A 57671-nucleotide genomic window follows, 5' to 3' on the forward strand; every position below is an offset into this window, starting at 1 on the left:
AAAAACAAAAACTATGATGCATGGAATGTGCTGCGGACGCAGCACCCATCAGTTGGAAAGGTGCGATTTTGGCGATAAAAAATCCGCTGATGTCAGAAGAGCATCGGAGCGGAGCAATTCGTCAAATTGTGTGATGTTGAGCAAACATCGATGCTGTCGGTCAACAGCCTGAGGATTCTACCACCGCTGCTCGTTCGTGTCAAATGAGCCGATGTGGGCGAGTGCATCAGTTGTGTGTGTCGTGACTCGTTACAAGTCATTCGTTGACAGCCCGGGGATTCTACCGCAGATTGCCGCCCTTGTCAAATCCTACAATCCTGAGCCACAAAGCACCACAAAGAGGACGGCAACCGCAAAGCACGCGAAGGCCACGAAGAGACGTTGTTCATCCCTCATCCTTCATCCCTCATCCTTCATCCCTCATCCTTCATCCTTACTACAACGGCCATACTGCTTTGACCAAGGCAGGCAAAATAATGCCACTCGCGCCACGTAAACAGCACTCAAAGGTATCAGAGAGGTACGTTTGGTCAGTATTAACTTCGATGCCATAGGCACCATGTTCAATTGCTGTGACGGGCAAGGTGGCGGCTGGTGGCACTAAACCCGATGTGCCAATCGAAAACACGACATCGGCTTGAATACAAGCAGCTTTGGCATGATTAAAGGTTTTGGTTGGTAACACTTCGCCAAACCAAACAATATCAGGCCGCAGCAAGGCTTGACAACGCGGACAGCGCGGCACACCAATCTCATCATCAGCCACCCATGCCGATGGTTCAATCACGACATGTTCTTTCGAGCATTTGACCCGCCCAATGTTGCCATGCAACTCCAAAACATTCGGTGAGCCAGCCCGTTGATGCAGGCTATCAACATTTTGGGTAATTAGGGTCAAATTTGGCACATGCTCAGCCATCTTGGCCAAGGCATAATGGCCTGCATTCGGGCTAGCTTGATCAACCATTTCACGCCGATAGGCATACCAATCCCAAACCAGCTTAGGATTGCGCTCAAATGCTTCGGGCGTTGCCAGATCTTCGGGTTTCATGCGCGACCAAAAGCCAGTTTGGGCATCGCGAAAAGTTGGAATCCCGCTTTCTGCCGAGATTCCAGCCCCAGTCAAAATTACAATTCGCTCGGCTTGGCGTAAGTGTTGTAGAAGCTCTTCGGGAAACTTGGCCATAACCAACTCCTCTCTAATCAAGTCAATTACTCAAGCGCAGCAACCAATTGTGGTAATAGTTCAGCCAATTTGCCATGGAAGGCATGATCGGTAAAAAAGCCAAAGGTCGAGGGCTGGCGGTTAATTTCAATCACGATTGCACCATGACGTTTGGCATGCAATGGCAACGAGGCGGCGGGCTGCACAACTGAATCGGTGCCAATACACAGAAAAACATCACACATAGTCGCTTGATCAGCTTCGCGCAAGCGTTCGCGCGGCACACCCTCGCCATACAACACTACATCGGGGCGCAGATAGCCGCCAGTTCGCGGGCAGCGCGGCGGAATTTCGGTTTCATCCCACGAATCGACCATGCCGCCATCTTCATAGGAGCGCATTCGAGCTAAATTGCCATGCAGTTCGATCAGTTCACGGCTGCCTGCTCGCCAATGCAATCCATCGGTGGCTTGGGTAATCAGCTTGAACTTTGGCATAAGTTGCTCTAAATCAACCAATGCATAATGCGCTGCACTCGGCTGAGCCGCCTCGGCCAAACCACGCCGATAGGCAAACCATTCCCAAACCAGGCGTGGATTGCGCAAAAATGCCTCAACCGTCGCCAGTTCTTGCGGCTCGTAGCCCGCCCAACGTGAATCGAGTTGCTGGGCCTCGCGAAAACTTGGAATCCCACATTCTTGAGCCAAACCCCCACCTGTCAGCACCGTAATTGATTGGGCATTGCGTAAGCGTTGCAACAAAACGTCTGGCAAATCGAACACGCTCAAGGGGTTTCCTCCTGCTGCAAAAGATCACGCGAAATCCAGCCGGTCATCGCTTGACCATCTTTTTCAAAGACAATATTGATCCAAACAATTCCGCCTTGGGTCACAATCGCATCGGGGTCGGGCGCAACCACGCGGGTGTTGGCCGGAATTGCCATAATGATGTTGCTGCCATCGCTCTTGTATTCGGCAGTTGTGCGAACATTGCTTTCTTGCAAGGTTTTGAACACCAATTCGCCAGTGGTTGTCGGGAGATCTGGCTCATCTGGCTGAACGGTTGGCTGGGGCTTGGCAATATTCAAACTATCAATCCAGCCCGTAATCCGCCGACCTTGGTAATCGTCGATTTCAATTTTGGCCCAACCATTACTGGTTAAGTTGGTTGCAGGATCACGAATCACCACTTCGGTGTTACGCGGCAAGCTCACTACCAAGGCGCTATTGCGATCTTGGTTGGTATACACTGGCGTATTATCTTGCACGATGATATAGGTTTCGCTTTGTTGGCCAGGTAGCAAATTGCAGGCCCAGGCTGGAATCCGCTCACAAGCCCAGGTTTTGGCCGCTCCGCCAACTAGCCAATTGCGCCCAAAGGTAAAGCCCCAAACACAGCCAATCACCAACAAGGTAATTAATGTGAGGCCAAATGCCCGTCGCCAGATAAAATTCAAGCAACCACGGCGATAGGTTTCACGCCGAATTTCGCTGCGCAACTCGCTACGTAATTCTTCGCGGCTAATGCCTTGTTGCACTGGCGGCGCAGGCTGAGGCGCATAATATTGCGGCGGTGGTTGTTGCACTGCTTGTTGCTGGATCGGCGGCGGTGCTTGGCGCGGTGGCATCATCGGCTTAGGCGGCGCAACATTCCAATTGGGGGCTGCACTAGCCGAAGGCGATTGCTGTGGTGGCGGCGTGGGTGTTGGTTGGGTTCGACGTTGAGCCAAATTTTGGCGCATATCGCGCATGGTGTCGCGCAAAGCTGGCAATGGCCGCACCAATTGTTTGGTCGGAGCATCAGCTGCCGAATCAACCGCCGCCAAATCGCGGGCCAATGCCGCAACCGTGGCCGTGCGTTGATCGGGGTCAGCCGCTGTTGCGACTTGGAGCGCTGCCACCAACGAGGGCACAAAGCCATTAACTTGTTGATAGATCGAGGGCATGTCTTTGGCATTGGGGTCGGGCGTGATACCTGTTAGCAATTCGTAGCCCAATAAGCCAAGGCTATACACGATCGAACGCTCATCGGGTGCAGCACCTTTGAGCCGTTCTGGCGCACGATACAGTTGCATATCGCCGCGTAATTCTTCGTTATTTAGCCACCACGGCTCGATTAGCACCGCCCGATCGCTGCTCGTGAGCAAAATCGAGCGCGAGCCAATTGGCGGGGTGGGAGTTTGGGTGTTAATCGTAATCGCCACCGCCCCAACCACTTGGCGTAACACTTCCAAGGCTCGTTCTGCCGATAATGGCAGCCGATCGCGCAATAAATCGCCATCGACATCTTCGGTGATCATATACGGGCGATTGCCGACCTCGCCATTATCATAGACATCGAGCAAGCCTGGATGAGTACGTTTGGCTAGGCCTTGAGCCTCATCATTAAAACGCTTGCGTAATTGGGCATTCTCTAACAAGTCGGGGCGTAGCAGATGGACTAAAACTGAACGATTCAGCCGTTCGTCGGTTGCCCGAAACACCAATGCTAAGCGATTCTCGCCCAAACGGGCTTTCACCCGATAACGGTTATGCAGTAATGGTGTTGAAGGAGCAGAAGGTTGCGTCATAAATTACATTCACCTTGCAACGCCGAGCAAATCTCGACACTACGCCAAGGGCTACGGTTTGACCGCAATAACTAACTCATAAGCATCAGCTTGCCAAGGCCGAATTTCACAATCGCAGCAGCCAAAATCGAAGAATAATTGCTGCAATTGCTGGGCTGTCCAAGCCTTGCCTGGCAACCAACGGGCATGCCGTGGTGTCCAAGTGCTGATGATTAATGTGCCTTCTGGTTGTAAAACCCGCCACATCTCAGCAATGGCCCGCCGTGGACGGGGAAAATATTCCAACGCTTCTAAACATGTTACCACGCCAAAGCTTTGGTCAGGCCAGCGTTGCAAATTATCGCCGCTGCCTTCGTGCCATTGAATTCGTTCGGTAACTTTGGCTTGTTGGGCTTTGATTTGGGCCTGTGCCAACATCGCCGCCGTTAGATCAAGCCCATGAATCGCTCCATGAAACCAGGTTTCTTGGGCCAGCAACAGTGGAACACGGCCTGTGCCAGTACCAACATCAAGGGTCGCCGCATCCGGCATGGCCATCAAGGCAACCCGCAACGGTCCACCAAGGTGAATCTCGTCGTGGATTGTAACATTGCTACGCACACGATCATAAATCGATGCACCACGACTGTAAATCCAGCGCACCACACCTCGGCCAAAATAGCTGCCTTCGCCAATAATAATCAGCCAATACAGCAGCCCAAGGCCCACTACCATACTACTAAAAAGCCAAATCCAGATCATAGGCCGATTATAGCATAGCCCTCTTGTCGCTAGCAGGGTTCGCCGTCTATAATTCAGGCATTGGGCAAACAATCAGCGATGGTCGCAACGAGGCGACTAAGGAGCATGTATGCACGAACTTGCTAGCCACTTCGCAGCTTTTCGCCGTCAGATTGTTGGTATTGATCAGCATTTTATGACACCTTATGGCTCGCTGCCAATAGTTTATGCCGATTGGACAGCAAGTGGGCGTTTGTATGCGCCAATCGAGTTGCAAATGCTGAATGTGTTTGGGCCGTTTGTCGGCAATACCCACTCCGAATCGAATATCACTGGAACCTCGATGACCGAAGCCTATCATTTTGCCCAACGTTTGATCAAGCAGCATGTCAACGCCGCCAGCGATGATGTATTAATTTTAGCTGGCTCTGGCATGACCGCTGTAGTCAATAAGTTTCAGCGCATTTTGGGTTTGCGCATGCCCGAACAATGGGCCGAGCAGATTAAGTTCTCAAAACACGAGCGACCTGTGGTGTTCATCTCGCATATGGAGCATCACTCCAACCATACCTCATGGCTCGAAACCATCGCCGAGGTCGTGGTTGTGCCGCCCGATGATCAAGGGCTGATCGATCCAGCCAATTTGGATGCTTTGCTGCCTGCCTATGCTGAACGCAGCGTTAAAATCGGAGCCTTCACTGCTTGCTCTAATGTGACTGGTGTGCGCACACCCTACCATGAACTGGCGCGGGTGATGCACGCTCACGGCGGGGTTTGTTTTATTGATTTTGCGGCTTCAGCGCCTTACGTTGAAATTGATATGCACCCAGCTGACCCAGCTGCTGCCCTTGATGCGATTTATTTCTCGCCGCATAAATGTTTGGGCGGCCCTGCCACGCCTGGCGTATTGATTTTTAGCAGCAAACTCTACCACAATCGAGTTCCCGATCAGCCTGGTGGTGGCACGGTCAACTGGACGAACCCATGGATGGGTCATAGTTTTGTCGCCGATATCGAAGCCCGTGAAGATGGTGGTACTCCCGCCTTTTTACAAACGATCAAAGCGGCGCTGGCCTTCCAACTCAAGCAAACGATGGGCGTTGAGCAGATCGAAGCCCGCGAAGCGCAATTGACCAAACGTTTATTCCAAGGCCTGCGCTCAATCGATGGCATTCATCTTCTAGCCGATCACTTGGAACAAAGACAAGGGATCTTTTCGTTCTACATTGAGAATTTGCACTACAACTTGATTGTACAATTGCTGAATGATCGCTTTGGGGTGCAGGTGCGTGGCGGATGTTCCTGCGCTGGAACTTATGGCCATTATCTATTGCACGTCGATCCGCAGCGCTCCAAACGCATCACCGATTTAATCGATCAAGGCGATTTATCGGATAAACCAGGCTGGGTACGGCTTTCAATCCACCCAACGACGACCGACCAAGAGGCCGAATATCTGATCGATGCGCTGAATCAAGTGGTGCGCAATGGCTCAGCGTGGTCTAACGACTATCAATATTCGAATAAAACTAATGAATGGCGGCATCGCCGACCAGTTCAGCAGGATATAGGAGCGTGGTTTCAGTGTTGCGATTTGGTCGAGCATTAATTGAATTTGGGCGGGGCTTGGTTGGTTGGCTGGGGCTACTCAATCTGCTGAGTGCGCTCGCCAACCTGCCCAACCTTGGCTGGCTAGCGCAACGTCGGCGTGATGGCCTACTTGGAGCAGTGCTGGCAGTTTGGGGCTGGCGCGGTGGGCGTTGGCGCTGGCTCAGTGTTTGGCTGGCCGTGCCAATTCAACTAGCGCTAGCCTCGTTGCGCAGCTTGTGGCATAACCCGCTGCGTCAATTTATGGCTGGCTCAACAAGTTGTGAGCCAATTCAAATTATGCTTGATTCTGGTGAGCATGTACCAGGCTTGTGGTATGCCAAATCGCACACTAACACGGCAATTCTCTATTTGCACGGCGCTGGCAACGACAAAACCCGCTATGCAACACGAGCCATCGCGCAATTACAACAAGCGGGTTTTAGTGTGTTGGCAATCGATCTAGCGGGCCAAGGCGAAAATCCGCGCACCTTGGATGTGCCTGATAGCAACACTGATGTGGCAGCGGCGGTCGCGTGGTTGCGCCAACATGCTGAATATGTGGTCGTGGTGGCAGTTAGTTTGGGGGGCTGTATCGGGGCACGAGCAATTGCCGATGGTGTCGCAGTTGATGGTTTAGTCATTATCGGTTCGCCGGTTGCGCTTGATCTCAAGAGCAATCATTATATTCGCAGCGAACTACGGGCTTTGCTCCGCCCGCAATTTTGGCAATACCCCGACCGCATGACCTTGTATCAACTGTGGCAGCAATGGCAAGCGCCGCCAATGCGCATTGCCATAGGCTTTAACCAACTGTTTCCAACGCTTAATTTGGCCGATTCGCTCAGCCGCATTCGTGCCCCAATCTTGTTGGTCTATGGCCAACGCGACCGGATTGCACCGTATCAGGCAGTTTTGAGCAACTTGGCGACCATTCCCGACGTAACCTTGCAACTAATGCCTGAACACAGTCATCTGACGTTGCCGATGGAGACGTTTCCGCTAACCGCAGTCACAATCTGGATTCACGAGAGAATTGAGTCGAGTGAAGGAGCAATTCATGTTTGATCTAGAAGTCTGGCGAGCCGAGATTTTGCAACGCTTGCGCCGTTTTGTCCGTGCCCCCCAAACCGAAATGGGTATTTATGGCACTGAACGTCTAACCTACTATCTGAGCAGCTTGGTGCTTGAGCCGTTTTTTCAGGCCTTTACCAACCAGCCATTGCGAGCGGTTGTCACCTTGGCCAATGTTACCCAAACCGCTGGCACCAGCTTTCTGATTCATAACGCCAATACGCTGCGCTATAGCCAACAATTGCTGTGGAGTGAATTTGAACATTCGCCAGCCTTGCGCTTGGTGATCGAGCAAATTTTGCTCAAGCTTGATGTGATCGAGCATCTACTCCACACGCTTGATGATGCCGAAGCCCATTGGTTGCGCCAAAGCCTGAGCGATGAGATTGAGCCATATCGGCGCAACGGCGAATTAACTGAATTGCGCCATGCCCTGAATGAAATTCCATGGCAAACCCGCTATAGCACGGTGCGTTCGCTCCAAACCCGTCGCGGCCACTACACTGGCAGCGATTGGCAATTAATCGAGCAAGCCTTGAGTGATCGAGTCGCCATGGTTCGCGCGGCAGGAGCACGCCAACTTGGTCGTGCCCAAAACAATTTGGCGGCCCATCTACGTGAGCGGCTGTTTCATGTGGCCTTATATGATCGTGATTTGGGGGCGCGGTATGCAGCAGCTCGTTCGATTGGCACGTTGCGCAATCAATTAATCGATAGCATGAGCCGTGAACTACTCACCACAGCCTTGTTTCATGATGATAGTTTTGTGCGTTCGGCGGCTTGTTTGGTGCTTGGGCAACTGGGCAGTGCCATGGTCACCCCCAGCATTTTGGATAGCCTGATCAGTGTGTTGCAGGATGCCGACCCTTACGCCCGCGAAGCTGCCGCCAACGCCTTTGCCGCCATGGGTCAGGCAGCGGCCACTGCCGATGTGTTAGCAGCCTTGCGGACTGCGGTTTTAGATAGCGACCAATATGTCCATGAAGCGGCATTAGGCGCAATTACCGCCCTCAAAGATTAAATAAAAAACCAACAGCCCTCTATTTGTCGAGGGCTGTTGGTTTTATCAAACAAAATTAACGAACCCCGATCAACTCCACATCGAAAATCAATTCAGCATTCGGTGGAATCACACCAGGGTAACCGCGTTCGCCATAGGCCAAATTGCCTGGAATATACAAGCGCCGCTTACCACCAACATTCATCGTCGATAAGCCTTCATCCCAGCCTTTGATCACTTGGCCAACGCCTAAAATAAATTCAAATGGCTCGCCTCGATCAACCGAGCTATCGAATTTGGTTCCGTTGGTAAGTGTGCCTGTATAGTGAACAATCACCGTTTGGCCAGCTTTAGGTTGCGCCCCTGTTCCGACAACCTGTTCTTCGTAGCGCAAGCCCGATGGAGTTGTTTGCATCGAAAGAGCCTCCTCTGAGATTGATTGGGCCAATTATCAAGGAACATAGGAAAAATCGCAATTCAGGCTATAATAGAAACTAGCAAATTTGTACGCTTGGGTAGGAGTGCGCCGGATGTTGCCAGAGAAGCTGCGTGTTCGTAATTTTATGTGTTATCGCGATGATGTGCCGACCCTCGATTTCGAAGGAATTCGGGTTGCTTGTTTGTCGGGCGAAAATGGCGCTGGCAAATCAGCCTTGCTCGATGCAATCACCTGGGCGCTTTGGGGCAAGGCCCGCGTTTCCTCTGACGATGAATTGATCGCCTTGGGCGCACAAGAGATGGAAGTTGATTTGCAATTTAGTGTTGCAAAAACCTCCTATCGCGTCTTGCGTCGCCGTTCCTCAGCCAAACGCGGCCAAACCATCCTCGAAATTCAAGTTAACGATGGTGATAATTGGCGGGCAATTTCTGGCAATAGCATCCGCGAAACCCAAGAGATCATTCATTCTGTGCTGCGCATGGAATACGATACCTTCATTAATAGTGCTTTTTTGGTGCAAGGCAAGGCCGATGAATTTACCCGCAAAGCGCCTGCTGAACGCAAACGGGTACTGGCCGAGATTTTAGGTCTCGATGCCTACGAACAGCTCGAAGCCCGCGCCAAAGAGCAAGTTCGCTACTTCAGCGACCGTGCTCAAGGTCTTGAAGGCACAATCAGCAGCTACCGCGAATGGGTCAATAAACGTGATTTTTATCTGAGCCAAGAGGCCGAAGCGCAACAGCGGGTGCAGCAGCTTAGCCATGAAATCGAGCAAGCAACATTAATATTTGAGCAAGCCGACCAACAACGCCGCGCACTCGAACATCGTAAGGCCGAACGCGACCGCGAGCTAAGCCGCAGCCGTGACCTCGAACGCCAAATTGCCGAAAGCGATGGCGATTATCGCCAACTGGCTCAGGATATTGGTGTGGCGCAAGCGATGGTCGCACGTCAAAGCGAAATTGAAACCAATTTTCAAGCCTTGCAAGCTGCGCGTGAAGAGTTAGTGGTGCTTGATCGCTTGCGTGAGCAAATTGTCCAGCTCAACGATCAATACAAAGAGCAACGCGCTTTGGTCGAGCGCGAAGAACTTTCGTTGCAACATCAACTCCAGCAATATCAGCGCGATCAGCAAACTAACGCCGAATTGATCGCCAATAAAGCCAGTAAGCAAGCAGATTTGGCAGCCTTGGCCGAGCAATTAGCCGGTTTTGCCGATGATCAACGCCATTTAGATCAAGCCCGCAGCCAGCGCAACGAGCTAGAGCAACAAAGCACCAACTTAACTCAATTGCAGGTTGAGGTGCAACGCTTGCAAGGCTTGATCAATGTGCGCGGCGATTCGCTGATTGCCGCACGCGAGGAGCAAAATCGTCGGATTATCGAGGCCGACAATGTTTTGGCCAACGAATCGCGCTGGCGCAGCGAATTTGAAACCTCGGTTGCCCAACAAAAAGCCCTGATTCGCGATGAGCGCAAGCTCCAAGAAATGCGCAGCCGCGACCAACAAGATGCTAAGCAACTGGGCGAACTATCGGCTCAAGAGAGCAATTTAAAGCAACTTGGTAAGCAAATCAACGATAAAATCGACCAACTGCGGGCAACCCACGATACCCACTGCCCACTCTGCCAGAGCGATATCGGCCAGCATGGCATTCACCAAGTGATCGAACAATATATCGTTGAACGCGACGATCTGCGTGATCAATATCGTGAGGCCAGCCAAGCTCGCAAACAACTAAGCAACGAATATGATGCTCGCCAACGCGAAATTCAAGGGTTGGAGCGTAAAGTCGCTCAGCTGAGCACGCTAGCCGCAGCAGTTGGCCGCTTGGAAGGCCAAATCAGCGAGGCCCAAGAACATCGTACCAAACGCAGCGAAGCCGAAAGCACCTTGCGCGATTTGAATCAGCGGCTTGAACATGGCGATTTTGCTCATGAAGAACGCGCTGCCTTAGCCCAAGCCCAAACTGAAATCGCCGAATTATGCTTTGATCAAGCGGCACTTGATGCTCAGCGCCAAGCCAATGGCCGATTAATCGCCCAGCTTGAGCAACGGTTAGCCCAACGTGGCACAATCGAGGCCAAAGCTGCCGTACTCCAAGAACAACTTGAGCGCATTCAGGCAGCTGAAACCCATAATGCCACCTTGCATGAAACAATTTTAAGCTTGCAAGTCCAGCTCGATAGTCAGCAATTTGCCCAAACTGCGCGGCAACAGGCCGAGGCAATTTACCAGCAAATGGCTGAATTAGGCTATGCCTCGCAACGCCATCAAGAAATGCGCGACGCGGTTGCCAGCCTTGGTCATTGGGAAGGCGAGTATCATCAATTGCGTTCGGCGCAAACCAACTTGGCAACCAACCAACGCCAAGCCCAGCGTTTGGCTGAATTGATCGAGCGCCAACGCCAAGATTTAGCCCAAATTCAGGTAACGGTCAATCAACTCAATCAAGAATTGGCTCAATTGCCAGCCGCTATTCAAGCTGCCGAAACCGCTCAACGCACAATCAACGAGTTTCGTGGGCGTTTGGCTGTCGCTCAAAAAGATTTGGGTGCGGCGCAGCAAAACGTCCAGCATGTGGCTCAAGTCGCTGAGCAGTTGGCCGCAGCCGAAAAAGAATTGCTCTCGGTACAAGATCAACGCGATGTTCACAACGAACTAGTGCGGGCCTTTGGCAAAAAAGGCATTCAAGCAATGCTGATCGAAACAGCGATTCCTGAGCTTGAGCGCGAAGCTAACGAATTGCTCAGCCGCATGACCGACAACCAAATGCACCTGCGCTTTGAAACCCAGCGCGAAACCAAAAAAGGCGATACCAGCGAAACTCTCGATATTCAAATTGCCGATGAACAAGGCACACGTCGCTACGATTTGTATAGCGGTGGCGAGGCCTTCCGCATCAACTTTGCAATTCGGATTGCCATGAGCAAAATGCTGGCTCGTCGTGCTGGAGCCAACTTGCAAACATTAATCATCGACGAAGGCTTTGGTTCACAAGATGGTCGCGGGCGCGAACGCTTGGTCGAGGCTATTACCCAAGTTCAACCAGATTTCAGTCGCATCTTGGTAATCACCCACATCCAAGAATTGAAGGATCAATTTCCGGTGCAGATCGAAATTACCAAACACGACAACGGCTCACGTTGGGCAGTGAATTAAAAAAGCATAGAACATAGCCGAAATTGTGGTTACTCTGCGCCTCTGCGTTTAAACAGAAATGTATTTCATGCTAAAAATCATGCTACTCCAACTGCCAGTGCCTAGCAATCCGGCGGCGAATGTGCCGCTGGCAGCGGGCTACCTCAAAGCATGGGCTTACAACCAAGGCTTACTTGAGCGTATGCAAATTGAAATTGTGCCACGCGATATTGCCGACCGTGGTGGCGATCGCCTGATTTGTAACTGGATCGTCGCTCAACAACCGCATGTACTTGGGATTTCGCTGTATACCTGGAATAGCGAACGTTCGTTGCAGCTTGCCAGCCAACTCAAACAAGCATTACCAAATTTGATCGTAGTGGTTGGCGGCCCTGAAGTGCAGCGCAATAACACCTGGGTTTTGCACCATCCAGCGGTCGATATTGCGGTAGAAGGCGAGGGCGAACAAACCTTTAGCGAATTATTGCTAGCCCTCGAACACCAGCACCAGCAAATTAGCTTGCCGATGCAGAACCAAACCCAATTGCCCTACCCGCTGGTAGCTGGCACATTGCAATATCACGCGGGCCAATTGCATGCTGGCTTGCCACGCCCCGCCATGGGTAGCCTTGATCCAATTCCATCGCCCTATTTGCTCGGCTTTTTGGAGCTGCGGGCTGGCGAAATTGCCTTTATCGAATGTTCGCGCTGGTGTCCTTATGGCTGTACCTTCTGTTTGTATGGCCGCAACATGGGCACAAAATTGGGTGGCCGGATGTTTGGCAGCCAACGCGTATTGGATGAAGTGGCCTGGGCACGCCAGCAGGGAGCACGGGCAATTCATTTTGTTGAGGCTAATCTCAATTTGCTGCCCAATTTTCGCGAATTGATGCGCGGCCTACAAAGCATCAATCAGCCTGAGCCAACCCCAATTTATGCCGAATTACGTGGCGAACACCTTAAGCCGGAAAGTGTTGAGGCCTTGGTGCAAGCAGGCTTGACCGTGGCCGAAGTTGGCTTGCAAAGCGCCAATCGCACGGCCTTGCAAGCGGTTGGGCGGCGTACCGACCTCGAAAAATGGGCCGAAGGCACACGCCGTCTGTATCAGCATAACGTTGATGTGCTGCTTGATGTCATTTTGGGCTTGCCCGAAGATGATGCTGCCAGCACCCACGCTACGATCGAATGGATTCAGCTGCAACAGCTTGGCGATTACGATATTTTTACTTTGCAAGTGTTGCCCGGCACAGGCGTGCGCAACGATGCCGAACGCTTTGGCATGCACTTTCAAGATCGCCCACCCTACTACATTTTGGCCAATCATTGGCTCAGCTACCAACAACTTCGCGCCCTACGCTGGGATTTGCGTGAACAAGCAGGGCTTGATCCCTTGGCAATCGAAGGCATGCCGCAACCAGCTTGCGATGTTTGGCTCCAAGCCTGCGAGCAAGCAATTCGCGTGATCGATCAGCCAATTCGTAGCATCATTTTGGATTGTCGGGCTGAATTTAGTTTAGACGAATGGCGGGAGCAAGGCCAACAGTATGCTGATCAGGTTGCCAGCCATGTGGTAATCGTAGCTCATCATAGCGATTTAGCGGTGATTGAGGCTTTTTGCTGGCCCATCGCCCAAGCCAACCTCACCATTCACTGGGATATTGTGCTCGATCAGCCACTTGCCCCCAACGCATTACGTCAACTTCAACAACGCTGGCCGCATACCATTGGCTATCTCGATCGCATTGCGGTCTATCGGCGCTGGCAAGCCGAGCCTGCATGGGTGCAAGTCACACCGCGCTGGTGGATTCGTTGCAATTGGCAACAAGCGCTTGATCCATTGAGCTACGAAGGCCTTGCCGAGGTCGTTTGGCAAGTCGATGCCGCTCAGGCTCATACAGCGATTCCTGTTCTGAATCGACGAGGTGGCACGGGGATTGTAATCGAAGCTAAGCAATTTGAGCCAACATGGCAGGAACTAAGTGAGCATTTAGCAATTTTGGCTCCCCTGCCACCGATTTAAATACTCCAAGGACATCAAATTAATCGAGTTTCGGTCTATTTGAAATTATTGAGATCAATTACCACCCTTCCGTCCTTCTGCCGCAGGGAAACGCAGTGGGCTTTACCACCTCGTCAATTCTCATCCTTCGCGGTTTCCGAATTGCCGAACCCTCCAAGCTATTGGCAAAACCATAGTCATGCCCCACGCTTGAGATCAGTATAGGCAAAAACCCACCCTACAGTCGGGACTAAGGTATTAGCAAAATCAATTCTATCAGCCATCGTAGCTGAGTACAATAGATGCATCATGGGCATTTGGGAGGGCCAGCTATGCATTATCTCTTCGATCATCCAACCTGTATTCGGCGTACATCGCCCCAACATTTAGCAAGTTATGCCTATGGCGTGCGGGCAAGCTGCTCGGTGCGCCATCCGGCTGGCGATGGGGTCGATGACCCACGCTTCTTATTATTTGGCCCCCAGCGTGGCAATTATCGCCATTGGTTCGATACCTATGAAATTAAGCCCGATAATGCTCCCGATTGGTATGCCCTAACCTTTCCCAAGCCTACCAAATTAAATGTGGTTTATTGGATGCATGGCCCCATGTTCGATGATCATGGCTGGTGGACTTCGCTCCAGGTCGAATATCGCGATGCTGAAGGCGCTTGGCATAAGGTTGACGATTTACAGATCACGCCGAATTACCATTTTAGCCCGCAACGCGGCGATCGTAAGCCATTTAGTGCCTACGCAGCCCATTTCAATCCAGTTCGAACCAGTGCGATTCGGCTGATCGGCCAGCCCAGCGGCAAGCCCCAAATTACCACAATGGCCTATCTTGCCGCCGATTGGAGCACCTGCGAAGGCATCGCCGCCCACTTGCGCCATATTCAGCAACCATTACCCGCTATTTTTGATCTGCTACCAGCCAATACCTTGTGGGATACCTTAGCCAGTCTGCGTGATTTAACCAAAATTGCCTTTGATCTACAAACTAGCGCGGGCCTAGGGCTTGACCATTTTCTTGAGCCACAGCATTATCAACGGTTTCACGACAGCCAGCGTCAATGCTTCGCCGATGATTCGCTGTATCAATTAATTGGTCAGCACGCTGGTTGGCGTAAGCTGGGCCAAACGATCGAGCAAGCTCGCGAACAAGCCTATGAAACCAAACAACCAGTCATCGCCCAACATCATGGCGGCTTGGTCTGGCTGGTCGTGCCAGTCATTAGCAATGATCACGTTTTAGGCACAATCGAAAATCGCAATTTTATCGCCCAAGAACCAATCGATTGGCAATGGCATCGCTGTTATGCCCAAGAATTGGGGCTGGATTGGGAGCGTTATCATACGGCATTGGAGCAAATCAGCACGTTCAGCCAACAACAAATCAATGCCACAATCAATCATGTGCAGCAGCTGGTGCGCCTAGCGCAACAATTACTCAAAGATAGCCAAGAAATTCATACGCTGAAAAGTAGCGCTTTGGCTGCTGAGGTGTTTAGTCGCTCCAAAAGTACCTTTATGAGCATGATGAGCCATGAATTACGCACCCCGCTGAATGCAATTATTGGCTATAGCGAGCTGCTCATCGATGATTTGAGCGCAACCAACCAACAACAATCAACTGATGATGCTCGCCAAATTCGCAGCGCAGGTCGCCATTTACTGCATGTGATCGAAACAATTTTGCAGGTATCCAACTTAGAATCAGGCGCATCAAATGTGCATTACGACGATGTTGATCTCGAAATGCTGACTAATTCGTTAGAGCTGAGTTTGCGCACTCAATTTCAAAAACGCAGCAATCAACTTGAAATTAAGATCGATCCCAATGCCTCGTGGGTCTATTCAGATAGCTCGAAAGTGCGCCAGATAATCTTCCAACTGCTGAATAATGCCAATAAATTTACCGATCATGGTCAAGTGCGACTGACGATTGCCCCTGATAGCCTTGATCCCGAAATGCTCGCATTCGAGGTTTGCGACACAGGCATTGGGATTGATCATGAGCATTTGCCGCTCTTATTTGCTGAATTCAGCCAACTTGATGCCTCAAGCACTCGCCGCTACGATGGCACAGGCATGGGCTTGGCGCTCTGTCGCCACTTGGCGCGGCTACTTGGCGGCGATATTCGGGTTTGGAGTGAGCCTGGCATTGGCTCGACCTTTACCCTTGCCATCCCGCGCCAAAGCGTGATGACTCCAGTTAACGACCTCTGATCATTTAGTAAAACAGTGCTATGCTATAAGGCGCAACGGGGCTACACGGAAGGATGTAGCCCTGTCATTATGCGTGGTTCCTAAGGAGGGCTTGTGGAACAGCCAAATCCTTTGCGAGCAGGCTTACGAATTGCTCGCACCCCTGAAGCATGTACTGTGGTGATTTTCGGCGCGACCGGAGATCTCACTGCCCGTAAATTATTGCCTGCACTCTACAACCTCGCCCGTGAAGGCATGGTTCCGGCAGGCTTTTCGTTGCTTGGCGTTGGTCGTCGCCCATGGAGCGATGATGATTTTCGCGCTGAAATGCGCAAAAGTGCCGAGCAATTCTCGCGGGTTCAGCCAATTAACGAAGAAGTTTGGCAAACCTTTGCCGAAGGTTTATTTTGGGTTGGTGGCGAGTTTGGCGATATCAATACCTACGAGCAAATCGCTAGTCGCCTTGAACAAATCGATCAGCAACGCGGTACTGCTGGCAATCGGCTCTTTTATTTGGCAATTCCCCCATCGTGGTTTGATGATGCGATTAGCAATTTGCAAAAGGTCAATCTGACCAATCAAAGCCATGGCTGGTCACGGATTATCGTTGAAAAGCCGTTTGGCCACGATTATAAATCGGCTCAAGAACTCAACGATCTGGTCAGTCGCGCTTTTGATGAAAGCCAAGTCTATCGAATTGACCATTACCTTGGCAAAGAAACCGTCCAAAACCTGTTGGTAGCGCGTTTTGCCAACGCGATTTTCGAGCCAATTTGGAACCGCAACTACATTGACCATGTGCAAATCACGGTAGCCGAAAGCCTTGGCATCGGCAGTCGTGCAGGGTTTTATGAGGAAGCGGGAGCCTTGCGCGATATGATCACCAATCATATGATGCAATTGCTGACCCTGACCGCCATGGAACCACCAGTCGAGTTCAACGAGCATGAAGTGCGCAGCGAAAAAGTCAAAGTCCTGCATGCAATTCGCCCGATGAATGCTACTGATGTTGATCAATTTGCGCTGCGTGCTCAATATGATCATGGTACAATCAATGGCGATGAAGTGCCCAGTTACTTGGCAGAGAAAGGGGTCAACCCAGCCTCACGCACACCCACATTCGTTGCGCTTAAATTCGAGATCGACAATTGGCGCTGGGCGGGCGTACCATTCTACTTGCGCACTGGCAAACGCTTGGCTAAACGGGTCACCGAAATTGCGATTCAATTCAAAAAACCGCCGCTGCTGCTCTTCCCCGAAATCCGCGATGAGATTGAATCGAACGTCTTAGCGCTGCGCATTCAGCCCAACGAAGGCATCACCCTCAAATTTAGCGCCAAGCAACCAGGCCAACGCATGATTATCCATCCGGTTAATATGGATTTCCGCTATGGCTCATCGTTTGGGGTAGCTGCGCCCGAAGCCTACGAACGCTTGTTGCTCGATGCAATGCTCGGCGACGCAACCCTATTTACCCGCCGCGATGAGGTCGAAGCCCAATGGGCCTTGATGACTCCCATCCTTGAGCGCTGGGAAAACGACGGCGTTGAGCACTTGCCACACTACGAGGCAGGCACGTGGGGGCCAGAGGAATCTGATCAATTTATGCAACGTGATGGCCGTGAGTGGCGCAAATTGTAGGAGGTGGCAACCATGATGGGCGAAATTTCCAATAGCCCACGTCCAGCCAATGTTGCTGAGATTGAAGATCAACTGCGCGATTTATGGCGTGAATTAGGCGATCAGCATCGCGATGCGAGCCATGTAATGACCCGCGTTTGCACCATGACCGTGATTGGTTACGGTGCAAACCAAACCCTCGCCAAACGAGTACGCACCGCCTTGCCGCAGGTATTTGGCGTGCATCCATGCCGCGCAATTTTGATCGAAACTGGCAGCGAGGCCGAAGAACTCAGCGCATGGGTCAGCACCGTTTGTCAACCAAGCAGCGAAGAGCACGAGCAAGTCTGTTGCGAACAAATTACCTTCTGTGTTGGTGAGCAAATGCGGCGACGTTTGCCCGGCACAGTGCTACCCTTGGTCGTTTCCGATTTGCCCTTGTTTGTCTGGTGGCCTGGCCCACTGCACCCTGCCAGCAATGTGCGCACCCAATTGTTTGCCCATGCCGATCGCTGGATTATGGATTCGGCAGATTTTCTCGACCCGCTACCAGATTTGGCGCGTTTGCACAAGATGGTCATCAGCGATCAAACCGATGCTGTCAGCGATTTGACTTGGGCACGCTTAACTCCGTGGCGCACCGCGTTTGCCCAAATTTTCGATGCAATGGCCATGCGTCCAATGCTCGAAAACATTAGCAGCATCAAAGTGACCACTGGGCGACATCAAGCAGCCGGCTTGCTGAGCATCGGCTGGATGGCAACCTGCCTTGATTGGCAGTTGATCAGCGCAAGCGGCAATAGCGAAACCTTGCTTTGCAATTTCAAACATCGCAATGGCACGGTTACGATCAGCATGCAAACCAGCGATCGGGCTGGCGAGGAAGTACCATTCATCGAAGTGCAGGCCGCCAAACATAAAGCCAGTATCACCGTGGGCCGCAGCAGCAACAAACAAGCATTGCTGGCCAATGTGCAGCTTGATGGCGAAACTCGTTGTCAGATGAGCGAACTACCAAGGCCCAGCGATAGCCTGTTGCTCTTGAATGAACTAAATATGTATAGTCATGATCGAGTTTATGAACGGGCTTTAGCGATAGTCGCCGCAATTGCTCAAGCAACCGATCCCCATGGAGCACATGTATGACGCTTCAGATTGCCCCAAGCCGCGAGGAACTGATGATCCTTGCGGCTGATCGGCTAGTAGCCGAGGCTCAAACCGCCATCGCTCAACGTGGCCGCTGGACAATCGCGCTTTCGGGTGGCTCAACGCCCAAAGCGTTGTTTGAGTTATTAGCCAGCCCACGATACATTAATCAGATTCTTTGGGGGCGTTGTTTTTTATTTTGGGGCGATGAGCGCTGCGTCGGGCCTGACGATCCCCAAAGCAACTATCGCATGACCAAAATCGCCTTGATCGATCATATTCCGATTCCCGTGGGCAATGTGTTGCGAATTCGTGGTGAGTTAGCGCCTGAAAGTGCCGCCAGTCTGTATGCCCATGAAATTAAACGTATTTTCGGGCTAGCTGAGGGCCAATTTCCTCAATTCGATACGATGCTGCTGGGCTTGGGCAATGATGGGCATACCGCCTCGCTCTTTCCTGCCAGCGATATTTTGGGTCGCAACGATGTGTTGGTGGCCGAAACCTGGGTCGCCAAACTCAAACAATATCGCATCTCGCTGACTGCGCCTGTGATCAACAATGCCCATAGCAAAATCTTTTTGGCGGCAGGCGACGATAAAGCTGGCGTTATTCGCGAACTGATCGAGCAGACTGGGGCTTATCAAAGCTACCCCGCCAATTTGATCAGCAATGCCGACTGGCTACTCGACCAAGCGGCGGCCAGCCAACTGCAACATTAACGGATCGTTAACAGATTTTCGTGGCACAATATTAGGCATGCACCATAGCATCGAAAGGAATGTTCATGACTGACCATCGACCAACCATTATGCTTGTGCATGCCCACCCTGATGATGAAGTGATTTCAACAGGCGGCATTGCGCTGAAGTATCACGAGCAAGGAGCACGGGTCGTTTTGGTGACCTGCACCCGTGGCGAAGAAGGCGAAATTGTTGATGCTGAATTGAATACGCCTGAGAATAAAGCGCGATTGGCCGAGATTCGCGATGTGGAGCTAGCTCGGGCGATTGCGCTGCTCAATATCACTGATTTTCATCAGTTGGCCTACCGCGATTCAGGCATGATCAACACGCCACCCAATGAGCATCCCGAATCGTTTAACAAGGCCGATTTACAAGCTGCCACTGGTCGCTTGGTGGCTTTGGTACGTCAATATCAACCAGATGTGTTGATCAGCTACGATGAAAATGGTAGTTATGGGCATCCCGACCACATTATGGCCCATAAAATTACGGTTGCGGCGTTTCATGCTGCTGGCGACCCCAACCAATTTCCCGAGGCTGGGACAGCTTGGGAACCGAAAAAACTGTATTACACCGCCTATCGTCGCTCGATTTGGCGCAAAGCGTGGGAATATATGCAAGCTCGTGGCGAAAAAACCCCGCTCGATGATCCCGAAGCAGATCTCTCGCGCTATGTTGATGATCCACGCACCACAACTGCGATTGAAATTGGTCAATATTTGCCAATTAAATTGCAATCGTTGCTGGAGCATCGCACCCAAATTGGGCCAACATGGGGCTTTTTGAGCTTGCCAGAGGAGTTACGCGGCGAATTACTGAGCCATGAACATTTTGCTCTAATCGAATCGCGGGTAAGTTTGCCTGAACGCGAAGAATTTGAAACCGATCTTTTGCTTGGGATTCGTTAAACAGAATGGGCTGACCAAAATTGCTGGTCAGCCCATGTTTATGTTTAGTAGCTTGCCCAGCGCTCTTTGGGCCAATAGGTAAACCATGCCTTGCCAATCACATATTCGAGCGGTAATGGCCCCCAACGCCGTGAATCACTGCTAAATGGTCGATTATCGCCCATCACAAATACATGACCCTCGGGTACAACCAACTCACAGTGCGTATCACAGAGCGTATCAACCTCGCCAATATAATCCTCGGTTAATTGCTGCTCGTTGACCCAAACTTTGCCCTCGCGAATTTTGATCGTATCGCCGCCAACCCCAATCACCCGTTTAATATAATCTTTATCGGGCAAATCGTGGGCGGCAGGTGGAGCCAAAAACACAATAATATCGCCGCGTTCAGGTGGATGCAGCAAATACAGAAATTTTTTGGGCAACTCGGCTTGGCCAGGCCACAAACGCAGCGGTGCATTCAAATCGAGATGGGCATAGATCGCTTTGTTAACCAAAACATATTGCTTGGTTTGCATGGTTGGTTCCATGCTGGTGCCTTCAATTTGAAAATTTTGAATCAAGCTGCGTAGAATCAAAAAACTCAAAATCAAGCTGGCCAGCATGTGCCACGAACGGCGCAAGCGAGGCCGTTGCGGTGCTGGAGTTAGAGTTGGTGGGGCAGGCAATGGCGCTTGTGATTGCTCCAACCAAGCAATTTCTTCGGCGCTTGGCGCAGCAACTGGCAGCGGTTGAGTCTGGTCAAGCGCCAAGCGGGTAGTTTTTACTTCGGATTGCTCGAAATCGTTCATTGGCCCGTTGGTGCTGCATAACTAGGCGTTTGCACAACACCCCAATCTTCTTTGGGCCAATACGAAAGCCAGGCCTTGCCAATCACGTTATCTAAGGGCAACGGCCCCCACTCGCGTGAGTCGCTGCTGTTGTTGCGATTATCGCCCATCACAAAAACATGGCCAGCTGGAATATCAACGCTACAGGTCGAGGCATAGCCTTTACAACTGGTTTGCGTGCCAGCATCAAGATATTCCGATTCATCGAGCAGTTGGTCATTGACATAGACTTGACCATCGAGCAAGGTAACTTTATCGCCCTCGATCCCAATCACCCGTTTAATGTAATCTTTGTTAGGTTCGTCGTGCGCCGATTCTGGAGCCAAGAATACGACAATATCGCCTTGTTGCGGCTTGCGAAAGGGATAAACCACATTTTGCTCAAGATCGCCCCGGCCTGGCAAGAGTCGCAGCGGCGCATTCAGGTCAAAGTGCATATATAAAGCTTTATTAACCAAAATATATTGCTGATCGTGCATGGTTGGGAACATACTCGAACCTTCGATGCGAAAATTCTGCAACAAGCCACGCACAATAAAAAAGACCAAAAGCACAAAAACGACCGTCTCGATAATCTCTTTGACGACCGACCAGCCGCGACGTTGGGGAACGGTTTCAGCAGCCGCTTCCTCTAAATCCAGCGGTTCTTCTGGTGGTGGAGCTGGCTCAAGCCTGGTTGGTTTTAATGGATTTGGATCATGTTGAGCAGCTTGTTCAAGCCGATCCCGTAGCGGTGTTGAACTCATTGAATTATCCTTACACCCTGAATTATGTCGCTGCGCGGCATTATAGCATACCAACTTTGGCCAAACCTGCCCTAGAAGTCTTGATTTTAATTGACCAAACTGGGGATTGATGATCTAGTATGCCGCGAAGCGCTAGTGCTGTCAATTTAAAGCAAAGCCCATACCGTCAATCAGCCCATGTTAACGATTCCAAGCCGTTTGCAGCTGATAGGCAACTGATCAACGGCTGATACCCGCCAATGGTTCCTGCGGCATTGTTTTCTCTCAGCATATCATAGCCTAAAGCTTTCCAAGCAGTTGTTAATCTAGTGCTAATCCTAGCCACTCCAAGCCGCAAACTCCATCGAGAGATTGACATGGCCAGCCGCAAAAATGTGCTATCATCAAGGTTGGCACCACTTACGAGAACTCTGCTATGTCCCAACTACTCGACATTGAAACAACCCTCATCCGCGATGGTCGCCTCGCATCGGCAGCATGTTTGGTGGTGGCGGTTTCAGGTGGACCGGATTCATTAGCATTGCTGCATCGGCTGACGGCCTTGGCCACACCGTATGGCTGGCGATTGCATGTGGCTCACCTTGATCATGGCTTACGTGGCGAGCAATCAGCTGCCGAGGCCGCTTTTGTGGCCGAAATCGCCGCTGATTGGGGCTTAACTGCCACAATTGAGCTGCGCGATGTTGACCAAGTTGCCAAACACTACCATGTGGGCTTACCTGCTGCGGCCCGAGCGACCCGCTATCGTTTCTTGGCTGAGGTGGCTTTGCAACAACAAGCCGATGCGGTCGTGCTCGGTCATCAATCCGATGATCAAGCAGAAACGGTGTTGTTGCATGTGTTGCGGGGCACAGGCCCGAGCGGCTTGAGCGCCATGCGACCGCGCACCGAGTGGGTTGGATGGCGAGTTACCGCCGGAATGCCACATCAAGCAGTTGGGCCAGCTTTGATTCGACCCATGCTCAATATTACCCGTGACGAAATTGAGGCCTATTGCGATGAACAGCAATTGGAGCCACGCCGTGATCCCACTAATAATTCGTTGGAATACACACGGGGCCGCATTCGCCATCAATTATTGCCATTACTCGGCGAATACAATGCTAAAGTTGTTTCGGCCTTGGCGCGAACAGCGCGTTTGGCTGCAATTGAAACCGACTACATGCAAAGCGAGCTTGATCGTCAATGGCAACATTTAATTGAGTTTGAACCTGGGGCAATCACCTTTCATCGTGAGCAATGGAACCAGATGCATCCAGCGTTGCAGCGCCATGCAATTCGCCGCGCGGTTTATTTATTGCGGCCTGAGCGCGACGAATTAACATCCTCGCAGCTTGACCATGCGTTAAGTGCCATGAACAGCCTGCAACTGTTTTGCCAGATGCCGCATAATTTGGTCTTGCATCGTAAGCCACATGGTTGGACAATGACCGTAGCTACAACTATGCAGCCAACCAACGACGAACCGCAATTGAGCATTGATGAGTGGCCGCTCAATCAACAAGGCATGACTCCGCTACCCGATGAACGTTGGCGGGTGATTATGGAGCTGATGCCCAGTCGCCCTGAATATAATCTTTCGCGCTGGCAAGGCTTACTCGATGCCGATGCGATTCAAGGCAAATTGATGTTACGTCAACGCCGCCCAGGTGATCGCATGCGGCCAGCAGGGGGCATTGGCTCACGTCGCATCCAAGATATTATGGTTGATATGCGTTTGCCGCGCGAACTGCGTGCCCAATGGCCGTTATTCGTTGATGATGTTGGGATTCTTTGGATTCCTGGCTTGCTGATGGCCGAACATGCCCACCCAACGCCAGAAACAACCAATTTTTTGCTCATAACTTTGGAGGATACTCACGCCGATGCATCCTGATCTTGAGCGAGTATTAATTGATACCGCAACACTCCAAAACCGAGTTCAAGCGCTTGGCACAGCAATTGCCCAAACCACGGTTAACGCACCTGAGTTAGTGTTAGTTGGCATCTTAAAAGGTTCGTTGATCTTTATGGCCGACCTGATGCGCTCGATTGAACGCGAGGTTAGCTACGATTGCATTGCGGTTTCGTCCTATGGAGCCAGCACCGAAAGCAGCGGCGTAGTTCGTTTAAATAAAGATCTCGACCTTGATATCGCTGGCAAGCATGTGATCATCGTCGAAGATATTATTGATAGTGGCCTGACATTAAAATATGTGCATGATCTGCTGTTGCGGCGCAACCCAGCCGCTTTAGAGATTTGTGCCCTACTGAATAAACCTGAACGGCGCAATGTCAATGTGCAGGTTGATTACCGTGGTTTCGACATTCCCAACGAATTTGTTGTGGGATATGGACTGGACTATGCCGAACGCTACCGCAATTTGCCCTATATTGGGGTCTTAAGCCCTCGTGTTTATACATAGGAGCTTGCCTTTAGACGCAGTAAACCAGAAGTTTTAGCTCTAGAGAGCGACTAGGAGAGCCGCTTTCACCTGCTTACAGAAACGCTAGATGGATGTTATAACACACCTATGCAACGAACGATTTGTCTACAACTTGAACCATCGTTCACACAGGCTGCCGCACTTGAGGAAACCAGCCGTCAATTCACGGCGGCCTTCAACCTGTTTGCGCAGTTGGGTTGGTCCAACAGCGTCTCGAATGCTACCAAGCTCCATTTTCTGGCCTACTATACCGTCCGCGCAGCGCTTCCTGATCTCAACAGCAATCTGACCAATACCGCACGAGCCAAAGCGGCTGAGGCGCTCCGCAGTTCCTTTACCCTACGAAAAAACCGCACGCGTACCGTCTCGATGCCCCGCTCGCATTCCTGCCCCCCGCGCTACAACGTGCATACATTTCGTATCAATTGGGAAAGCCAGACCGTGCGGCTGTCGCTAGTCGCTGGTCGGCAGACGATCCGCTTTCGCGTACCAGCCTATGCCACCAAGTACGTGGGTTATTCGGTTGATACGGCGGATCTGCTTGAGCGTGATGGGCGCTGGTTCTTGCATGTTGTGGTGACGGTTCCCGCGCCGACCATCGCGCCAAGCGAGACGGTTGTTGGGGTTGATCTGGGGTTGAGCCATCCCGCCGTGACCAGTACGCGGCACTTTTTGGGCAAGAAACGCTGGAAGGCCCGTGAAGGTCGACTGTTCAAGCTCAAGCGGGCCTTGCAAAAACGCAACACCAAGTCGGCTAAGCGGCACTTGAAAACGCTGCGGCGCAAGCAGGCCCGCTTTCGACGTGATTGCGATCACGTCGTGAGTAAGCAGATCGTGCAGTCGGTCGAAGCGGGTAGCACGATTGTCGTGGAAAATCTGACCAACATCCGCAAACGCATGAAGGGCAAGCGGCACACCGCAATCAAGCGGCGCTTACATTCGTGGTCGTTTGCACAATTGCTAGCGTTTATTGTGTACAAGGCGCAGGAGCGCGGCGGTACGGTGGTTGCGGTTGACCCGCGACATACCTCGCAGACGTGTAGCTGCTGTGGGCATCAAGCCCGCAACAACCGTCGCTCCAGAGCCGCATTCAGATGTCAGATGTGCAGTTATGAACTGCATGCCGACTTGAATGCAGCCTACAACATTGTGGCCAAGTACCATGCTCAGGGGGGTATATCTCGCCTGAGTGGGCTGCCCGTCAACCAGCCTATCGTGTCCGATCCTGAGCCACTGGCTGAGGGTTGAGGTATAAGCCCAATGCCTTTAGGCGTGGGTTGTTGACATTAACACTTTGCTAATGGGCATTTCCCTTGCTAGGTAGGTAGCGCTTTGGTATAATTTTTGAAGGTCGCTGTACTCCGCATGGAGTGCAGCAAAATTTTATGAGCGTGTACGCACGTTCAGGAGATACTGCGATGGGTGAAAATCGCTTCTTACGCAACAGTTTTGTGTATTTGATCATCGTAGTGGCGGCGTTGGCGCTCTTCTATCAATACATCAATGGTAGTCCTGGCAATACCAGCGAAAAGAGCTACAGTGAAATTCTCGACTTAGCTCTCCAAGGTAAAATTGCCGAGATCGTCCAAACCGAAGGTCAAGTCGAGTTTCGGGCGACCACCAACGACGCGCCACCCACCACCTATATTTCTCGCAAGAACAGCACCAGCGAAAGTATTGAAGAAATTCTTTCGCAAAAAGCCCAAGATGCTAGCAAATTAGCCGAGCTTAAAGATCCTGCGAATAAGACGGCGATTGCAGCACCGTTGGAAAACGCTGCCAAAGTTAAGTTCAACCCTAAATCGGCTCCAGCTTGGGGCGGTATTTTAGGCGCGGCCTTGACCTTCTTGCTGCCCACGCTTCTGCTGATTGGCTTTTTCGTCTTTTTCATGCGCCAAGCCCAAGGCTCTAACAACCAAGCGATGTCGTTTGGCAAGAGCAAAGCTCGCATGTTCACTGGCGACAAACCATCAGTAACCTTCTCTGATGTTGCTGGCCAAGAAGAAGCCAAACAAGACTTAACCGAAGTGGTCGAGTTTCTTAAATTTCCTGAGAAATTTGCCCAACTTGGCGCACGGATTCCACGTGGGGTTTTGATGGTTGGCCCTCCAGGTACTGGTAAAACCTTGCTCAGCCGTGCAGTTGCTGGCGAAGCAGGCGTGCCATTCTTCTCAATCAGCGGTTCGGAATTTGTGGAAATGTTCGTCGGGGTTGGCGCAAGCCGCGTGCGCGATTTGTTTGAACAAGCCAAACGCAACGCTCCTTGTATCGTCTTTATCGACGAAGTTGATGCCGTTGGTCGCCAACGCGGTGCTGGCCTTGGTGGCTCGCACGACGAACGCGAACAAACGCTTAACCAAATCTTGGTTGAAATGGACGGCTTCGATAGCAACACCAATGTGATTGTGATCGCCGCCACCAACCGCCCTGACGTGCTCGACCCAGCCTTGGTTCGCCCAGGCCGTTTCGACCGCCAAGTTGTACTCGATGCTCCTGATATGCGCGGACGGGTTGAAGTGCTCAAGGTCCATACCAAGGGCAAACCACTCTCCGAAGATGTTAATTTGGAAGCAATTGCCAAATTAACGCCTGGCTCATCGGGTGCAGATCTGGCCAACATCGTCAATGAAGCGGCGATCTTGGCTGCACGGCGCTCGAAAAAACGCATCGCCATGCAAGAAATGCAAGATGCCACCGAACGAATTATGCTTGGTGGCCCAGAACGCCGCTCACGCGTGATGACTCCTAAGCAAAAAGAGTTGACCGCCTTCCACGAAGCTGGTCACGCGATTGTTGCTAAAGCGATGCCTGGCGCAAACCCTGTGCATAAAGTGACGATTATTCCGCGAGGGATGGCTGGTGGCTACACCTTGATGATCCCCGATGAAGATCAAAGCTATATGAGCGTTTCGCAGTTTGAAGCCCAAATTGCTGTAGCCCTTGGTGGCCGCGCCGCCGAAGAATTGGTGCTGAGCGACTTTACCACTGGCGCTTCGGGCGATATTCAACAAGTGACGCGCATGGCACGAGCGATGGTTACCCGCTATGGGATGAGTTCAGAGCTGGGGCCAATTGCCTTTGGCGAAAAAGAAGAGTTGATCTTCTTGGGCCGCGAAATCAGCGAACAACGCAACTATTCGGAAGAAACCTCACGCAAGATCGATTCGGAAGTGCGACGTTTGGTCAGCGAAGGCCACGAACGCGCCCGTGCAATCTTGGAACGCAATCGCGAAGTGATGAACCGCATGGCTGAAGCCTTGATCGAGCATGAAAACCTCGATGGTGAGCCATTGCGCCAATTGCTCGACGAAGTGATTCAATATAACTCCAACAATGGGGTTTATAACGACGCTTTGCCCAAGCAACGCATCTAAATCAAAGCGTAGCGAATGATCGAAGAATTGGCGCAGGCAGTGATGCTTGCGCCAATTTTTTGCCAAGCTTCTCAAGCATAGGCTATAATGGTCAACAAAAACTCATGATTGAGCGGCACACTGGGGTGTGCACAATTGTTAACCGTAGGAGTTATCCGATGTCAGGGCATACAAAATGGCATGAAATCCGCCGCAAAAAAGGGGTTCTTGATCAACGCCGAGGCCAACGCTGGACGAAAATCGCTCGTGATATTACGATCGCCGCCCGCGAAGGTGGTGGCAGCCCCGACATGAACTTCCGGCTGCGCTTGGCGATTGAAAAAGCCAAAGCCGATAATATGCCAGCGGATAATATTCAACGAGCAATTGATCGCGGCACTGGCGTAAGCGGTGAAGCAGCGCTCGAAGAAGTGACCTACGAAGGCTATGGCCCAGGTGGCATTGCCGTGATCGTCGATGCTGCCACTGACAATCGCAACCGCACCGTTTCCGAAATTCGCACCGCCTTTAACAAAAATGGCGGCACACTCGGCGAAGGCGGCTCAGTCGGTTGGATGTTTGATATCAAAGGTTTGATTAGTATTGATCGGACTGAAAAAACCGACCCCGATGAAGTGACCTTGCTGGCGATCGATGCCGATGCTGATGATGTGATTGTCAACGACGATGCAATTATTGTTTACACCGAGTTTAGCAAATTAGCAGCGGTGCGCGATGCGCTCAACGAGCAAGGCCTAAAAATCAGCACCGCTGAAAAAACTATGCTGGCCAAAACAATCATGGAAGCCGACGAAGCGACCACTTTCCAGATTTTGCGGCTGATGGAGCGGCTCGAAGATCTCGATGATGTACAAAAAGTCTATAGCAACCTTGAAGTATCCGATGAACTAGCCGAAAAATATGCCGAACAAGGCTAATTAATAGGCTGCATGCAGCCCCAACCAGCACGGTTTTAACTGTGCTGGTTTTGTTTAAGTTTGTGTTATCCCCGCCAAATCCAAGCCAAATAGTAAAACAGAATAAGGCGATTCTGGTATAATCAGGGACGATTATCCAAACCCTTGCAGTACAGAAGTCCTATGGACAACCTACGCTATGCCTCAACTTCATGCCAAAGAAGCAGGGTATGAAGCTAGATCTACAGGTTAAACACCATGGTATACAGCGCAATTGCAGCAAGGGGCGCACACTCCCGCCCCATCCAGCACTATCCAGCACTATCCGCTAGCTCACGAGGAGACGCACGATGACCAATTTTGAGTTCTGGCAAAAAGTTAAGGAAATGGGTCAGATCACGTATGACTGGTGGTATCCTACGATTGCGCTTCCGGCTTTAATTTGGGCAGTTTCGGTTCTCTTTCTGGCAATCTTTGCCGCACGTAAAATTAAAAAAGTGCATAATCGCTTTTTAACCCTCTTTTTATCGACCATTCCAGTATTGTTGATCTTCCCATCGGCCTATATCACCCAAGCCCTTGGCAGTGCGCTCAATCGGGTTGGTTATACGTTGCCTGAGAACGTCAACGATTTTGCCAGCAACGATGCCATTGTCTTAGGTAATTACCTGAATGCCTTTGGCTTATGGGGCGTGTTGGGCGTTACCTTCACCTTACCATTAATTCTGAGCAGCCTCTCACGTAGCGAAGTACCAGTGATCAGCCCAGCCATTCGGAATGCCACTAAAACCATCACCAATATCGCTACCCGCGCTTTTGGCCGACGTGGCGGGGCTGGTGGTGGCGGACGGATCAACGCACCCTATGGCTCGATCACCATCAACAATGGCTCGCGTAAAGGCTCAATCGAAGCCTTACGCCCCGATTTTACAATTGGCGGCAAGGGTGATATTCAAGTTAGTGATGTGATTGTTTCACGAACCCATGCCAAATTTGTGTTGGAAGATAATCAAATTGCCGTGATTGACCTTGGTAGCACCAACGGCACCTTCTTGGTACGCGATGGTCAAGGCTTTATGCTCGATAGTCAGCCTGTACCGCTTGAACATGGCGATACGATCTATCTCGGCGACCCCAACCAAGACAATGCAGTAGAAATGGTATTTGAGTTTAATACAGGAGCATAACCTCATGAAAACGTGGATTTTGCGTTGTAGCCTTGCGTTGCTGCTGCTCTCGCCAGTTTTGACGTATGCTCAAGCGGCCTATGAAGTTAAACTCACCGATGCCCAATTACTGCAAGATCGGGTGGTCAACTTCAAGATGCGGGTGACTGATACGACGACTGGTCAAGATGTGCCGCCTCTGGAACCTGGCGATATTGCAATTTATCAAGATGGTCAATTGCTGACAGATTCTCAATTGGTGATGCATGTAATCACCACTGATGCGACCCACCCAACCAGCCATACAATTCCCTTTGATAGCCAAAATGTCTTACGCGCTTCGGGGGCAACAATTGGCTTAGTGACTGATTTAAGTGTCGCGCTCGGCGATCCATTTATCGGCGAAGTTCGCACTGCTGCCGAAAGCTGGATCAACCTTGGTAATGCGGTTTCGCCCAACGATCCCGAATCGATTGGCTTGTTTATTCCACGCTCATCAAATAGCCAATCAACCCGCCCAGCCAGTGCACCTGAGTTTGATCGCGACCACAATAAAATTATTGGGGTTCTGCGCACTGAGCCACCACGCGATGGCGCAACCAATTTGTATGGGGCAGTCTTAGAGGCCGTTACCGCCACCGCAGCCGAGGCCAAAAAACGCGGTACTGAAAGCTATGTGGTGGTATTTGGCGATGGTTCAGTTACCCCTGATAGCGCTGGTTTGTTCAGCCAAATCGTCGATCTTGCCAATAAAAACAACACGATTATTATTGCCGTTGGGATTGGCAAGACTGAAAATTTGGATAAAGCTACCAATCAACTGCCCAATTTAGCCAGCAGCACCAACGGGCGCTACGTTGCTGGAGGCCCAGAAGAGCGGCCAGGCAATATGGACCAAGCCTATAAAGCCTTGGTTAAGCCCGTTAATCGCACTGGTTACGATCTTGCATTTGCCCATACCGCACCCCGCGACGATAAACAACACACCTTCCAAGTTAAGGTGACGATTGCTGGCCAAACCTGGGAAAGTTCAACCTTGCCAATTCCAATTGGTGGGCTAGCCACCGAATCGGAGTTTACCTCGTTAAACCAACTCCAAAAATATTATCTACTGCGTGGTGTGCCCGCCGCAATTATTTTGGCAGCAGTCACAACCGCTTTAGCAACCGCCACCCGCCGTCGCCCAACTCGGATTGATCCAGGGGCTGGTAAGTAGGCTATCGGAGGAGCGACTATGCATCTTGTTGCAGGTCAACAATATGGGCGCTATGAAATTGTTGATGATCGTTTGGCTGAGGGGCTTTCCGGCCCAGTCTACCATGCGATCATCAACCACGATGATGGGCATCGTGAAGAAGTGGCGCTCAAATTTCTGACGAATAAACTTCCTCAAGTTCGTCAGTATTTTATGAATGAGGAACGTTTGCTAAAAAAAGCCGAGCACCCCCATGTGATCGGCTTTGTCCACAGTAATGTCCGTGACGAGCCCTATACGCTGGCCACGACGTTTGTTTATGCCTACAGCAATAAAGAGTTATCGAAGCAAAAAAGCGAAACTATCGCGCTGCAAATCGCTGAGCAAATTGGCAGCGCTTTGGATTATCTGCATATTGCCCACCCCGATAGCCCGGTTATTCACCGTGACGTAAAGCCCGATAACATCCTGGTTGATAAAGCCTCGCACGATGCAATTCTGATTGACCTCAGCGTGGCTTCACACGAACGCTTTGCCTTGGTCGATGAACGCGGCTTTGGCACACCACCGTATATGGCTCCTGAGCAATATACTGGGCATGAAGTGCCAGCAACCGACCAATATGCCTTGGCCTTGGTCGTCTACTACTTCCTAACTGGCGATACGATTCCAACGATCAAACCGCCCAAAATCAAGGGCATGGAATCGAACGATCCCCAAGTGTATCAAGCAGCTTTGGCGATTTGGAATACTGAATTTCGCCAGCAATTGGCGGCGCAAAACGAGCGGATTCGCAAAAACTTGGCCAAACATCCCACCGCCATCGAGGTTTTCTTAAAAGCGACTGCCTTTGAGCCAACCGATCGGTATAGCTCATGTGCTGCGTTCAGTATGGCCATGCACGAAGCTTTGCGCAACGATGGAGCCGCATTTGCCGCTCCAAGCATGCCAATTAGCAATTCACGTCGCTCAACCATGATTAGTATTGGGGCAATTAGTGCTCTGGTTTTAATTGCAGTGCTCTTTTTATTGTTGGGTGGTGGCGATACGCCTGATCCAAATGGTAAAGCAACGCCAGAACAAGCAGCGATGCAACCAACCTCAACCTTACCGGAAACTCCCACTACTGGTGGTATTCCAACGGTTACGATCGAAGCGGTTATTCCAACCTCAACCTTACCACCAATAGTTTCACCAACTGCTGGAGGGCGCGAGGTAACCCTAAGTCAAGGCTACATTTTACGGGCACGACCTGGCGATGGTAGCGCGAATGCCCTTGGAAGTGGCCAAGCGCTTGAGGGCCAAAAATTTCTTGTGCTTGATGAAAACCCCAGCACAATCAGTGGTGATCAACGTAAATGGTTCAATGTACAACGTATCAACGGTGGAGAAACAGGATGGCTACCAGAAACAGTCTTACGCTAGGCCACCAAGGAGCATTGCAATGAGTCAAGCAGCCAATCTGCCTAACCTCGTGGTCTATGGTCAAAGCGATGTTGGGCGACAACGGAATAATAACGAAGATAATTTGGCATGGCGACATGCCGATGAACGCAGTTTTGGCACCAAATTGGTCAACGGAGTAACCGAACTTTTCGCCAAAATTCGCGGCGGTGGCGCAACTGGGTTTAGTGTCAAGATCGAGCATAAATTGCTTGCGAGCCATGGTCGGCTCTATGTGGTTGCCGATGGAGTCGGCGGTAACGACGATGGCGAGTTGGCTAGCCGTGCCGTTGTCGAATATACGACCAAGTTTTTCTATAATAGTGACCCCAAAAACTACAAAAGCAAACAAGATCAACTGAATGCGGCGATTCAATATGCCACCAAAATGGTCTATAAAGAGGCTGGCAATACCAACCGCGCCTCAACCTTGGTGCTAGCCTTGGTCTGGGATGAAGGCACACTCCGCAAGATTATTTTCTCGAATGTTGGCGATAGCAAAGGCTATTTGTTCCGCGCCAACAACACCGAATATGATCGAGCCGTCCAAACCAAAGATCATGTCAACGCCATGAACAAAAGCCTCTGGCAATCCATGGGCGATCCTGAGGTAACGCCGCACTTCAGCGATGAGCTGGTTTTGGGCAAAGATGATGTGATTGTACTGTGCTCAGACGGGCTTTCTGATGGGGTGCAGGCTGAAGAAATTGGCAAAATTGCCACACTTAATGCCCCTCAAAACGCGACAACTGAGTTGATCAGCCTTGCTAATGAGCGCGGTGGCCACGACAACATCACCAACGTGGTGGTACGTAACGGCCCTGCGCCAATTCAATGGGGAGCCTTAGGCGGAATTTTGGGAGTTGTGCTCTTGGTTGCCGCCCTCTTAGGCGGGATCGTGTTCATCGGTGGCGATGATGTTAACCCAAATACTGGTGGCCGAAATGCCATTGCCATCCCAACCCGACCAATCATCACAATGGTCGATGGTTCGTTTGCCACGGTCACATTGCCCGCTGAAACGGCAACAGCCGAAGCCGAATTGATTCGGCAAGCGACCGAAAACCCAGTGCCAACTGATACTTTAGCGCCGCAAGCAACCAGCGCACCTGGCACGAACCCAACTGCACGGCCAGCAGCAACAACAGCGCCAACCAATCGTCCAGCGGCAACGAACCCACCAGTCGTGCAACCAACCACTCCACCAGTGGTCATCCAACCCACCAACCCACCAGCCCCAGGCGATCGTGATGGTGATGGCTTTACCGATGATGTTGATGGTTGTCCTGATGTGGCAGGCCCAAACAATGGTTGTCCAGCACCAGTTGAGCCAACCAATCCACCAGCCGTCGGCGACAGTGATGGCGATACCATTCCTGACGATCGCGATGCTTGTCCAAATGAGCCTGGCGATCCATCACGGAATGGTTGTCCAAAACCAGCTGATCCACCAACCGAGCGGCCAACCAATACGCCACGGCCAACCGAGCAACCAACCAAAGCGCCAGAGCCGCCAACTGTACCACCACTACAACCAACTGCGGCCCCACCACCACCCACGACACCGCCATTACCATAGTTAGGTAGAAGTCGGTTATACATAGTTAGCGCAATTGAAATTATAGGGATAGTACAATGCAGAAGTTTCAGCGTCTATTGTTAGTAATATTGTTCATCAGCCTAAGCCTCATGCTGCAACCAAGCAGTCATGCCCAACAAGGCCTCAAGTTGCCAGCTGCACCGACCATCGATCAGCCGAATGCACTAGCAGCCCCACCGGTGATCGGTTGGGATCAAATAGCTGCAACCGTAATTGAAGGCCAAGACCTCATTTTAGCGGTACGCGTCAAAAGCATCGATCCAGGTGATTCGGTCGATATTGGGGTTACCTATGAAGTTTATAATGGGACAGCTCAATCGCCCGCTGACTATAACCGAAGCTTAACCTTGGTTAGCAATAATCAACCAATCACTCGTACCGTAGCGATGAAGGGGGCAGAACGAGTCCAATATATCAAAGTTGATACCAACATGGATAGCAATAATAACGAAGGCCTTGAAACGTTTTTTATTGATATCTCGGTAGCAGGAGCTCAAATTGACCCAAGCATGGGCAATCGGGTAACCGTTACAATTGCCAAGACTCAAAAATTCTATCCTGCATTCGCTGACTTCCAAGGGTGTAGCGATGTCGCCGAGCCAATCAATAACACGCCTAAGAATGGAGCGCTTTTGGCAATTAATGGTGGAACATGCCAGAGCGATTTTGCCAATGAAATTCCTAGCGATTCCGATTATTATCTCTTGAGCCAAGCCACCAATGGCTCGTTACGGCTGTTATTAGAAAATGTAACGCCGAACCAACATGACTTTAACCTCTATCTTTATCGCCAACTCACCGATGGGTCGTTTGAGTTCATGCAACAATCAACCAATCAAGCTCAAATTGCTGATTCAATTAGCTTCGCAGCAACAGCGAATACTGTTTATTTAGCACGGGTTTACTGGGTTACCAGCACAGGAACCGCTACCCCGATCTATCAATTGAGTGCAACGGCCCAATAAGTGCATCAACAAGGAGCGTAGAGTTTATGAAGCATGCTAGCTCCCCAGTGGTGCTAGCATGCCCCAACTAATTATCCAAAGGAGTGTTAGGATGCTGCGGTGGTCTCGTTTTATTCTTATGTTCTTGTTCATTCAACATATGCTCATCACGAGTAGTTTTGCTAGCCCTGAAGCCCCTCAAGCGATTACGGTCTCGTGGCAACGTACCAAGGTTTCAACCACTGAAGGGGTCAGTGTTTGGTTAGCAGTTGTGGTCAATGGAGCCAACCCATCTGATAATGTTGATATTGACCTTCGATATAATACCCAAGGTGTTACCGCCTATACTGGATCAGATTACGAAGGCACAATGGGGAATAATTTCAACATCAGTGGTCAAACTCGAGTTAGATTAATCAGAATAGAAATTTATAACAATAACTATTACGAAAACCATGAAACATTTCTTGTACAACTGAATTCCCGCACGAATGGGATTGATGTAGTAGGAGAAGTAAAGGCTGAAGTAACGATTTCGCGTAGTCGTCAATTTGGGGGCATGGTTGGCAATCTCCAATCATGTTTAAACTCAAGTGGCACGGCCAACGATCTACCTGCCACTGCTGGGATGATCAATCCCAATGGCGGTTGGTGTGATAACCATTTCATTAACGAACCAGTTCAAGCTTCCGATTACTATTACTTTATTGCGCCAAAAAATGGTCGGGTCGATATTGATCTGCTCAATACAACCCCCGATCAGCATGATTATAATCTGTATCTCTATGTGCATAATGGTGGTAACGACTACACCTTTATGCAACAATCGACAAACACAGGCCAACAAGCCGAGGGATTATCGGCAAGCATCAGCGCTGGCTCACGCTATTTGATTCGGGTCTATTTTGTGAGCAAAACTGGCAGCAAAGACCCCTACTATCGGCTAAAGGCCAATGTTCCTTAAGCAACTACATGCCTTTATGAGAGTTGCTCGGCTAGAGTTTAGATAGGTCATCTTAATATTCAGTGTGTAGGACAGGAATTCGTATATGCGTCACTATTCTGCTAAACATATTGTTCGTTATCTAGCTGTTTGTTGTTTCCTAAGTCTCTTGTTCCAAATTAACCCTCAAGCCAACGCTCAAACAGTTGAAGTAACACCACCACCGCCGCCGCCACCAGTTACCCAACCAGAGCAGGCGGCCCAATCAAATGCGCCGCAGATAGGCACAATTCAGTGGGGCAGCACCACAATTATGGCCTCTGAGAAACGCCTTTCGGTGTGGTTGCAAGTTAAATTTCTTGGCAATACGACCCTCAATTCATTTAGTTATCGCACAATTGAGGGCAGTGCCGGGGCCGGAACTGATTTTACCGCCCGTGATATCACGGTCAGCGTGCCTGCTGGTCAAGGCTTTACCTATATTCAAATTCCATTAGTTAACAGTGTTTTAGTTGAAAGCAAAGAAACCTTTGTAGTTCAACTCTATGGATTTACTGGTTTTACCCTCCAAGGCAATGCCAACGCAACCGTTGATATCTATGAACGCCTTTATGCAATGCCTCAAGTGCGGGGCGTTAGTGCTCGTTGCGATACTGCCGAAGATCAAAACGATAATCCGCTGACAGCAGGCTTCTTAGGTGGAGCACTCAATAGTGGGAGCGTTTGTTCGAGTAATTTTCTGAATGAAGTTCAAGGCGAGTCAGATTACTACCGGATCTATGCTGATGGGTCGCCAGTCTATGAATATCTGTTTAACATCACCATGACCAATACGACCAATCCAGCCGCCCACAATATGGATATATTCCTCTATGAATTGGTCAATGGTAGTTATCAACCAATCACAAGCTCACTACAACCAGGCCAAGAGCCAGATACAATTGCAGTCAGCTTAAAACAAGGAACAACCTACTTTTTACGGGTTTTGTGGGGGTCATCAAGCGCCTCAAGCGCCAAGCCCAGTTACAATATTTACACCTCAATTAGCAGCCCGCTTAACCCATAAATGGGCCAATGGCTGATTAAGGTGCTAGTGCTTGTCAAGGCTGCCGAATAGTGTGATAATGGGGCAGCAACGAAGTTGTCGAAAAATATTAATCTTTGGTACTGAAGAGAGCGGTCTTCCGCTGTTTTCGTTGTAGGATGCTGCTATGGAGTCGTTTGAACATACCCAGTTGGGCGAGTATACCTTGCAGGATGAAATAGGTCGCGGCGGGATGGCGCTCGTCTATCACGCGCAGCACCCCGATTATGGCTCGGTAGCCTTTAAAGTGTTACCACCCTATTTCGCCCACGATACCGACACGCTCCGACGATTCATGCTCGAGGCACGGGCGATTCGAGAGTTGCACCATCCCCATATTGTGCAACTCTACGAAGCCAGTGATATTCCTGACCCAAACAATACCCGCCAACGAATCCATTATATTGCTATGGAATTTATTGGCGGTGGCACACTTAGCGAACGCTTGCATACCCAGCCCCGTCAGCAACTCAATCCAACAATTGAGATGGGCTTGCATATTGGTTCGGCCTTAGATTATGCACACCGCAAGCAGTTTATCCACCGCGATATCAAGCCTAGCAATATTCTTTATCGCCACGATGGTCATGCAGTCTTGGCCGACTTCGGGATTGCCCGCGTCAGCAATGAGGCTCGTATGACCAAAACTGGCGGTTTTGCAGGCACGGTCGCCTATACTGCACCCGAAATTGCTGAAGGCCAAATTGCTGATGCTCGCTCCGATATTTACGCATTAGGCTTGATTCTCTATGAAGCTTTAGCGGGCAAAAACCCCTATGCCAACATGCATGCAAATATCGCTGTTGCATTAAGTAAAATTATCAGTACTCCATTGCCGCCATTACGTGAGCTAGCCCCCCATGTCCCACCACTGACCGCCCAAATTATCGAACGCGCCACGGCCAAAGATCCGGAACGCCGTTTCGAGAATATGTCTGATTTTGTTGAAGCACTCAAACAGGCTAAATTTGGACGATCAGCAACCAAACCCGATGTGCAATTGAATGCCCATGGCAAGCCCATGATTCCAATTGCCCGACCAGGTGGGAGCCGAACTGAACGCAGCTCTGAAGGCGATTCAACACGCACGCAAGTTTTCAATCCAGTGGTTGGTGCTGTTAGCGCCGTCAATGTGCCTGTTTCACAGCCCAACCAAGGCTTGGCAGGCCCAGCTAGTGGCGCAAATATGGCCTTGCCTGTTGAAGGCACCCAAATCTATACGCCTCCAGCAGTCAGCAGCCCAAATAGCCATATCAATCAACCACTCAGCGGGGTTAATCAACCATTGAGCGGAGCCAATCAGCCCCTACCAATGGCTGGAGGGTCTCAAGTTAATGCGGCATTACCGCATGATGGGACGCAGATCTACACCCCTGAGTCGGTTGGGGCACCAAGCGGAACCAATATGGCGCTCACTGGCGAGAGCACTCAAATGTATGCGCCAATGTCGGGGGTCAATCAACCATTATCGGGGGTCAACCAACCTCTAACTGGCCAAAACCCGTTACGTGGGCCAAGCTCGCGACCCAATCGCACGGTCAATGCTCGTCCGATCGAGGTTGCCCGACCTGGCACCGCTGTCAATCAAAATCTTGGCCCTAACTCTCAGCCTAATCTCGGCTTTGACGGCGGCTCAGGTACATTTGCGGTTAATCGGCCAAATAACAATAAAAAGAAGGCCTTAATCGCTGGCATCGGTGGTGGAATTTTAGGCTTGGTGCTGATTGGTGTGTATATGCTCTCTAGCAGCAATGCTAGCACTACCACCGATAATAATGGCACATCAAGTGCGATTGTTACCACCGATGGCGGGGCAACTGCCACGAGCGCAAGTGCCAGCGAAGGAACACCCATTGGTACTCAGCCAGTTGTGGTGGTTGACCCAGGAGTTGCGACTAGCACCTTGGCCCCAACCCCAGAAAATAGCCCAACACCTGAGCCAACTGATACACCAGTAGCCTCGGCCACATCGAATGCAGTTGTCGCAACCGCCCGCCCACAATCACCAACCCCACGGACACGGGCAACCAATGTTGTCCCAACTGCACCACAAGCAACGGCTGTACCACCAACCAATACACCAGCACCAGTTGATAGTGATGGTGATGGGGTTGCCGATGAAAATGATCCTTGTCCGAATGTAGCTGGGCCAAATGGCGGTTGTCCTGCTCCAACCGATGTTCCACAGCCAACCGCAATCCCTGATTCCGACGGCGATACGATTCCTGATAACGTCGATAATTGTCCAACCGAACCAGGCGATCCATCACGGAATGGCTGTCCAAAACCACCACCAACCAATACACCACGCCCACCAACCTCGCCGCCACTACCACCAACCCCCGTTACAGGGCCATAGGCGTGGCGGAAGTCGATTAGCCCAAACAACAGAGCGCACCTGCCAGTGCGCTCTGTCTATGATCACAAGCTATGTTTAGCATTAGGTGGCCCTCTATGCAAAACTTAAGTAATCTTCAACTTGGGGAGTATCATCTAGCTGAGCAGATCGGCCAAGGCGGCATGGCGGTTGTCTACAAGGCTGAACATCCACAGTTTGGCACAACCGCATTCAAAGTCTTACCGTCGATGCTGATCCACGTCGGTGAATTATTAACCCGCTTCCTCAACGAGGCCGATGCCGTGCGGATTTTACATCACCCGCATATTGTCCAATCGTATGAGACCGGGGCCGTACCCCACCCCCAATTAGACGAGGAGGTCTATTTTATTGCGCTCGAATATATCGAAAATGGTTCGTTGTTGGAGCGCATGATCGCTAGCTCGCTCGCCGTCGAAGATGTGATCAAGATGGGCATCGATATTGGCTATGCCTTGGAATATGCCCATAGCAAGGGGATTATCCACCGCGATATCAAGCCCAGCAATATCCTGTTCCGCAACAATGGCCAAGCTGTTTTAGCCGATTTTGGTATCGCCAGCACCGCTCAATATATTCGGCTTACCAAAACCGGCAATGTAACTGGCACAATCGCCTACATGGCCCCAGAAATTATGCAAGAAGTGCCAGCCTCGCCGCGCTCTGACCTCTACTCACTGGCCTTGGTACTCTACGAAACACTCACCAATTCACGGCCTTTTGGCACTGATACGGCCTCACCGCAGTTGGTGCAAAAAATCTTGCAAGAGCAAATTCCGCCGCTGCAAACCGTTGTGCCAAGTATATCGCCAGCGATTGCCCAAGTTATCGAACAAGCCTTGGCCAAGCATCCGAACCAGCGTCAAACATCGGTCGGCGAATTTGTCAGCCAATTGCAACATGCGCTGCAACGCCGTACCCCCAGCCAATTTACCATCCCATTGCCTGAGCCATCCGAAGATCTGTTGGCCGATCAGTTTACCAAGCCCCAACAACGTACTCCTAAGGCTAAACCGATCGAGGTTAATCGACCAAATGCGGCAGCTTCATCAACGCTTGGCATTCAAGCCAGCAATGATCTCGCCAGCTCATCGCGGGCAAAATTTACGACAACCCTCCAGTTTGTGTTGATCGCAGTTGTGACCTTCTTTTTAGTCCTAGGTATTTTTTTCATTTTTAAATAATTGACCCTAGGTATTTTTCTTAATTAATTTTTGACACAATTGCCTTAACTCAAGCCATTCCAAGCCAAAAATTGCCCATTTTAGCGCTTCATCGTAAAACAGCGATGAAGCGCTTGTAGTTAACCAGCCTGCCCAGTATATTAACAGTGTAACCCGTATGGATACGGTTCAGCGGGAACAGCACCTAAACAAATCAAACCAAACCCCACATTGGTCACCGCTATCGACCAACGGAATGGCCGCTGGAAATAGTCGGTGGTGCGTCGAAACTAACACATTCATTAATTATTGTTATGAGGAAACGCACAAAGACATGCACGTGGCTCGGGCTGGTGGTGACTGATCACCGACGAACACCCATCTGCTGCTCGGCTATCAATGTGAAGCATTGTTATAGTTCTTGCGTGATGTGACAATAACCGTAATTTTAAGGTCAGCCGCAAGGAACGCTAGCAAGCCCAGCCCCTGCGAGGGGTCTCCTCGGCAGGCAGCCGCTTCGCTTAGCCATAACAATTAGGAGTTTGTTTAGCTTTGAAGCTGTCGAACCGTATCCGCGGGTCCTTTGGTTAGAGTGTTTTGTTTGTAAAAAAAGGATTGCCACCGTCTCGGAGGGGATGGTGGCAATTGCATTTTAGGGTTTTGGCACGTAGGTAAACACGATATCGGCAAATTCTAGTTGATAATGCTCGTCAATCAGTCGAATGCTCTCTTCAGTCCAGCGTCCCGTCGCATCGCGCCGATCGGTTTGCACATTAAACGGCAACATAATCAAGCTCCAACGGCGTTGCCGAATGCTCTCATATAACCCATCAGCTGGCCAAACCTCACTCTCAATCGCAGGCCCCATCGTCGATGGATCATCGAAAATCAAGGGTTTGCCCGCCGCAATCGCCAAGCCTGGGTTATCGAGCAATACATCGCCGGGCTTCGATTGAATATAGGGCACAAATCGCGCCATATCGAGAATGCCAAATTCGCCCCCATACCAACTGGGGGTTTGACGTAAACACCAGCCTTGCAGCAACAAACCACTAATCGCCAGCGCCATCGCTGCCCGCCACCAACCTTGCTTAGTCAAACCAAGGTTAATCAGCAAACCAGCCGCCAAACCACCAGCCAAGCACCAAGCGAGCATTGTTTCTAAAAGATGATTATGGTGCGCCCCAACTTCGCCCGCCCCATACAACGAAATTGGAGCCAGCGTCGCATACAAGGCCGCTTGGCGCATGGCATAATGTCGCCAGTGCAAGCCTAAACCAAGCAGCGCCAAGCCAACCAAAGGCAACGACCAGCCAAGCAAACGCACATATTTCCACATCAGATCAAAGCTCCACCACTCCGAGCGGTGCAAGCCCCAAATGTGGCGCGTCGCCCAGCCAGCGGTCACAAGATCCAACGCGAGATAGGGCAGACCTGCTGCTAAAACGGCAATTGTGCCAAATTTTAGGCCTTTGCGCCAATCGTGCAGCAGCAAATTAAGCCCAACTGCCAGCGGAGCCATTGCCAAGGTTTGTTTGGCTAAAAACGCCAAGCCAAAACAAACTGCCGCCCAACCAAACCAACGCCCTTCACGCCCGCTAGCCAAGAGCAAACCCAAGGCCGTAAAACTCAAGGCAAACAAATCGGGCTTGAGCCGCAAGGCCCATAATTGAGCTGGCGGAAAGGCTAGCCAACACGCCCCAACTGCTAAACCCAACAGCCAAATGCGAGTATGGCTAGCCACAAACAGACTGATGATCAGGCCAATCGCCAGCATTGAGAGCAGTGAAATCCAACGGCCTGCCGTAAAAGGCTGCGCAGGATCAAACGGCATAAACGAAAGCAGCATCGGGTGTAAAGGGGTATAGGGAGCCGAAATAAACTCTTCGGCCACAATCGGGCGATACAATGAGCGATCACGTCGAATCAGTTGGGCTTCGTGCAATAATGTGCCTTCAAGCCCATCGTCGGGGGTTTGCAAGTTCAGCACAGGCCGCCGCGCCAAGCCCCGTTCAAAGGCTGGCCACATCAAGCCCAGCATAAGCACCAACAATACTCCGCCCAAGCCAAGCCGCCACCAAGCCTGTTTTTGCCCTTCAGTCTGCTGTTTTTCCATCGTTTGCAATTCTTCCACAAGCCAACAAAAGCCCATGGATAATAGCAGATCCGCTACGTAACGTCTAGCAAAACGATTTGAGGCAAATTCCTAGGATAACTGTTTTACCGAGATCACCACCCCTCCGCCCCGCCTCAAGGCGGGGAACGCAGGGTGTTTTCATCCCCCTGCACCCCCTAAAGCACAATTTGTGACATTTGCAATTTCGCTGATCAGGCAAATTTCCGTATTTAATTTAGTGTTCTTGCAAACTTTGCAGCAATTCGTTGTGCACGATTGGCTCGGTCTCAGTTTGCAGGGCTTGTTGCAATAATGCGATGGCCGAATCATCGAAATTGCGGCCAATCGCCCAAGCGGCATGCTCACGCACAAGGCTGCTGGCATCGTGCAACAAGGGCGCTAGCAAGGGCAAAATCGCGGGGTCGCGCCAGTTGCCTGCTGCCACACAAGCGTTGCGCACCAAACGATCACGCTTGAGCCGACTAATCGCGGCCTCGCCATAGCGCTCACCAAAACCAGCAGGATCTAAGGTCAAAAGGCTGGCCAAGGGCGGAGCTGCCCGATCATGATCAATTGGAAAAAAGGCTGATTCTTGGCTTTGTACACCAAAACGCTGCCACGGGCACACATCCTGACAAACATCACAGCCAACAATCCAATTGGCCATTTGCGGGCGGAGCTCACGCGCTATCGAGCCTTTATATTCAATCGTCAGGTAGGAGATGCAGCGCCGAGCATCAAGCACATGCGGTTTGGGGAAGGCCTTGGTTGGGCAGGCTTGTAAACAGCGGCTACACGAGCCACACATCGTCGGCGGGGCAGGCTGATCATAATCAGCAAATTCGTAGGTCGTTAGAATTTCGCCCAAGAAGAAAAAGGAGCCACGCCGTGGGCTAATCAGCATGGTGTTTTTGCCGATAAAGCCCAAGCCAGCCTGCTGGGCATGCGAACGCTCTAAAATCGCCCCAGTATCGACATAGACCCGCTGCTGAACTGGCTCGGCAATTTGGGTTTGCAGCCAATTCGCCAGTTCTTGCAAACGTGGAGTCATTAGATCATGGTAATCGATGCCCCAAGCATAGGCGGCAATCCGGCCACGGCTGGGGTCATTCAGCAAACTAGCGGGAATTGGCTGGGTGCGATAATCCAGCGCCACGATAATCAACGAACGCACATTCGGCACGATCACATTCAAATCTTGGCGACGCGCTTGGCGATCAGGCCGTGCCAAATAGCCCATCTCGCCATACATTCCGGCTTCAACCCAAGCTTGGTAGGCAGCTAAAGTTGGTGATGGCTGGGCAGGGGTGATACCAACCAGATTAAAACCTAATTGAGCAGCCTGTGCTCGAACTGCCTCAGCAAGATTGTTCGTCATAACTCACTTAAATCATCGGCGCTAGGAGTTTGTTCGCGTAAACGCCGCACCTCTTGGCGCAACAAATCAATTGAGGCTAAAGTACCATCACTCGCCTGAAAAAACCAATGCTCCCAGCCATTGCAACTTGGTTGGCCTGTCAAAATTGTGCCAAGCTTGTGAATTGAGCCGCGTGTGCCATCGGCCATGCGCAGCGAAGCATCAGCCAACAGCGTGGCAACTAAGTTTGGATCGCGGTTAAACCATAATTGTTGGCCCGCTTGCAACAAACCATGCTCCAACAAATTGCCAAAGGGAATCCGTGGAATCCGCCGTTTGTTGCTCGGCAAGGCTTGTAAGGCACCGGTGCTGCTAGGCGCCTCAATCGCGGCAATCCGGCCTCGCGCTGCTTCAACATAGCTGGGATCACGCTCGATGCCAATGTAGTGACGGGCCAAACGTTTGGCTACCGCGCCCGTCGTGCCCGTGCCAAAAAATGGATCAAGCACCACATCACCGACATTTGAGCTTGCTAACAACACCCGATAGAGCAAAGCTTCGGGCTTTTGGGTACTATGCACTTTGTTGCCGTTGATTCGCAGGCGTTCGTTGCCAGTACACAGCGGAAATTCCCAATCGCTGCGCATTTGTTTATCATCATTCAGGTGGCGTAAGGCATGATAATTAAAGGTATACTTCTGACCTGGCAATTTAGCACACCAAATTAATGTCTCATGAGCATTAGTTAGGCGTACACCACGAAAATTTGGCATTGGATTACGCTTAATCCAGACAATATCATTTAAAATCCAAAAGCCAAGGTCTTGCAAAATTGCACCAACCCGATAGATATTGTGATAACTACCGATTACCCACATTGTGCCATTATCTTTTAAAACACGCTGACATGCTTGCAGCCAAGCGCGAGTAAATGCATCGTAGGCAGCAAAATCGCGAAACGAGTCCCAATCATCATCAACTGCATCAACATGCGTCATGTTGGGGCGTAATAAATCGCCACGCAATTGCAAATTATAGGGAGGGTCAGCGAAAATGAGGTCAACGCTGGCTGGTGGCAATAATGGAAGAACATCACGACAATCACCTAAAAGGATTTGATCGTGGTTCAAGGCTAAATCGGCCATAAGCAGTCCTCATGCGTGATAGTAAGATCGTATCCTACCAAAGAATCAATGCATGTGGAATATGCTAAATCGTTAGCATGGGCCTAATTCAGGTGTGAGCAACGATTATACCTAGTTAGTCAGCAACTTTGCGTTGAAACAGGCCAGCTAAAGCATTTTTACGTGGCGCAAGCACCAATACCAGCAAAAAGATCGCTGTATGGGCCAAAACAATCGATGAGCCAGTTGGTACGCCGTCGATATAGGCTGAAACGTAAATCCCAATCGTTGCCGCAATCAGGCCTTGCACTGAACCCCAAACGATCATCGACCAAAAGCGCCGTACTACTAACGAAGCAGTTGCCGCAGGCGTAACCAACATCGCTACCACCAGCACAATCCCGATGCTTTGAATTGCCACCACCACCGTTATCGCCATAATGCTGAGCAGCAAATAGTGCAAGAAGCCTACTGGCAAGCCTTGAGCCGCAGCCGCAGTGCGATCAAAGGTCATGAGCACTAATTCTTTGTAGAGCGCTGCAATCACCACCAAAATTAATCCGCCAACGCCAACAATCGTCCAGAGATCGCTCTGGCGCACCGCCAGAATATCGCCAAGCAACAAGCCAAATAGCTCTTTATTGTAGCCACGATCACGCGAAAGCAGGAAAATGCCCAAGGCAAACATGCCAGCAAACAACACCCCGATAGCGGTATCAAGGCTAACTTTGGAGCGGCGAGTAATCCAGCCAACACCTAAGGCGGTAGCCACACCAAAAATCGCCCCGCCCAGCGCAATATTCCAGCCGAGCATTGAGGCAATCACCACCCCAGGAAACGAGGCATGAGCCAAGGCATCGCCAATAAACGATAAATCTTGCAGCACCACAAATGCGCCGACTACTGAACACAAAATTCCAATTAGGATCGCGGCAAGCAGGGCGCGTTGAGTCGGCGCAAATTGTAAAGGAACCACGACACAGTTCCAAAAATCGGTACATTTCATGGGTTGGGAACCTTTTTTGAGTTGGGGATCGGTTGACGGGGGTCGGGGATCGGTATTTAGTACGCCCTCATCCCAAGCCTTCTCCCACGGATCAGGCGAAGTATCTGCCCCCTCTCGCCCTCGCCTCGCGTGCGAGAGCAAGGGGGTGAGGGCCTAATTTCAGCCCAATCGCAACCAATCCATTAATTATTCGCTGATCCGTCGCGGTTAATCAAAGTCTGTTTTTCGGTGCAATTACCATGATTGCAATCGAGAATGATGCGCTCGGCACTTGGCACTAAAACCAACGAACGCCCAAACGTAGCCTCAACCACTTCGCGGGTCATAATGGCGGTGGGCGGGCCATAGGCAATCAGGCGCTGGTTCAAGCAGAGCAAGGCATCAAAATGATGTTCAAGATGTTGCAAATGATGGGTTGTCACCAACAGGGTGCGGCCTGCACTGCTCAAATCGCGCAGCAGATGCAAAATTACCTCTTGAGTTGGCACATCAACGCCACTAATTGGCTCATCGAGCAACAAGACATCGGGTTCTTGGGCCAATGCTCGCGCCAAAAAGACTCGCTGTTGTTGACCACCCGAAAGATCAGCGATTGAGCGTTCGGCAAAATCTTGCATATTGACTTGTTCAAGCGCGGCATCGGCGAGGGCATAATCGGCCTTTTTCGGGCGACGCAGCCAACCAAGCTGGCCATAGCGCCCCATCAGTACAACATCGCGCACACTAGCCGGAAAGCGCCAATTGACCGCGCTAATTTGCGGCACATAAGCCACTTTACGCGAACGCTTGGCCAAAGCTTGGCCAGCCACCAAAATTTGGCCTGTTGAAGGAATTAAGCCTAAAATTGCTTTGATCAACGAGGTTTTGCCAGCACCGTTGGGGCCGATGATCCCAATTAATTGGCTTGATTGGGCCTGAAATGACACATCACTGAGCACCGTGCGTTGATCATACCGAATATTAAGTTGACGAACTTCAAGCGCTGGGGACAGGCTGGTGGCCGATTGAAGCCGAATATGCGCTTGGGAAGCAACCGCTGCCATAGAAAAATCCTTCGTTAACGCAAGAAGCTATAGGCAACAGCCGCTGCTGTTCCTATAGCTACTGCCATACATCAAGTGTGCGTTATTTGAGCGCAGCAACAATAGTATTCATATTGTACCGCATCATGTCGATATAGGAAGTTGCCGTATCGCTGCCTAAAGTGTCGGTATACAACACCGCAATTGTTTCAATCCCAGCTTCATCCGCCAGCAATTGGGCAGTTTTTTGGTTGAACTGCGATTCAGAGAAAATTGCCGGCACGCCGCTGGCCTTGACACTCTCGACCAAGGCCGCTAAATCACCAGCCGAAAGCTCGGCTTCGGGGTTATCCAACAACACGCCAGCAACTTCAAAGCCATAGTGGTGGGCAAAATACGGAAAGGCATCGTGGTTGGTCACCAGTTTGCGCCGTTCTGCCGGAATTTGGGCGGCCAAGCCTTGTAATTCTTGGTCGAGCGCTTGCAATTGGCCAAGATAGGCTTCGGCATTGGCCACATAGACATCCTTGCCACTGGGATCGACCGCGCTAAGTTGGTCACGAATCGTCAGGGTATACGACATCACATAGGTTGGGTCAAGCCAAAAGTGTGGGTTGCCTTCTTCGTGAGCGTGCTCATCGGCATGTTCTTCGTCAGCATGTTCTTCATCGGCGTGTTCTTCAATCACTGCAAAGCCAGCCGATAATTCAACCCGTGGCTGCTCGCTGCCCCCAGCATTTTCAAACAAAGGTTCGAGCCATTCCTCAAGGGCGTGGCCATTGAAAAACACAATATTGGCATCGGCGATTTTTTGGCTATCACCAGGCGTAGCTTGATAATCTTCGGGGCCAGCGCCCAAGGGAATAATATTATCAACAATCACTCGTTCGCCACCAACTTGCTTGATCACATCGGCCAGAATGCTCATGGTTGTAACAACACGAATTTGGCTGACTGGCGCGGTACTAATTGCGGTTGCCGTTGGCATGATTTGATCAGCGGTAGTGGTTTGTTGTTGGCTTTGGCTAACTTGGCTTGGCTGAACTGTGGCTGTACTTTGGCCACAACCAACCACCAACACCAGCAACAACCCTAAACTATATCGACGCATTGAATTGAAATCCTTAGCTAATTGATATTAATCTCATTATAAAAGAGATAATATCTCAATAAATGGTTTTTTGTCAAAAAAAAGCCCATTGCCTGGCGGGCAATGAGCCGATGGATATCAGCACATCGGTATCATAATACCGCAATAATGCTTAATGTGCTGAGAATTAACATCAAATAGACTGCCAATCGCCAAGTATAGAGGGAAATTGATTGGCTACTAGCTGGAACTCGCAGCATATGGGCTTCCCCCAGCACCAGCGCGAGTGCTCCAACGACACACAACATCACCATAAGTGTGATTTGCATAGGACACCTCCTTGCGGGAACTGCCGCCAGATGGATGTTGCAGCAGCTATACGCCCTAAGCAAAAAGGTGTTTCAAGCTTCGGCCATGTAGCAGGCCAAGGCGCGGCGCAAGGTAGGGTAGGCTTGTTGCAAATAGCCATACACGGTGTCGGGGCTAATTCCCAGCGAGCATGAGGCCTCTTGGGCAGTCATTCCTTGCAAATAACACAAATTGATCGCCATGCGTTGGCGGGTTGGCAGCGTTTCCAGTGCTGCATAAATATATTGGCTTAATTCAGCAGAAAGCGTGGCATCGCCCAAATCGCTAACACTCATGCGCTCATCGAGTTCATTCAAGTTGGTTTGGGGTCGTTGGCGACGGCGATAATCGAGCGCAGCGTTGATCGTAATGCGATGCAGCCATGTGCCGAGGCTGCTACGGCCTTCAAAGCGATTGATATGCTCAGCCGCGCGAATAAAACTCTCTTGCACAATATCATCAGCTTCATCATCGGAGTAAACATAGCGCCGAGCCAAACGTTGCATCTGAGGTGCGAAGGTTTGCAAAAAATAATTAAAGGCTGCATCGTCGCGCTGGCGCAACCCAGCAACAAGGCCGGCTTCATTTAATTCTTGGTTGCTAGGTTGAAAAGCAAGCATCACAACAATCCTTCGCTAGGAATAATCAGTATTTGTAAGCTCAATTCAGCGGTGTTGCAACTTTAGCACAAGCTATTGCTAAGCCTCATAGCAAATAGCACGACTTTTGGATAGCTCAAACAAAACATAGGTTCAGCCCAAAATAGCGCAATAGTCCTAGGTTAAAAAAGGCCTAGTTAAGTGGCTCGTAAGCCGATTCGTGATAGGCTTAATCCTATACTATTCAGTGGACTAATTGGGGATTCACTGAGCGGTACAACTTAATAGGAGGCGATGTCATGCGACGACGCATTCGTTGGCTACTGTTAATCGGTGGAGTTGTTGGCCTCGGTTTGGCGGTTGGAATCGGCTGGTGGCAACGCGATCAACCAGCAGTTAAGCTCAATCGAACCCTCGTACAAGATCAAGCTGGCAATATTCAACTGATCGATGGTCATAATCAACAATTGGCGTTGACGAATGATGCCTCATCAATCATCCAATATATTCAGGTTACGCCTGCACCCGATGGACAACACGTAGCCTATATTCAACTAACGCCCACAGTGATCGAAATTCGGGTGCAGGCCTTCGATGGCAGTCCAGCTCGCACAGTTTTCAGCGATTTTAATCTGCGCCCGTTTTATCTTTCTTGGTCGCCCAATAGCCAAATGCTGGCCTTTTTAGCGTCGGGCACAACCATGGAATTATATGTTGTGCCCGCTGATGGCTCCGAAGTAGCGCATAAAGTGCGTGATGGACAACCATCGTATTTTGCTTGGAAGCCCGATAGCAGTGCTTTACTGTTGCACACGGGCGGCGGCACTCCGGTTGGCAACACGGCAGTCCACTCAGTTCAATCCAAAGATTTGACCTTTTTCAAGGAAACCGCTGGTGATTTTCAAGCTCCTGCTTGGAATGCTGATGGCTCGGCGCGGGTGGTGGTAGTGGCTGATGGCGAAATCAATCAACTGATGCAGATTGATCAGGTCGGCCAACAAGCCTTGAGCGAACCAACCAGCGATGGCTTTATGTTTGTGCTTTCGCCCGATCGTGCCAAAGTGGCCTACCAAACCTTTGGCTTGCAAACCCGCTCAGGCTTGATGATTCAAACAATAGCTACCGGCAAAAGCCAAAGTTTCGAAACCGCCCGTCCCTTAGCGTTTTTCTGGTCGCCAGATGGGCGTTCGGTGGCCTTGTTGGTTGCCGATGCGCGGCCACGCGGCCCCAGCGGCGATGCTGGAATTGTCAAAGTTAGTCGTCAAGCTCAAACTGGGGTACAAGTGCATTGGGAAGTGCTGAATGTCGAATCGGGCCAAGTTAAACGGCTCAAATCGTTTGTGCCAAGTGGGCCTTTTTTGAATGTATTGCCCTATTTTGACCAATATGCTGCCTCGTTAACCTTCTGGTCGAGCGATAGCCAATATCTGCTCAACAATAGCAGCGACGGAGTTTGGCAAATTCATGTTGAAACTGGTGTAGAACAGCAACTAACCAAGGGCGCATTTGGGGTTGCCGTGCCATAAACTGCTAGACTTACTGCTGGTAGCGATGCTATAATCGACCTGTAGACCAGTGGTCATGAGGGAGCCACTGATCGCTACTAGCAATCCCCTCGTTGAGATTTGATAATGCGTCGAATTATCATAAGTACGCTAACCTTGCTAGCGCTAAGTTTGTTACCACGCGCTGCATCGGCCCATGAGTTGTGTTTCAACCAAGCCACCGAATATTGTCTGAATGATCCGTTTGCTGACTATTGGGAAGAAAATGGAGCCTTGCCAGTTTTTGGCTATCCAATTAGTGCTGCAACTGTGCAAAGCGATCATAGTTTGCAATGGACAGAGCGCCATCGGCTCGAAGCATGGCCAGCCAATGCCAACACACCCTATGAAGTGCAGCTAGGCCTGATCGGCAAAGAACGTTTAGCCCTGCTTAATCGCCAACCCGAAGCAGCAGAATCAGGTCCAATTGATGGTTGTTTATGGTTTGCCGAAACTGGCCATAATGTTTGTGATCAAACGTCGAGTGCTGGATTTAAGCAATATTGGCAAAATCATGGCTTAGCCGTACCAGGTTTGGATCGTTATGCGCGTTCATTACAACTCTTTGGCCTACCACTCACCGCGCCTCAAATGGAAACCAATGCCAATGGCGATACGGTGATGACGCAATGGTTTGAACGGGCGCGTTTCGAGTGGCATCCCAACAATCCCGATGAATTTAAAGTGCTGTTGGGTTTATTGGGCAAAGAGGTATTTCAACCAATTGTTGAACCACAACCAACTCCAATTCCAACACCTGTGCCAACCCCAGAACCACAACGTTGTACTGCGGTTTTTCCGGCTCCCAGCGTAATCAGTCTAGCTGAAACCTGTGTGGCGGGCGGCTCGCTGTTTGAGGTTTCAGGCAAATTCGAGCCAAATCAAACCATGTTTGCTTATGTAACCCAACCCAATGGCGAAGTTGTAACCTTCCCTGTGGTGATTGGCAATAGCCGCAGCCAGGCTGATGGCACATTTTCGCTGGTTGGGGCATTACCAGCCAATGCCAAACCTGGGGTATATGGCGTGACGGTTCAGGGTGGAACATTAAGTGGTGTCGCTTATTTTGAACTTTATACGCCTGCCCAACCACCAACAACCGATTATGGCGTGGTTCCAGCTTCGTCACCAAATGGCTACGCCTACCCTGATACTGGCCCAATTGGCCAAGTATTCCATTACGGCGCTTATGGCTTTGAGCAAAATTCAATTGTATCGGTCTATATTACAGCTCCTAATGGCGCAATTAGTACTGCTCGATTCAAGGTAACGGTCGATGGTGATGGGAATGCAGCTCGCGATGTTGCGTTCCGTACCAACAATCTTGATCTAGTAGGGATTTACGCCATCACCTTTGAAACCACCGATCAACAATATAAAGTAACAATCTATCACCGAATTACGCTCTAAATTAACCATAACTACTACTGTGAACGAATCATTTGCAACCGCTAGCAGCCAAATGCTCTAGCGGTTGGATTTTATGCTTAGCTTGTTACAACCGGCTTTGCCTTTAGCTTCGACTCAGCGAAAGTACCAGCGTAACGTGCGTTGCAACCATGGTTTTTCGAGCCAGCGGGTAAACGAACGTTGGGCAGTCATTTTGAGGCCTTGTGAGCGGGTTGGATAAACGTTAATCAAGCCACCGAGTTTTGAGGCGCTGACACCTGTGCCCATCGCCAACACCGCTGCATTGATCATATCGCCAGCGCCTTGGCCGATAATATGCACGCCGACAATTTGTTCTTTGCGGCCAACCGCCAAAATTTTGGTAAAACCTTGAGTTGCATCCTCGGTACGAGCACGATCGTTGGCGCTCCATGGCAACTCATACACCCGCAAGCTGCTGCCATACTTGGCCCGTGCTTGGTCTTCATTCAAGCCCACATGGCCAACTTCGGGGTCGGTAAAGGTTGCCCACGGCACTAATTCGTATTTCATGGCACTTTGGCCTGGAAAAAGCGCATTGCGCAGCACTAAACCTGCTTCTTGCGCCGCCACATGGGTAAATTGATAGCGCCCAATCACATCGCCACAGGCAAACACTTGTGGGTTACTGGTGCGCAAATAGTGGTCAACATGAATCCGTTGTTCAGGATCATACAAAATGCCTGCTGCATCCAAACCCAAATTATGCAAATTCGGGGTACGGCCCGCCGCCACTAAAATTGCATCAGCAACCATGGTTTGAGGTTGGTTATTGGCAGTTTGAATCGTGAGCTGTTTTGCACCAGCCTCCAACTCGACCTTAAGGGTTTTGGTGTTGAGGTAAATCTGCAAGCCCTCGGCTTTAAGCGCTTGAGCCAAGGCCGCGCCCATGGCATGGTCATCTTTGGGCAACAGGCGTGGGCCTTGTTGAATGATTGTCACCTCTGCTCCCAAGCGAAATAGTGATTGGCCTAGCTCACAGCCAATCGGCCCACCACCAAGCACAACAATCCGCTTGGGCAGTGCTTCTAATAAAAAAACATCTTCGTTGGTAAGGTAGCCCGCCTCAGCCAACCCAGGGATCGTCGGAATTTTGGGATGCGAGCCAGTCGCGATGCAAAAGTGCTTAGCCCGCAGCAACTCGCCATTAACTTCGACAGTTTGATCATCATAAAAACGCGCACGACCTTCAATCACCCGTGCGCCCGCTTGGCGCAGCACCTCAGGCGCATCGTCGTGTTGGTAAATTTGCTGCTGCACCGAGTGCACATAGCCCATCACTGCGGCAAAATCGATGCTTGGCTGGGAGCTAATCCCATAACGGGCAGCAGTGGCCGTGGTATGAGCAATTTTGGCAGCGTGAATTAAGCTTTTACTTGGCACACAGCCAGTCCAAGTACAATCGCCACCGAGCTTATTGGCCTCGATTACGGTAATTTTTGCCCCCAACGAAGCGCCAAATTTTGCAAAGGTAATCCCCGCCGAGCCGCCACCAATTACCAGTAAATCATCCATGCATGCTCCTTTATAGCGAGGTATCAGGATTATGATCCACGAAGGACACGAAGATCACGAAGCTTGAAACCGCGAAGATCGCGAAGATCGTTAAATATTCAAACTCAAAAATATATCGTCCAAACCCCGCCCCCAACAACCGATCCCCAAACTTTAAGTTCTATGCTCTTTGGTCTATGTTCTTTACTATACTGCCACATTTGCCAACCAATTCTAAACGATTGCGAAATATTTTTTGGCTTTTGGCGTTTCCAATCAATCTCCGATAGCCCATAGCCCATAGCCACCATTCATCCCTCATACTTTATACTGCGCCGTGTTATGTTATAATCAACGCCAATGCATGTCACCATTCCCCACGCATTGCGGGTAACATGTTTTTGGGGAGCTACAGATACACTTTTATTTTAGGAGGGTTCCTCCCATGAACAAACGCATGATTGCGTTCATGATGCTGTTGGTCTTGATGATTCCGGTGTTGGCTGCTTGTGGCACCGAAACCGCTGCAACCACAGCTCCAGCGGCTACCGCAACCACCGCAGCCGCTGCCCCAACGGCAACTGCTGCTGCCGAACCAACCGCTGCTGCCGAAGTAACCGCTACTCCAGCCGCTGAAGCAACCGCCGAAGCAACCACTGGTGCAAGCAACCCAAGCGACATCAAAATCGGTTTGGTTACCGACGTTGGTAAAGTCGATGACGGTACCTTCAACCAATTCGCGTTCGAAGGCTTGAAACGCGCCGAAACCGAACTTGGCGTAAAGATCGACTACATCGAAACCATCGATCCAAAAGACTACGAAAAGAACATTGAACAATTCGCTAGCCAAGGCTACGATTTGATCATCGGCGTAGGCTTCTTGATGGGCGATGCAATCAAAGCTGCTGCTTCGAAGTACCCTGACTTGAAGTTTGCTATCGTTGACTTCGCTTACGACCCAGCATTGCCAAACGTCAAGGGCTTGGTCTTCTCAGAAGACGAATCAGCATTCATCGCTGGCGCTTTGGCCGCAATGGTTTCAAAGAGCGGCAAAATCGGTGCTGTTGGCGGTAAGGAACAAGTTCCTGCGGTCAAGAAGTTTGTGCTTGGCTACGAAGCTGGCGCTAAATACGTCAATGCCGATATCCAAGTCAGCAAAGTTTACATCGACTCATTCACCGATCCAACCGCTGGCGGCGAAGCTGCTAAGACTCAAATCGCTGAAGGCGCAGACGTAATCTTCGGTGCTGGTGGCCAAACTGGCTCAGGCGCAATCAAGACCGCTGCCGACAACAATGTATTCGTGATTGGCGTTGACCAAGACGAATACAACACCACCTTCAAAAAAGGCCCAGCCCCAATGTTGATCACCAGCGCTATGAAGCGCGTTGACAACGCTGTGTTCGATGTGGTCAAGGAAGTTGTTGATGGCAAGTTCGCTGGCGGCCTGTACTTGGGCAACGCTGCAAACGGCGGGATCGACTACGCTCCATTCCACGATGCAGAATCAGCTTTGCCAGCCGACGCTAAAGCCAAACTTGACGAAATCAAGAAGGGCTTGGCCGATGGTACCATCACCACTGGCGTTACCTTGAACTAATTGTTGCCGCAAGGCACAACCCCGTGGAAGGGCTGCGTTCGTAATGACGCAGCCCTTCTACTTTTTGTGTGGTATTATCAGCATATACAGCACAGCAACTCGAACAACCCGGGACACGTTTTGCCACCGTTTGGCAGCCAACAGCGTGGTTGTTCTGCATATTTGAGGCAATGCTGCCTCGTTGATTAACTAGGAGTCTTGTGTGACAGCGAACGTCGTACCTGCGTTGGAAGTCCGCAATATCACCAAGCAATTCCCCGGGGTTTTGGCCAACGACCAGATCTCTTTTACCCTACTCCCCGGCGAAATCCACGCCTTCCTTGGTGAAAATGGCGCGGGTAAATCCACCCTCATGAACATCTTGTACGGCTTGTATGACCCCGATCAAGGCGAGATTTTGATCAACGGCGAATTGGCCAAGATCAAAAATCCGGCTGATGCGATTCGGCTTGGTTTAGGCATGGTGCACCAGGAATATGCGCTCGTTGATACCCTAACCGTCACCGAGAACATTATTTTAGGCACCGAATTGCGCAATGGCCCAATTCTCAATGCCAAAGAAGCCAGTCAACGGGTGCGCGATCTTTCCGAGCAATATGGCTTGGCCGTACCACCCGATGCAATCGTCGGCGATTTACCCGTCGGGGTGCAGCAACGGGTCGAAATTTTGAAGGCGCTCTATCGCAATGTCAATATGTTGATTCTCGATGAACCAACTGCCGTATTGACTCCCCAAGAGGCCGATGACCTCTTTCGGGTTATGCGTGAATTAGCCGATCAGGGCAAGGCGTTAATTTTTATTACGCACAAATTACGCGAAGTGCGCGAAGTTGCCGACCGCATTACAGTGTTGCGCCGTGGTAAGGTTGTCGGCGGCGCAGACCCCAAAACCGCCAGCGAAGGCCAATTAGCCGCGCTGATGGTTGGTCGCGATGTTGTCTTGAAAGTTGACAAAACTGCGGCTAATCCTGGCGAGGCGGTGCTCAAAGTCCGCAATCTTAAGCTGCGCGATGATCGTGGCCTAACCGTGCTTGATGATGTGTCGCTTGATGTCCATGCTGGCGAGGTGTTGGGGATCGCTGGGGTGCAAGGCAACGGCCAAACTGAGTTGGTCGAGGCGATTACTGGCCTGCAACATCTGCCAACTGGCTCGATTGAGTTGCTCGGCAAGGATATTACCAATCGCCCGCCACGCTCGATCACTGAACAAGGTGTCGCCTACATTCCCGAAGATCGCAAAGGCACAGGCTTGGTGCTTGGCTATAGCATCCGTGATAATTTGGTGCTTTCAACCTATTACAAAGCGCCATTTACCAAGGGCTTGACCTTCAACGATGCCGCAATCGACGAAAATGCCCAAGAATTGATTGAAACCTTCGATGTGCGCACACCCAGCGCCACCACCACGGCTGGCTCGCTCTCAGGTGGTAATCAACAAAAAATTATTGTAGCGCGTGAATTTACCCGCGAAAACCGCTTGCTGATTGCTTCGCAACCGACGCGGGGGATTGACGTTGGCTCGATTGAATTTATTCACAACCAAATTATTAAACAGCGCGATGCAGGGCTAGCGGTCTTATTGGTTTCGGCAGAGCTTGATGAAATTCTGTCCTTAGCCGACCGCGTTGCTGTGATGTACCACGGCAAAATTGTTGGCATTCTCCCGATTGCCGAAGCTACGCGCGAGCGCGTTGGCCTGTTGATGGCCGGTATTCAGGAGCAACCCAATGGCAAATGAGCAACAAGCCCCCGCTGAAACTAAAAAACCCGCCGAAGCTAAGCCGACTAAACGCAGCTTGCCATGGCTCAGTGAGGCAATCGTACCACTCTTGGCAATTCTAACGGCGGTCTTGATCGGCGCAGTGATTGTCTTTATTTCGATTCCCAGTAATAAGCTGCCAGCCTTTGATCTAAGCCTGTATGGCAGCCGCAGTGATTGGTTTTTCAGTACCTTGCCCGAACGTTTACGGGTAACCCTCAGTGCCTTCACTGGTTTGTTCTCAGGCGCATTTGGCGATTGGAGCAAACCAAGCACAATTCCAGGCGCAATCAGCAATACGCTGGTTGAATCAACGCCCTACATTTTGGCTGGTTTGGCCGTTGCGGTCACCTTCAAAGCTGGTTTGTTCAATGTTGGTGCTGAAGGTCAATTGTTGATGGGCGCACTTGGCAGCGTCGCGGTTGCCGCTTTTATGCCGCAATGGTTCGGCGTTGCCTCACTACCAGCGATCATTCACTTACCAGCAGCCTTGCTAGCTGGGGTGCTAGCCGGAGCCATGTGGGGCATTATTCCTGGCTATCTCAGGGCCAAAACCGGAGCGCATGAAGTTATTACCACGATCATGCTCAACTATATTGCCCTGCAAATTATGGATTATCTGATCAACGGCGTGATGAAAGATAAAAGCGCCACGCTGCAACGCACGCCCTTCATCCA

45 protein-coding genes (1 of these 45 running past the window's edge) are annotated in these 57671 nt (G+C 50.8%); 29 read left to right on the forward strand and 16 right to left on the reverse strand.

The genetic code is table 11. The features are described 5' to 3' along the window. Positions 1 to 436 precede the first annotated feature (436 nt). The 4 genes from LCH85_21085 to LCH85_21100 are packed head-to-tail and all read right to left on the reverse strand — an operon-like array spanning position 437 to position 4442. Entirely contained in the window at positions 437 to 1186 is a 750-nt protein-coding gene (locus LCH85_21085) for an NAD-dependent deacylase (GenBank protein ID MCA0354495.1), read from the reverse strand. Positions 1187 to 1212: 26 nt separating this feature from the next. Beyond that, positions 1213 to 1947: an NAD-dependent protein deacylase gene (locus tag LCH85_21090; GenBank protein MCA0354496.1), complete on the reverse strand. Its 735-nt coding sequence runs from the start codon at positions 1945 to 1947 to the stop codon at positions 1213 to 1215. A gap of 2 nt (positions 1948 to 1949) precedes the next feature. Next, complete coding sequence (locus LCH85_21095) at positions 1950 to 3734, reverse strand: serine/threonine protein kinase (GenBank protein ID MCA0354497.1); 1785 nt, start codon at positions 3732 to 3734, stop codon at positions 1950 to 1952. 51 nt (positions 3735 to 3785) lie between these two features. Continuing rightward, the gene (locus tag LCH85_21100) at positions 3786 to 4442 is read right to left on the reverse strand and encodes a class I SAM-dependent methyltransferase (protein MCA0354498.1); all 657 of its coding nucleotides are present in this window, start codon (positions 4440 to 4442) and stop codon (positions 3786 to 3788) included. 142 nt (positions 4443 to 4584) lie between these two features. Here LCH85_21100 and LCH85_21105 point away from each other — a divergent pair, with 142 nt between their 5' ends. From LCH85_21105 to LCH85_21115, 3 genes are read left to right on the forward strand one after another with little or no spacing between them, the layout of a single operon-like run. After that, positions 4585 to 6063, forward strand: a complete 1479-nt coding sequence (locus LCH85_21105) for an aminotransferase class V-fold PLP-dependent enzyme (GenBank protein MCA0354499.1) — start codon at positions 4585 to 4587, stop codon at positions 6061 to 6063. Next, positions 6039 to 7109: an alpha/beta fold hydrolase gene (locus tag LCH85_21110; GenBank protein ID MCA0354500.1), complete on the forward strand. Its 1071-nt coding sequence runs from the start codon at positions 6039 to 6041 to the stop codon at positions 7107 to 7109. The genes LCH85_21105 and LCH85_21110 overlap by 25 nt, the downstream gene beginning before the upstream one ends. Continuing rightward, positions 7102 to 8136: a HEAT repeat domain-containing protein gene (locus LCH85_21115; GenBank protein ID MCA0354501.1), complete on the forward strand. Its 1035-nt coding sequence runs from the start codon at positions 7102 to 7104 to the stop codon at positions 8134 to 8136. The genes LCH85_21110 and LCH85_21115 overlap by 8 nt, the downstream gene beginning before the upstream one ends. 55 nt (positions 8137 to 8191) lie before the next feature. Here the strand turns inward: LCH85_21115 and LCH85_21120 are convergent, their stop codons facing one another. After that, positions 8192 to 8530 (reverse strand): FKBP-type peptidyl-prolyl cis-trans isomerase, encoded by a 339-nt coding sequence (locus LCH85_21120; protein ID MCA0354502.1) that lies wholly within the window; start codon positions 8528 to 8530, stop codon positions 8192 to 8194. Between the two features lie 115 nt (positions 8531 to 8645). Here LCH85_21120 and LCH85_21125 point away from each other — a divergent pair, with 115 nt between their 5' ends. The 7 genes from LCH85_21125 (at position 8646) to LCH85_21155 (ending at position 20319) form a co-directional block, all read left to right on the forward strand. Continuing rightward, positions 8646 to 11717 (forward strand): SMC family ATPase, encoded by a 3072-nt coding sequence (locus LCH85_21125; GenBank protein ID MCA0354503.1) that lies wholly within the window; start codon positions 8646 to 8648, stop codon positions 11715 to 11717. A gap of 67 nt (positions 11718 to 11784) precedes the next feature. After that, positions 11785 to 13716, forward strand: a complete 1932-nt coding sequence (locus LCH85_21130) for a DUF4080 domain-containing protein (GenBank protein MCA0354504.1) — start codon at positions 11785 to 11787, stop codon at positions 13714 to 13716. A 311-nt stretch (positions 13717 to 14027) separates the two neighbouring features. Then, entirely contained in the window at positions 14028 to 15923 is a 1896-nt protein-coding gene (locus tag LCH85_21135) for a HAMP domain-containing histidine kinase (protein MCA0354505.1), read from the forward strand. Between the two features lie 93 nt (positions 15924 to 16016). Then, the gene (gene zwf / locus LCH85_21140; protein ID MCA0354506.1) at positions 16017 to 17543 is read left to right on the forward strand and encodes a glucose-6-phosphate dehydrogenase; all 1527 of its coding nucleotides are present in this window, start codon (positions 16017 to 16019) and stop codon (positions 17541 to 17543) included. Between the two features lie 12 nt (positions 17544 to 17555). After that, positions 17556 to 18668 (forward strand): glucose-6-phosphate dehydrogenase assembly protein OpcA, encoded by a 1113-nt coding sequence (locus LCH85_21145; protein MCA0354507.1) that lies wholly within the window; start codon positions 17556 to 17558, stop codon positions 18666 to 18668. Further along, the gene (gene pgl, locus LCH85_21150) at positions 18665 to 19387 is read left to right on the forward strand and encodes a 6-phosphogluconolactonase (GenBank protein ID MCA0354508.1); all 723 of its coding nucleotides are present in this window, start codon (positions 18665 to 18667) and stop codon (positions 19385 to 19387) included. Before LCH85_21145 ends, pgl begins: the two co-directional genes overlap by 4 nt. A 65-nt stretch (positions 19388 to 19452) precedes the next feature. Then, positions 19453 to 20319, forward strand: coding sequence for a PIG-L family deacetylase (locus LCH85_21155; protein MCA0354509.1), 867 nt, complete (start codon positions 19453 to 19455; stop codon positions 20317 to 20319). A gap of 44 nt (positions 20320 to 20363) precedes the next feature. On the opposite strand, the gene lepB (LCH85_21160) is transcribed toward LCH85_21155, so the two are convergent. Further along, a complete protein-coding gene (gene lepB, locus LCH85_21160) occupies positions 20364 to 21110 on the reverse strand; it encodes a signal peptidase I (GenBank protein MCA0354510.1) in 747 nt (248 codons plus the stop codon). After that, the gene (gene lepB / locus LCH85_21165; GenBank protein MCA0354511.1) at positions 21107 to 21895 is read right to left on the reverse strand and encodes a signal peptidase I; all 789 of its coding nucleotides are present in this window, start codon (positions 21893 to 21895) and stop codon (positions 21107 to 21109) included. The genes lepB (LCH85_21160) and lepB (LCH85_21165) overlap by 4 nt, the downstream gene beginning before the upstream one ends. 415 nt (positions 21896 to 22310) lie before the next feature. On the opposite strand from lepB (LCH85_21165), the gene tilS reads away from it, so the two are divergent. The 14 genes from tilS (at position 22311) to LCH85_21235 (ending at position 40527) form a co-directional block, all read left to right on the forward strand. After that, positions 22311 to 23771, forward strand: a complete 1461-nt coding sequence (tilS, locus tag LCH85_21170) for a tRNA lysidine(34) synthetase TilS (GenBank protein MCA0354512.1) — start codon at positions 22311 to 22313, stop codon at positions 23769 to 23771. Further along, the gene (hpt, locus tag LCH85_21175; protein MCA0354513.1) at positions 23761 to 24300 is read left to right on the forward strand and encodes a hypoxanthine phosphoribosyltransferase; all 540 of its coding nucleotides are present in this window, start codon (positions 23761 to 23763) and stop codon (positions 24298 to 24300) included. Before tilS ends, hpt begins: the two co-directional genes overlap by 11 nt. Before the next feature lie 108 nt (positions 24301 to 24408). Then, entirely contained in the window at positions 24409 to 25569 is a 1161-nt protein-coding gene (locus tag LCH85_21180; GenBank protein MCA0354514.1) for a transposase, read from the forward strand. A 170-nt stretch (positions 25570 to 25739) separates the two neighbouring features. Further along, complete coding sequence (ftsH, locus tag LCH85_21185) at positions 25740 to 27695, forward strand: ATP-dependent zinc metalloprotease FtsH (protein MCA0354515.1); 1956 nt, start codon at positions 25740 to 25742, stop codon at positions 27693 to 27695. A 158-nt stretch (positions 27696 to 27853) separates the two neighbouring features. Continuing rightward, the gene (locus LCH85_21190) at positions 27854 to 28612 is read left to right on the forward strand and encodes a YebC/PmpR family DNA-binding transcriptional regulator (protein ID MCA0354516.1); all 759 of its coding nucleotides are present in this window, start codon (positions 27854 to 27856) and stop codon (positions 28610 to 28612) included. A gap of 329 nt (positions 28613 to 28941) precedes the next feature. Then, the gene (locus LCH85_21195; protein MCA0354517.1) at positions 28942 to 29778 is read left to right on the forward strand and encodes an FHA domain-containing protein; all 837 of its coding nucleotides are present in this window, start codon (positions 28942 to 28944) and stop codon (positions 29776 to 29778) included. A gap of 4 nt (positions 29779 to 29782) precedes the next feature. Continuing rightward, positions 29783 to 30973, forward strand: a complete 1191-nt coding sequence (locus tag LCH85_21200; GenBank protein ID MCA0354518.1) for a VWA domain-containing protein — start codon at positions 29783 to 29785, stop codon at positions 30971 to 30973. 18 nt (positions 30974 to 30991) lie between these two features. Next, the gene (locus tag LCH85_21205; protein ID MCA0354519.1) at positions 30992 to 32377 is read left to right on the forward strand and encodes a protein kinase; all 1386 of its coding nucleotides are present in this window, start codon (positions 30992 to 30994) and stop codon (positions 32375 to 32377) included. 19 nt (positions 32378 to 32396) lie between these two features. Further along, on the forward strand, positions 32397 to 33974 hold the full coding sequence (locus tag LCH85_21210) for a protein phosphatase 2C domain-containing protein (protein MCA0354520.1): 1578 nt from the start codon (positions 32397 to 32399) through the stop codon (positions 33972 to 33974). A gap of 56 nt (positions 33975 to 34030) precedes the next feature. After that, positions 34031 to 34960, forward strand: a complete 930-nt coding sequence (locus tag LCH85_21215) for a hypothetical protein (protein ID MCA0354521.1) — start codon at positions 34031 to 34033, stop codon at positions 34958 to 34960. A gap of 91 nt (positions 34961 to 35051) precedes the next feature. After that, entirely contained in the window at positions 35052 to 35903 is an 852-nt protein-coding gene (locus LCH85_21220; protein ID MCA0354522.1) for a hypothetical protein, read from the forward strand. An 85-nt stretch (positions 35904 to 35988) separates the two neighbouring features. Continuing rightward, complete coding sequence (locus LCH85_21225) at positions 35989 to 36948, forward strand: hypothetical protein (GenBank protein ID MCA0354523.1); 960 nt, start codon at positions 35989 to 35991, stop codon at positions 36946 to 36948. A 145-nt stretch (positions 36949 to 37093) separates the two neighbouring features. Continuing rightward, a complete protein-coding gene (locus tag LCH85_21230; GenBank protein MCA0354524.1) occupies positions 37094 to 39325 on the forward strand; it encodes a protein kinase in 2232 nt (743 codons plus the stop codon). A 95-nt stretch (positions 39326 to 39420) separates the two neighbouring features. Then, positions 39421 to 40527: a serine/threonine protein kinase gene (locus LCH85_21235; GenBank protein MCA0354525.1), complete on the forward strand. Its 1107-nt coding sequence runs from the start codon at positions 39421 to 39423 to the stop codon at positions 40525 to 40527. Positions 40528 to 41158: 631 nt separating this feature from the next. Here LCH85_21235 and LCH85_21240 read toward each other — a convergent pair. From LCH85_21240 to LCH85_21275, 8 genes are all read right to left on the reverse strand, one after another. Beyond that, positions 41159 to 42622 (reverse strand): glycosyltransferase family 39 protein, encoded by a 1464-nt coding sequence (locus tag LCH85_21240; protein MCA0354526.1) that lies wholly within the window; start codon positions 42620 to 42622, stop codon positions 41159 to 41161. Positions 42623 to 42857: 235 nt separating this feature from the next. Then, positions 42858 to 44000 (reverse strand): tRNA epoxyqueuosine(34) reductase QueG, encoded by a 1143-nt coding sequence (queG, locus tag LCH85_21245; protein ID MCA0354527.1) that lies wholly within the window; start codon positions 43998 to 44000, stop codon positions 42858 to 42860. Beyond that, positions 43997 to 45124, reverse strand: a complete 1128-nt coding sequence (locus LCH85_21250; protein ID MCA0354528.1) for a site-specific DNA-methyltransferase — start codon at positions 45122 to 45124, stop codon at positions 43997 to 43999. Before LCH85_21250 ends, queG begins: the two co-directional genes overlap by 4 nt. A 115-nt stretch (positions 45125 to 45239) precedes the next feature. Then, positions 45240 to 46109: a metal ABC transporter permease gene (locus LCH85_21255; protein MCA0354529.1), complete on the reverse strand. Its 870-nt coding sequence runs from the start codon at positions 46107 to 46109 to the stop codon at positions 45240 to 45242. Between the two features lie 182 nt (positions 46110 to 46291). After that, on the reverse strand, positions 46292 to 47152 hold the full coding sequence (locus LCH85_21260) for a metal ABC transporter ATP-binding protein (GenBank protein MCA0354530.1): 861 nt from the start codon (positions 47150 to 47152) through the stop codon (positions 46292 to 46294). A gap of 82 nt (positions 47153 to 47234) precedes the next feature. Beyond that, positions 47235 to 48242, reverse strand: a complete 1008-nt coding sequence (locus tag LCH85_21265; protein ID MCA0354531.1) for a metal ABC transporter substrate-binding protein — start codon at positions 48240 to 48242, stop codon at positions 47235 to 47237. A gap of 131 nt (positions 48243 to 48373) precedes the next feature. Then, positions 48374 to 48550 (reverse strand): hypothetical protein, encoded by a 177-nt coding sequence (locus LCH85_21270; protein ID MCA0354532.1) that lies wholly within the window; start codon positions 48548 to 48550, stop codon positions 48374 to 48376. A gap of 72 nt (positions 48551 to 48622) precedes the next feature. Continuing rightward, a complete protein-coding gene (locus LCH85_21275) occupies positions 48623 to 49189 on the reverse strand; it encodes an RNA polymerase sigma factor (protein ID MCA0354533.1) in 567 nt (188 codons plus the stop codon). Between the two features lie 278 nt (positions 49190 to 49467). On the opposite strand from LCH85_21275, the gene LCH85_21280 reads away from it, so the two are divergent. Together LCH85_21280 and LCH85_21285 are read left to right on the forward strand one after the other, a co-directional pair. Next, positions 49468 to 50694: a hypothetical protein gene (locus tag LCH85_21280; GenBank protein ID MCA0354534.1), complete on the forward strand. Its 1227-nt coding sequence runs from the start codon at positions 49468 to 49470 to the stop codon at positions 50692 to 50694. A gap of 105 nt (positions 50695 to 50799) precedes the next feature. Continuing rightward, positions 50800 to 52122: a hypothetical protein gene (locus LCH85_21285; protein ID MCA0354535.1), complete on the forward strand. Its 1323-nt coding sequence runs from the start codon at positions 50800 to 50802 to the stop codon at positions 52120 to 52122. A 114-nt stretch (positions 52123 to 52236) separates the two neighbouring features. On the opposite strand, the gene LCH85_21290 is transcribed toward LCH85_21285, so the two are convergent. Further along, entirely contained in the window at positions 52237 to 53655 is a 1419-nt protein-coding gene (locus LCH85_21290; protein ID MCA0354536.1) for an FAD-dependent oxidoreductase, read from the reverse strand. Between the two features lie 424 nt (positions 53656 to 54079). Between LCH85_21290 and LCH85_21295 the strand changes: the two genes are divergently transcribed. From LCH85_21295 to LCH85_21305, 3 genes are all read left to right on the forward strand, one after another. After that, on the forward strand, positions 54080 to 55234 hold the full coding sequence (locus LCH85_21295; protein ID MCA0354537.1) for a BMP family ABC transporter substrate-binding protein: 1155 nt from the start codon (positions 54080 to 54082) through the stop codon (positions 55232 to 55234). 202 nt (positions 55235 to 55436) lie between these two features. Continuing rightward, the gene (locus LCH85_21300; protein ID MCA0354538.1) at positions 55437 to 56972 is read left to right on the forward strand and encodes an ABC transporter ATP-binding protein; all 1536 of its coding nucleotides are present in this window, start codon (positions 55437 to 55439) and stop codon (positions 56970 to 56972) included. Then, positions 56962 to 57671 carry the 5' portion of an ABC transporter permease gene (locus LCH85_21305; protein ID MCA0354539.1) on the forward strand. It continues 619 nt past the right edge of the window, so 710 of the gene's 1329 nt are visible here — the first part of the coding sequence; the start codon lies at positions 56962 to 56964; its stop codon lies off the right edge, out of view. Before LCH85_21300 ends, LCH85_21305 begins: the two co-directional genes overlap by 11 nt.

The sequence above is a fragment of the Chloroflexota bacterium genome (genome assembly GCA_020161265.1).
Classification (GTDB): Bacteria; Chloroflexota; Chloroflexia; order Chloroflexales; family Herpetosiphonaceae; genus Herpetosiphon.

Bases quoted from the DNA above. Each gene is read 5' to 3' on its own strand.
- LCH85_21085 (MCA0354495.1), bottom strand. From the start codon at position 1,186: ATGGCCAAGTTTCCCGAAGAGCTTCTACAACACTTACGCCAAGCCGAG.
- LCH85_21200 (MCA0354518.1), top strand. From the start codon at position 29,783: ATGAAAACGTGGATTTTGCGTTGTAGCCTTGCGTTGCTGCTGCTCTCG.
- LCH85_21220 (MCA0354522.1), top strand. From the start codon at position 35,052: ATGCTGCGGTGGTCTCGTTTTATTCTTATGTTCTTGTTCATTCAACAT.
- LCH85_21205 (MCA0354519.1), top strand. From the start codon at position 30,992: ATGCATCTTGTTGCAGGTCAACAATATGGGCGCTATGAAATTGTTGAT.
- LCH85_21155 (MCA0354509.1), top strand. From the start codon at position 19,453: ATGACTGACCATCGACCAACCATTATGCTTGTGCATGCCCACCCTGAT.
- LCH85_21095 (MCA0354497.1), bottom strand. From the start codon at position 3,734: ATGACGCAACCTTCTGCTCCTTCAACACCATTACTGCATAACCGTTAT.
- LCH85_21210 (MCA0354520.1), top strand. From the start codon at position 32,397: ATGAGTCAAGCAGCCAATCTGCCTAACCTCGTGGTCTATGGTCAAAGC.
- LCH85_21265 (MCA0354531.1), bottom strand. From the start codon at position 48,242: ATGCGTCGATATAGTTTAGGGTTGTTGCTGGTGTTGGTGGTTGGTTGT.
- LCH85_21225 (MCA0354523.1), top strand. From the start codon at position 35,989: ATGCGTCACTATTCTGCTAAACATATTGTTCGTTATCTAGCTGTTTGT.
- LCH85_21125 (MCA0354503.1), top strand. From the start codon at position 8,646: ATGTTGCCAGAGAAGCTGCGTGTTCGTAATTTTATGTGTTATCGCGAT.
- LCH85_21235 (MCA0354525.1), top strand. From the start codon at position 39,421: ATGCAAAACTTAAGTAATCTTCAACTTGGGGAGTATCATCTAGCTGAG.
- LCH85_21280 (MCA0354534.1), top strand. From the start codon at position 49,468: ATGCGACGACGCATTCGTTGGCTACTGTTAATCGGTGGAGTTGTTGGC.
- lepB (MCA0354510.1), bottom strand. From the start codon at position 21,110: ATGAACGATTTCGAGCAATCCGAAGTAAAAACTACCCGCTTGGCGCTT.
- LCH85_21240 (MCA0354526.1), bottom strand. From the start codon at position 42,622: ATGGAAAAACAGCAGACTGAAGGGCAAAAACAGGCTTGGTGGCGGCTT.
- LCH85_21215 (MCA0354521.1), top strand. From the start codon at position 34,031: ATGCAGAAGTTTCAGCGTCTATTGTTAGTAATATTGTTCATCAGCCTA.
- lepB (MCA0354511.1), bottom strand. From the start codon at position 21,895: ATGAGTTCAACACCGCTACGGGATCGGCTTGAACAAGCTGCTCAACAT.
- hpt (MCA0354513.1), top strand. From the start codon at position 23,761: ATGCATCCTGATCTTGAGCGAGTATTAATTGATACCGCAACACTCCAA.
- LCH85_21135 (MCA0354505.1), top strand. From the start codon at position 14,028: ATGCATTATCTCTTCGATCATCCAACCTGTATTCGGCGTACATCGCCC.
- LCH85_21285 (MCA0354535.1), top strand. From the start codon at position 50,800: ATGCGTCGAATTATCATAAGTACGCTAACCTTGCTAGCGCTAAGTTTG.
- queG (MCA0354527.1), bottom strand. From the start codon at position 44,000: ATGACGAACAATCTTGCTGAGGCAGTTCGAGCACAGGCTGCTCAATTA.
- LCH85_21255 (MCA0354529.1), bottom strand. From the start codon at position 46,109: ATGAAATGTACCGATTTTTGGAACTGTGTCGTGGTTCCTTTACAATTT.
- LCH85_21195 (MCA0354517.1), top strand. From the start codon at position 28,942: ATGACCAATTTTGAGTTCTGGCAAAAAGTTAAGGAAATGGGTCAGATC.
- LCH85_21230 (MCA0354524.1), top strand. From the start codon at position 37,094: ATGGAGTCGTTTGAACATACCCAGTTGGGCGAGTATACCTTGCAGGAT.
- LCH85_21275 (MCA0354533.1), bottom strand. From the start codon at position 49,189: ATGCTTGCTTTTCAACCTAGCAACCAAGAATTAAATGAAGCCGGCCTT.
- LCH85_21120 (MCA0354502.1), bottom strand. From the start codon at position 8,530: ATGCAAACAACTCCATCGGGCTTGCGCTACGAAGAACAGGTTGTCGGA.
- LCH85_21260 (MCA0354530.1), bottom strand. From the start codon at position 47,152: ATGGCAGCGGTTGCTTCCCAAGCGCATATTCGGCTTCAATCGGCCACC.
- LCH85_21105 (MCA0354499.1), top strand. From the start codon at position 4,585: ATGCACGAACTTGCTAGCCACTTCGCAGCTTTTCGCCGTCAGATTGTT.
- LCH85_21130 (MCA0354504.1), top strand. From the start codon at position 11,785: ATGCTAAAAATCATGCTACTCCAACTGCCAGTGCCTAGCAATCCGGCG.
- LCH85_21290 (MCA0354536.1), bottom strand. From the start codon at position 53,655: ATGGATGATTTACTGGTAATTGGTGGCGGCTCGGCGGGGATTACCTTT.
- LCH85_21145 (MCA0354507.1), top strand. From the start codon at position 17,556: ATGATGGGCGAAATTTCCAATAGCCCACGTCCAGCCAATGTTGCTGAG.
- LCH85_21190 (MCA0354516.1), top strand. From the start codon at position 27,854: ATGTCAGGGCATACAAAATGGCATGAAATCCGCCGCAAAAAAGGGGTT.
- tilS (MCA0354512.1), top strand. From the start codon at position 22,311: ATGTCCCAACTACTCGACATTGAAACAACCCTCATCCGCGATGGTCGC.
- LCH85_21180 (MCA0354514.1), top strand. From the start codon at position 24,409: ATGCAACGAACGATTTGTCTACAACTTGAACCATCGTTCACACAGGCT.
- LCH85_21250 (MCA0354528.1), bottom strand. From the start codon at position 45,124: ATGGCCGATTTAGCCTTGAACCACGATCAAATCCTTTTAGGTGATTGT.
- ftsH (MCA0354515.1), top strand. From the start codon at position 25,740: ATGGGTGAAAATCGCTTCTTACGCAACAGTTTTGTGTATTTGATCATC.
- pgl (MCA0354508.1), top strand. From the start codon at position 18,665: ATGACGCTTCAGATTGCCCCAAGCCGCGAGGAACTGATGATCCTTGCG.
- LCH85_21115 (MCA0354501.1), top strand. From the start codon at position 7,102: ATGTTTGATCTAGAAGTCTGGCGAGCCGAGATTTTGCAACGCTTGCGC.
- LCH85_21295 (MCA0354537.1), top strand. From the start codon at position 54,080: ATGAACAAACGCATGATTGCGTTCATGATGCTGTTGGTCTTGATGATT.
- LCH85_21270 (MCA0354532.1), bottom strand. From the start codon at position 48,550: ATGCAAATCACACTTATGGTGATGTTGTGTGTCGTTGGAGCACTCGCG.